Below are 57,671 nucleotides of genomic sequence, written 5' to 3' on the forward strand. Positions count from 1 at the left end.
TCGAAAGACCATCCTCCGTCGCCAACGGAAGTAGCATCTTTTTGAGCGGTATTAGCTCCGCAATAGGTAAGTAATGCAGCAGACAGCGCAATAGCGATTACTTTCTTGATCATCATTTTCTCCTTGATCAGATGGAATTGAGGAATATATCCATTAAACGGATTCCGCAAGCCATTTTTTAATGAATACGTTTAAATTTGAAAGCAGCCAACTTTTTGGTAAAAAAATATTTATTCGCAGCGCACAATTGTCAAAAAATTTCCGAAATTTTCTTTTTGTTCTGCTAACTCTGGCGGCTAGCGACGCAATAGCGACGACAGTAGTGTTTCTTCCCGGAAATTGGGAAGGCCAGGCTCCGGCTTCCTTGGAAGGAACAGGAGAAAAACCGTACGAGCTGGCAAAATTAGGTCAGTTCTACGCGACCAGGATCTATTCGGTTCAGATAAAAGAACAACTCTCTCCGAATTCGGATCCGGAAATAAAAGATTTTCTAATTCCTCAGGTCTCGAGAGAAAAATTCAAACAAACTTGCTCTAGACTCAAACCGGATTACGTGGTCCGAGATCAGTTATCCATCGAGGAAAAGATCCGGATCGATCGCTCCGTTTACGATTGTAACCTTTCTAAAATGGAAGAATACTCCATCATAGGAAGAAAAGATCTATTCGAAACCTTAGAAAAGTTGACCAAGGATTCCTTTCCTTTGGTTCCCAAAAAAAAGATAAAAGAATATTCCAGAGAAGTTGTACGTGCAGCGAAGTCGCAGATCATCGTGCTTGATTCTTCTTATTCTTACGCGCCTGAAAGAAAGGAATTTATGTCGCAATTAGAGGCAATCTCTTGGCAACCGGAAACAAAATTTCGTCTGGTAGTTTTCAGCGAGAATGGATCCAAAGTTTTTCCGGAATCCATCCGCTCCGAATTCATCAAACAATGGAAGGATTTTAAATCGGAAGGAAAATCCAACACACAAGATCTCACGAATGCTCTTCTTCGATTAAGAAGGATTCTAAGTTCTGAAGATTCTCCAGGTAAGAAGAAGGAAAGAATGATCAGCATTCTGACCAATGCAAAAGCCTCTAATTCTATCAACGGGTATGGCGCTGCCATCGAAGGTTTGAGCCGGAGCGGAGCGAAAGTTTCCATTCTATATTCTTCATACGCTGGGCCGGAAGCGCGCAGGGAACATAAAGAGGCTTCCAAAAGAGGAGCAGAATTCAGGGAAGTTTCCTATTTTCAGAGGATAGTCACTCCGAGGGATTCGAAAACTCTGGTATTGAAAGAAGGAAAATTATACATTTCAAGTGTTTCTCCTGATCCAAAAATGAAAATAGAGGATTCTTCCCTTGAAAAAGTGGAATTTGCAGGTAAGTATTCCTTGGGAGAATTCTTAAATCCTTGGAGTTTAGGAAGTATTTATGAAGAAGTGAAGAAGGAGAAGATCCTTACTTCCGAGCCGGTCCGCAGCAATTTTGCATCTTTATTCTCCAATTCCGTAAGTGAAGCGTCTAATTCGGAATATTTTGGAAATTTTCCGAAAGTTTTAATAAAATCCGGGTCTAAGGCATTCTGGATCCGAGTTCCGAACCTTTCCGGATTTTCGGAAGGAAAAAAAGGAGTGTGGGCGGTTACGTTTCTTTCATCCTCTTTTTCTTCCGAGGGGGTCGAAGTAATACCGGATTCGTTAGAACGATATACTTTCTCTACCGCTAAAATTTTAGAATGTGATCCATCCGTGGCTCGAAATTATATACGAAATACGGAAAAGTTCAAATTTGATTGTTTAGTAAAGGGAGAGATCTTGGAAGTTTCGCAGCCGTAGCAGAGCCATGGAAGAATCTAATTTTATCGCATTATCCCCTTCTACCCGCAAAATCCTGGATCGTATGAAACAAGCAGTCTCTTCCGATCTACCCGTCTTATTTTTAGGAGAGGCTGGGACCGGAAAAAGTTATTTAGGTTATCTTTTTCATTCTTTCTGTAAGGACAGATTTCCGTATTACCAAGTTTTCGATTTTTCTATCTCCGAATCCGAGGCGGAAACTTCCGAGATCTTTTCTAAGTTAGACGGTAAAGTGGGAGCAACGATCTTTTTAGAAGCGATCTCGAATTTGAATCCTAATTTTCAAGTGCAACTATTGCAAAAGATACGAAATGAAAAAGGGAAGAATCGATACATACTCTCCGACCAGCCGGATCTTTCCGAAAAAGTGAAGTCGGGTAAAGTGCAAGAATCCTTGATGACGGAGATCCAAACCCTTCAGGTCAAAATTCCTACATTAAGGGAAAGAAAGGAGGATATTCCGCCACTGACACGATTTTTTCTGGATCTGATCGGAAAAAGATACAACCGAAAGAATATTAAAATTTCGGAAAAGTTAGGAAAGTTTTTATTAGAGTACGATTATCCCGGAAATCTTCACCAGTTAAAGAATCTATTGGAAGCGATGGTATCCATGCACAATGTAAAGACTTTGGATACAAAACATCTTCCTCCCGAATTATTCGAAACAGGTTATAAACAGAATAATAATCTATCCGTTCGTACGGGGATCCCTCTCAGAGATTATGAAAGGGAAATTATCAGACGAAATTTGATCCTTGTAAACGGGAACAGAGAAAAGGCGGCAAGAATTTTAGGTATTTCTGAAAGAACGATCTACAGAAAGATTACCGAGTTCGAACTGTTCGATTCCGAGGATGGAAAAAATCCTCCATCTTCCTGAAGAAGTAATACACTGTTTCTTCCTTTTCGGAACCGGTTTTGATCTTTTGGTTCATTTCCAATAAGAACTCGTACAATTCCGTAATTTCCAGATCGTTAAACGCAGAACTTTCTTTCCTAAGTCGTTTGAAAGTATGATTTTTTCGAGCGGGGGAATAAGCCGCGATACCAAGTAGGTCCGATTGTTCTTTGTCATTTAGGACCTTGTCATACATTCTTAGAATAATTTTATAAATCCTTAATTTATCTAAATGATCTTTTAACAAAGAAAGAAAGATCAGAAGTGAGTCCTTCCCGATTTTGAATTTGGAAAATTCCCTAGAAAATCTTCCGTAATCTTTTTCGAAAAAATAATCCACAATTTCGGAAGAACTGAATTCGGAACTTTGGAATAACACTTCCTTGAGGTCCGCAAGATTGAAACTTTTCTTTCCTAAGTATAATTTCAGTTTTTCCAAATTTTTTAAGTATGCGCCTGCACTCGGATTTACTTTTAGTAAAAATTCTTCTTCCGCTTCATCGTCTAGTTTTACTTCTACTTCTTTGGCGGCTTTTAAGAAGGCTTCCTTTCTTTTGTCAGGAAATATTTTGGAAGATTTAAAATGAGAAACCTTATCTCCGAATATTGAGATCAATTCTTTAGGAAGATCCCAATGATCGTAATGGATCAGAATTCTTACTGTTTCCGGAACCGAAAAAGATTTGGGAGAAGTTTTTGATTTCGTTTTCCCTAACCAGGGTTTGAAGAATGTAACGCCAGATTTTATGATAAATAATTTTTGGGCCGCAAACATGTCCAGGTTTCCGGCTTCGTTCTGAAAATTCTCCAGATCTCCTGGCTCCGCTACAAATACCACGATCTCATAAGGATCTGCACTTTTTTTATATGCAGACTTGTACAGATCGCTGACCACACTGAATTCGTAAGAATCCTGAGAGACCACAAATAGGATTTGAGGCAAAGATTCCAGGTTAGGCTTGGTCTTGTGCAGAAAATCGATCAGATTCTCATAAAAATTCGAGACTTTGTTTTCGGCCACGGTAATCATCTTGAAAGGAAATCCGAGAGAGTCAAGCGGATGATCCGATTCTTTTCCTAAAGTAGATCCCTGATCTTTCCGATTTATTCATTAGGTCCAAGCCTTATGAGAATCAGCGACGGCGTACAAAGAATTTCTGCCCAAGAAGATTATCTTACATATATCAAACCGATCCTAAATCAATCCAGGGTTCCCGCTATCGAGCCGATCCGCCAAAGGGATTTTTCTGAGACTGCGAAATCTCTGAAATTTTATGGTCCGGATGGAAGTTCCGCTCCTCAGGATTCTTCCGTTTCTAAAGGCAGATTTCTGGATCTTTACGTTTAATTCTCTTCAGCCTCTTTCTAAAATATATTAATGAAGCTTAGAATGGATCTCTTGCCTGATAGCGAAGCAGGATTGCGAAGCGACCCGGAGCTCTGCACAGGATGTGCAGCCGAAGGGGAAGGCAAGAGATCCATTCTAAGAAATTGTTTTATAAAAGTATTTGAATGAGTCTCAAAAGAATTAAAGAAACCCGCTCCAAAGAGTGTGATATAGGAAAAATTTGCGGATCGGAAATCCTAAAATATTGGAATAAGATCCTTGAAAATTTTTGGCAGGCGAATTTGGGTCTTGGATCCCGTATGATCCGGCTTTGTCGTACGGTTTGCAAATTTTAATATATTCTAAAATTTTCGCTTTGTCCCAAGCATAGAATTCTACTTCGGAGACATCGTAATCGAAAATTTTTTCGTTCTTGGTCATGATCCCAAGTCCTGAATACACTTGGTGTGTTTTTCCGGAAAGTTCGGATAACATAGAGAATGCCTCCGATTCATTCGCGGGTTTCTGCAGGATCTTATTCCGAAAAACAACGATGGTATCCGAAGCCAGGATGACTTCTTGCGGATTTTCCGGCTTGGGTCCAAGTTTTGCCAAGGTTACCCTTTCCAAATAACGAACAGGTGTTTCTTCGTGAAGACTCGTTTCATCCGTGGGCAAAGGTAGGACTTGAAAATGTAGTCCTAAGGATTGTAAGATCTCTTTTCTTCTAGGAGATTGGGATCTCAGAATAAGCATATATCCATTCTGAAAGAAAAGCCTTGCCAGACACTCCTTTTCCCAGTATCAATGTTCGCACGGATCGAACCAATGAATTTCTTTCTTAGATCATTCTGCCCTATACGCACGCAAGTTTTGATAATTCTTTTTTTGTTTATGGCTTTCACTTCTTCTTATTCCCAAGAAGCTAAGAAAACCGCACCTAGTGATAGTCCGGAGGCCAAACCGACTAACACAAATGTGGATCCGAAATCCAGAGCGTATTCATTACGTAAAAAATCCTGGATTGCCCTGCGATATCTTAGAACCAGTCTTTTGAATTTTGGAAAGAAGGCGGACTGGGATGCTTGTCTTGCAGAATATGCAAAGGCAGAATCTTCTTTTCAAAGAGGAGAATGGGAGCCTGCCGGAAACCAATTCCAAACTTTAAAGACAAAACTTGATCAACTTGCGGAAGCTCAGGCAAAGGAAGTATTCAATCGTTCCGACGCTTTGGAGAAGGATATCCAACCCAAGGTTGTGGATCTGAAATTGAATACGGAATCGCCCGGCAGACAGTACATTCCTGTGATGGAAAAACATCTCCAGATCTATAGAGATACATGGCAGGCAGCAAAATTAGAAAGAGAGATCGGGAACCAAGGACAGAATTTATATTTTGCGAAACAAGGTCTGTTACAGCTTTATAAAGCAAAAATCCTTCTGGAAAAGGCAAAGGAAGGAAAACTAGAATCGGAAGAAAAACTGAGCAAAAATAAAGTTTTGGAAACGGATTATTTAACTCCTGAGGAAGTAAAATACTGGGACGATTGTTTGGAAGTATTAAACGAATCAGAGGAGAAGAATCGCCAAAAAGAAAAGCAGGCCATTATAAACGTTTACCAATCTAGAACCGGTAAAAAACCGGGAGAGTCTAAGAATAGTGCAGGCTCTGCAAATTCGCCGGCAAGCGTCGAAGGTAAAAAGTAAGAGCCTTTTAGGTTTTTTTTCCGAAAGTAAGAATAGAATATGAAATTCTCCAAAGCCCTTTTACTTCTATTCTTTCTTTTTTCCGTTTCTTGCCGAGGATTCAATCTTCAAAATTTTAAGAATCATACTTTTGAAAATACCTGTGATTGGTTCGATCTATTCTGCGATAAGATCGTAGTGACCCCGGATCTTTCCGACTGCGATCCGTTTCACGAAGAATACGAAGGATATTCTCATTATATAGATCGTGGTGTTCTGAAAAACGATTATAAGATAGAAGAAGAAGCCAAACAAGAGAGAGAACCTAACGATCCTACGGAACCTCTACCTAAAAAGAAAGAAAAGATCAAGGCAACCAATACGGATTATGGAAACAACATGAGAATCGATTCGAAAAAACTATTCGAAAGATATGATATTTCCGCAGGGCGAAGATCGGACAAAGATAGATCCAAACATCCTTGTGGAGTTCTTCAGAACGGCAACAAACCAAAAGTGTATTACTCGGAACCTAAAACTAACGACAAGGGAGGAGAATTTTGAAAAACGTATTCGATTTAACGGGTAAATCAGTATTAGTAACGGGAGCAACTAGAGGGATCGGAAGACAGATCGCTCAAGGATTTTTAGATGCAGGTGCGACGGTTTATGGCACCGGATCGTCTGCGGAATCCATCAAACGTTTAGAAGGATCCGGTATCGAAGCATTCGCTGCTGATATTCGCCAACCAGGTGCGATGGATTCTATCATTGAATCATTAAGTAAAAGACATGGAAAACTGGACGTGCTCGTAAATAATGCAGGAGTAGCGACCAATCTACCTGCTGGATTTTTTAAAGAAGAAGACATACAAAACGTTACACAGACTAACTTTGTGGGAGTGTTTCGTGCGAGTCAGGCATACTATAAAATACAAAAGAAAAAAGGCGGAAACATAATCAATATAGCTTCAGTCCTAGGTATGGTCGGCACTAAATTTGCGTCCGTTTATTGCGGAACAAAAGGTGCTGTAATTAATATGACCAAGGCTCTCGCAGTGGAATGGGCAGGTTCCGGATACAGAGTAAACGCGATCTGTCCCGGTTTTATAGATACGGACATGACGGACATGATCAAAGAAAGACCCGAAGTATTGGAGCAAATGAAAGCAAGGATCCCTTTGTCTAGATTAGGCAAACCGGAAGATCTTGCGGGAGCGGCAGTCTTTTTGGCTTCCGATGCAGCGGCTTACGTTACCGGTCAGGCTATCGTCGTGGACGGAGGTGTTACTTCCGGAATATGATATTAGAATTACATCCCCAGAATCCTGAGAAGAGGATCCTCGGACAAATTTCCAAAAAATTATCCGAGGGAGGGGTGTATATATTTCCTACCGATACCGTTTACGGTTTGGTAGCGGATTCTCAATCCCATGCGGGAGTGGAAAAATTATATAAACTAAAAAATATCTCCAAGAATCAACCTCTGTCTCTTCTATGTGCGGATATATCCACCGCATCCAATTATATGGAACAACTTTCCAACGAAGCGTTCCGTTTGATGAAAAGGATCACTCCAGGGCCTTATACATTTGTGGTGAAAGCGAACAAACATCTTCCTAGAGTTTCTTTTTCGAACCAAAAAGATAAGAATATCGGGATAAGGATCCCTGATTCTAAATATCTACAGGCTTTACTGGAAATTCATCCGAATCCTCTTACTTCTACTTCCGTTTTTTTCAAAGATGAATTTGTGACCGATGTGGACATGATCGAAAACGAATACGGTAACAAAGTGGACGGGATTATCGATGGCGGAATTCTAGAACTGGAATTATCCACCATTCTTGACTGTACCGGCGATGGGATCTCCATCTTAAGAGAAGGCAAAGGGATGGATCTGATCAACTCGTTATAATCTTTGGAGGCAATCATGCAGAAAAGACAATTGGGAAAGATAGGTCCACTCGTATCCGAACAAGGATTGGGTTGTATGGGAATGTCCGATTTTTACGGAAAAACGGATGATACTGAATCGATAGCGACCATACATCGTGCGATAGATCTCGGAGTTACATTATTCGATACAGCTGATATGTACGGCCCTCATATAAACGAGGAACTTTTAGGAAAAGCGATCAAAGGTAAAAGAGATAAGTTGGTGATCGCCACTAAATTCGGAATCGTAAGAGATCCTAACGATCCTTATAAAAGAGGATATAACGGAAAACCGGAATATGTAAAAGCTGCTTGCGAAGGAAGTCTGAAACGACTAGGCGTGGATATGATCGATCTGTATTACCAGCACAGAGTGGACCCTGACACTCCTATCGAAGAGACAGTGGGTGCAATGGCAGATCTAGTAAAACAGGGAAAGGTAAAATATATAGGACTTTCCGAAGCAGGAATTGATACAATCAAGAGAGCAGCTAAGGTTCATCCGATTTCTGCGTTACAAACCGAATATTCTCTTTGGACCAGAGATCCGGAAGATGGTATCTTACAAACATGCAGAGAGCTTGGGATCGGATTCGTAGCTTACAGTCCTCTTGGTCGCGGGTTTTTAACGGGTCAAATCCAAAAATTTGAAGATCTGGATCCATCGGACTTTAGAAGGAACTCCCCTCGTTTCCAGGGAGAGAATTTCCAAAAAAATTTAGAGTTAGTCTCTAAGATCAAAGAGATCGCTAACGAAAAATCCGTCACTGCGGGACAACTTGCTTTGGCTTGGGTTTTGGCTCAAGGACAAGATATCGTACCGATCGCGGGTACCAAAAGACGAAAGTATCTAGAGGAGAATATAGGTGCGAGTTCAGTAAAACTATCGAAAGAAGATCTTGATAGGATCAATTCGGTCGCTCCTAAAGATGCCGCCGCCGGACTACGTTATCCGGCAACCAGTATGGGTTCTGTAGGAAGATAATCGATCAGGAAGGTTTATTTAGCTTTTAAAGCAGCCTTCCATTCTTCTTCTTTAAAACCGACTAATCCGAAGTTTTCTCCTAAGACAAACGGTCTTTTGACTAAATTTCCGTTCCCGGAAAGAAGTTCGAACTGCTCTTCCAGGCTCATCTTTGCAAGTTTGTCCTTGAGTCCGAGTTCCTTGTAATCTCCACCCGAAGTATTGAATAATTTTTTGGAATCTCCGCCTAAATACCCGAGCATTTTTTTGAGTTCTGCCTTGGTGGGCGGAGTTTCCCGGATTGCCTTCTTATCAAAGTCGATCTTCTTACCTTCCAGGAATTTTAGGGCATTTCTGCATGTACTGCAATTTTTGTATTCGTAAACTTTTAACTTCACCGTCGGATCTCCTACAAAGCGTTCCCTTCCCAAATTCGGAATTTATGTCGTCTTTGCAAGTCGGAACTGACAAAAAAACTTTACCTTGAAAAAGGAAGGTTTTGCCGATAGTATTCCTTAGGACGCGCTCAAAGTGCTGAATAAAAAGACCTCTTTAACCGGAAGACAAAAAGCGGCCATTTTCTTAATCGCCGTAGGGTCCGACGTATCTTCGGAAATTTTTAAACATTTACGTGAAGACGAGATCGAGCAGATCACGTTCGAGATCGCACGTCTAGATAAGATCACTCCGGAAGATAAAGAGAAGGTTCTCGTAGAATTCAACGAGCTCATGATGGCTCAGGAATTCATCTCGAATGGAGGTATCGACTTTGCTAGGGGTCTTTTAGAAAAGGCTCTTGGTAACCAGAAAGCGATCGATATCATCAATCGACTTACTTCGAGTTTGCAGGTTCGTCCTTTCGACTTTATTCGTAGAACAGACCCTCAGCACTTATTGAACTTTATCCAGAACGAGCACCCTCAGACAATCGCATTAATTTTATCTTATTTAGATCCTCAGAAAGCATCCAGTATCCTTTCAGGATTACCACATACGATCCAGGCGGAAGTAGCAAAAAGGATCGCTACCATGGACCGGGTTTCTCCGGACGTTCTTCGAGAAGTGGAGAGGGTTTTGGAAAGAAAACTATCCACATTGGCGAGCGAAGATTATACCTCTGCCGGTGGTATCGACTCAGTGGTTGAAATTTTGAACCTTGTGGACAGGGGAACTGAGAAAACGATCATCGAAGCTTTGGAAGAAGAAGATCCGGAACTAGCAGAAGAGATCAAAAAGAGAATGTTCGTATTCGAGGATATCGTACTACTCGACGACCGTGCGATCCAAAAAGTATTGCGAGAAGTAGACAACTCGGATCTCGCAAAAGCCCTCAAGTCCGTGGATACGGAAGTGCAAGAGAAAATCTTCAAGAACATGTCCAAACGTGCAGCGAACCTCCTCAGAGAGGATATGGACTTTATGGGACCCATTCGTATTAAAGACGTGGAAGACGCTCAGCAAAAGATCGTTAATATCATACGTAAGCTGGAAGAATCCGGAGACATCGTCGTCGCACGTGCTGGCGAAGACGAACTCGTTATGTGAGGTCCGAACCTGGGCCATATATCTCACAAACGTTTTTTATTCTGGATCTGCATAACCTTACTGGTCTCTCAGTTCGGTTGTATCGCAGATACAAAGCCCGTTAGAAAGATAGATTTTTTAGAATTGGAGTGGACCGGAAGGCTCATAACGGAAACTCCAAACGAAAAGAAAGCGGACCCAAAAAATAAAAAGCAAGAATCCACATCCGAAGATTGGACTCCTCTTCCGAATTTACCATGGACATTCAATAGTCTTTTTCAGATCCCCATTGATTCGGGTCTCCATCAAGTTGAGATAAAAACGGAATTCAATTTAGATAAAGCGGACGATTTACTTAAGATCCCTTCCGGAATGTATATTTCGGACATAGGGGAGAACTGGAAAATTTTTCTGAACGGAGTTTTAGTAAGGGAAGAATGGTATGAACCTACTGAAGGACATCTTACTAAAAACCGTTCCTTAAAAGGGCTGATCATTCCACTTCATAACGGTCTTTTGAAGCCGGGCAAAAACGAGCTGAAGATCCGTTTTATGGGGATGGCGGACAGCAACCCTATTAAAGCAAACGACCATTTCGGATTCTATCATCCTAAAAATTTTAGGATCTCTTCTCTCGAGGAAATCTATAATTCAACTTCGGAATATTTCGATATATTCCTTTTCGGGATCTATTTTATATTCGGTTTCTACCATGTTCTATTTTTTGTGACTAGAAAGCAGGACATCTATTATCTATATTTCGGTCTATTCTCATTATTCTCTTCCGTATACTTCTACTTCACCACTTTTCATAAATATAATAAATACATAAATTATCCGGGAGGACCGGACACGGAATTTTTCTTTAGAGCGGAAATTTCCGCCCTCATTCCGATGGTGCCTGTCTTTATGCTTTTTGCAAAAGACTTCTTTTATCAGAAGGAAGGAAAGTTTTGGATCATTCGGACCTTCTGCGTTTTAAGTGGGATTCTATTCTTAACGAATTGGTTTCTTCCATTTAAATACGTTCTTCCGAATTTGACCGTTTTCCAAGGGCTCTTATTTTTGATGCTCCTGTACGTGATCTTTTTCTCCGCCAACGCCATTCGTTTGAAAAAACCGGACTCCATCAAACTAGCTGTAGGTATTGGGATCTGCGGACTCTTTGGACTCTGGGACACGATCGATGCGATGACTAAGATCGCAGGATTCCACTATCCATTCTTTAAAATTTCTTTTTCCGTTTTCATTCTTGTGATCATCAGTCTTTTGGTTTCCAGATATGTGAGTTTGTATAAGCAATCTCAAGCCTTGAACTTGGAGATCTCAAAACAAAGAGATGCATTTTACAGATTCGTTCCTTCCGAATTCATTTCGATCTTAGATAGAGAAAGTCCTGTTGAGATCAAGATAGGAGATTCTAAAGAAAAGACAATGTCCGTATTCTTTGCGGATCTACGCGGTTATACTACCGTCTCCGAAAAATTGAGTCCGGATGAAAATATAAAATATCTGAACAAATATTTCTCGGCTTTTGAGGATATCATATTTAAGAACGCAGGTTTCGTAGATAAGTACATCGGTGATGCGATTATGGCCCTTTTCTCCGATCATAGCGATCGAGCAGAGAAGGAAAATTTCAACTCTGCGGACAACGCTCTGCAATCTGCGATCGATATGGTTCGCTATGTTGAATCCTTAAATGACGGGATTGGGCTAGGTGCCGATTTGGGAATAGGAGTGAATACCGGGCCTTTGATCTTAGGAACAGTAGGAAGTGAAAGAAGAATTGATACTACCGTTGTAGGAGATACCGTAAACCTATCCTCGCGAGTCCAAAGCCTTTCCGGATTTTATAAAGCGAAAATTTTAGTAACTCATCATACTTTCTTACGTTTGAATCTGCTTTCTGACGTAATGGCACGAGAGATCGATACGGTGATCGTAAAAGGAAAAACACAACCCGTAATTTTATATGAGGTTTTCCAAGCCGATGAACCGGAATCAGTGGATTGGAAAGAAGGATCCAAAACAAAATTGAACGAAGGTATCGCTCTCTACAAAGCAGGCCAATTTAAGACCGCATTTTCGATCTTCAAGGAATTATATAAAGAAAAACCGACCGATAATATCGTAAAATTGTACGCCAAAAGGACCAAAATGATCCTTGGACAGGCTCCTCCCGGAGATTGGGACGGGATTTTCAGGCTTCACAGAAAATAATTTCCAATTTTGATCCATACTTCGAAAATTTAGGGAACGTATAAATCCTTCTCCTGTCTGATTGTTTACTCGGCTTTGTAATCCGAATTTAACCGCATCCGAATAGGAATTTCTAAAATATGAAGTATAAGTTCCGGATTATCTCAGCTGTTTTACTTCTTTCCATATTCGGATTAAAAGCGGATGAGAAAGAGAGACTTCCGGCTTTTACATTGGCAGACCAAAAGGGGAAAGTTTTCAGCTCAAAGAGCGCAAAGGGTAATACCTACTTTTTACTAGGTTGTAGTTTTAAAGACGTGGTCCTATGCAGAAAGCATGGACGTAAAATCTATTGGAAGATGCAGACTTTATTGAAGGATGAGGATCGTGCGAGTTTCTCCGCGTATTTGAATTTGAAAAACGCACCTGCGACCGTTTTTGATTATATCGTACAAGAAAAAGAGAAAGATTACGAAAGTATATTGTTAGATAAAAAAGGCATCTTGTCCAATGGTTTGGTCGAAGGAAAATCATTTTTGAGAGTGTATTCGCCCAAAGGTATGTTGATCCATAAAGAATATTTTGAATCTGTGGATGACGCAAAAGTTTCGGAACTTTATAAACTGATCCAAACTGGAAAATAAAATGAATAAGAAAAATTTTCCTTTTTATATTCCCCTTTTATTAATTCTTCCTTTAATCGTAAACTGTGTAGAAAAAAATCAAGCTGCTGCGGAATATTTCGAACGGTATTTTAAATACCAAGACTTTATCCAAACGGAATTTAAGGACGATCCTGTACGAGGGATTTTATACGGAAATCCTGAAACCGACGCGGAGGAAAAGTTTTATAAGAAAGACGGATATTTTGCGCTTTCTTTTCGCTTGAATGATATCGGCAGAAGTGGATTTAAAAAAGAATTATCCGATGCACCTTTTCAGATATTTCCTCAGAGTCCGTATTCAATCTTCGTAAAGGCAGAACCTGCCGAGTTCTATAAAAAACCGACTTATAAGGTCACCCGCACTGTAGAAATGTTTTCTCCGGAAGTGAGTGTTTTCGACATTTTTCCTATGATAGAAGAGACCGTCGAACATCTGCGAAATTCGGAAACGAATCAAATTTTGGAACATTCTCCGCTCCAAAAATTCTTATGCCGTCAATTCGATTGTGAGATCAAAAAGGAAAACGGGGAAATCTTTCTAATGTATACCCTTTCAGAAAGGATGAAGGAACAATTTCCGATCTCTTATAAAAAATGGAATAAACGTTTGGGTCAGGTTTCCTTTCGATTTCAATTGTTTCAGCCCGGTGGATTTACGAAAGGTTGGGAATTTTATAATGAAGGTAAAAAACTCATATTAGGAATTCCTGATTCTCCGAAGGGATATTGGTCTTCTCCTAGGACTTTGTATCTTAGGACTTATTTGTTCTTAAACATTTACGGATTAAAGATAGATATTCGAGGATTAGGATATACTCTTAAGTTCAGTCGTTCCGGAAACACGGACACTGTCACAGGATACTATAATAAAATTCCGGAAACTACGATAGGTGGTAGATTTCTTTCCATTTTTCCTCCTGGAGCCGTGAACTTTTTTATCCCGGGTAATATGGATGAATACTTCGATGGAAGTTTTAAACTTCTGGTAGAAGGTTCGGACGGAAAAGGTGGGACTCGTTTCGCAACGAAAACTAAACGTAACGGGAACAAAACGAGAGTACTTCTTACCGCCGAGTCTGAAATTTTTAGAGATCGTTTTCTTCCTTTCAAGTCGAGTGACGAAGATGATGAACCCGGTTTTTTTTCGGAGTTGGGAAAAAATATCGTATTAGATTTAAGAGGTAAATAACCTCAAAACTTCAAGTATACTTGAAGTTCGTAAAACCAATTTAGAAACTTTCCAAAACTGCTTGACTGGACCTCTTTCGCAAATAATTCTAATCGGATTCGGTTAACGACCGAATAATATTTTTAGAACTGTGTTCGGAGGAATCATGGAATTAACCCTGTTTACCACCACGAACGGGCTTTATTACTTAGTTAAGTACATTCACTTTTTATCCGGGGTAACCTGGATTGGAATGTTGTACTACTTCAACTTCGTACAAGGTCCTTTCTTTAACGAGACCGATGCGGATACAAAAAAGAACGCAACTCAGAAATTAGTTCCACGCGCATTATGGTGGTTCCGTTGGGGTGCAATGTTTACCTTCCTGTCCGGTATCGTGATGATCGCGATTGCACTTGGAGCTCAAGGTATTCCGCATAATTCCCAATGGGTAGTCGTAATTCTAGTAGGTGCACTTTTCGGAACGGTTATGTGGGCGAACGTTTGGTTCGTAATCTGGCCGAATCAAAAAGTTGTGATCGCAAAAGCTAAGGGAGAGACTACTGTGGACCCTGCTCCTAATGCAAACCGTGCATTCGTAGCATCTAGGACTAACACTTTGTTCTCAATTCCGATGCTATTCGCGATGGGAGCGGCTCGTAATCTTCCGTTGAATTATAGTCCTGAGAAGTTGAGAGTTTTCCTCGGAATTATCGTACTTTTGATCGTTATTTTCGAAGTGAATGCTTTAAGAGCGGACCAAAACGGACCTACTGTTAAGCCGATCAAAACCGTAAAAGCGGTAATTACTAGCGGAGTGATCTTTGCTTTAGTTACTTACGTTCTGATGGAAGTTCTTTTAACTGCTTAAGGAATATTGAATGAATCCATTCCAAATCAATCGGGGTGGAAGCGAGAAGGGCGGTATTCACCGCCTTTCTTTTTTGAGCTTTCTACTCTTACTATTTTTTGCACTTATTTTCTCTTTCTGTAAAGAATCCAAACCACTTTCTCCGGAAGCGGAAGCAGGTAGAGGATTGTATATGGCAAACTGTATCGCTTGTCACAATGCTAATCCTAAACTCGATGGAGCCGTAGGACCATCTGTGGCAAATTCTTCTTATGAATTATTGGAAGCTAGAATGCGGGGAGAATATCCTCCAGGATACCTGCCTAAGCGCCAAAGCACTGCGATGACCCGTTTTAATTTTACGGAAGCTCAACTAAAGTCTTTGGAAGAGTTTTTGAAACAATAAGTTCGCAGCTAGCTACGGTGCGATATCGCAGCAATTAAATGTCAGTTTCTTCCAATGGAGATCCGAACATTTCGTAGAATGTCGATGATCTGTTTATGGATCCTTCCATTGGAAGCTACTACTTCCGCCTGACCGGATAAGAAATGTTTTCCTTGAAAGTCGGTGAGTTTTCCGCCAGCTTCCGTTAAGATTACGGAGCTAGCAACCGTATCCCAGAGTTTTACACCCTTCTCCCAGATTCCATCGAGTACACCTTCTGCCACCCAACAAGTATCTAAAACAAATGATCCGGTCCTTCTCATGGATCTACCGCAACTGATAAACGCAGTGATGTCTGAGATGACCTCGTTTAAAATTTCCTTTCTGTTCGTGGGAAAGCTGGATACCAAAAGGGATCTCGCAAGTGCGTCCGTGTTGGATACGTCGATTCTGAGTCCGTTCTTAAAAGCGCCTTGGCTTAAAATTGCGGAGTAACGTGTGTCCAGTTCTGGGGCGAATACAACTCCTGCGACTGGAGTTTCTCTATGTTCGAGTCCTACGGATACACAATAGAGAGGGATACCTCTTACGAAATTCATGGATCCGTCGATAGGGTCCAAAACCCAACGGAAAGAATTGCTTCCTTCGTGTTTAAAATAATCTTCTGAAATGATGGAGTCGTTTGGAAAGTTTTGTCTGATAAAATCGATCAGGAATTTTCCCATCAATTCGTCGGCTTTATGAATACGTTCTTTTTCTTCGGAGTCGCTAACGATCCCGAAAACTCGGATCTCTTTCTGGAGTTTGCGAGCGGATTCCAGTATAAGCCCGGATACGGATTGGACTGATTTCACTCTCTTCTTCACTTCTTCGAGAGGGAAATCTATGGGAGGTGCTAAGGATTCCATGTTCGGGCTTATGTCCTTTATACCCGTAAAATTTTCCAAGCCATGTTTCCCGAGGGGGAAATGATCCTCTCCGATTTATGAGATCGAAGCCAAGCGAAGAATGAATTTCGGGCAGATTCTTCTAAGGTCATGCTGCCCGGTCTTAACAAAAGATCAACAACTTGGTGAAACGAATTAAAATCCTTTGCGATCTTATGTAAAGAAGGGTCCAGGAACCTGGCTGTAAGTGTAAGGTATTCGACCGCTAAAGGAGCAAAAATTTTTCCAAGGGACCAATCTGCGGGAGTAATCCCTAAGGATTCATGGATAAAACTTACTTGCTTGGAATAATCCACCTCGTCGAAAATTTCAGAATATGTATGCCTTACCCCTTCGAATGTATCCTTGGAGATCTGGACCATGAAGTCGGACTCTTGGTATTTCTTAGCAGTAAAGTCTATAACCGCATCTTCTAATACGGTAAGAGAATCCAAGGGGATAACCCGGGACGAAAAGTAGGCCCGTTTGGTGTAAACGGACATAGTTTTTCCCTGAGAAGCCGGTTGATAAATGTCCTCTTTGGGGACTCCTCCTAAATGCATTACATGAAAACTAGTAATGATCGCAAAGGGAGGGAGCTTATCTCTCCACACTTCGGGAGAATTTTCTCTGAACATTTCTCCTTCCGTATAAAACGGTTTGATCAGGAACAAACGATCAATATCTCTTTTTGGTCTGGGCTCGGGAAGAACGAGAGAATCTGCTACTAACTCGGGAGCTAATTTTAGAATTGATTTTAGGAAACTTTCCGCAGCGCTAAACTCTATCTCAAAAACGGAGGTAGAAGGAAGAATAAACTTTTCTTCGAATTCGACAAAGGAAGTGTGAAGATTATCCACATAGACGGAAAGTTCTTTGTTCCTTACATTCGAATGATTCTGCAAGAGCCTGTTTAATTCTTTAACTTCATTTAGCTTCATTTTTTCTTTTTCGGCAGGATCCTTACCTCGTACGGCTTGAGTAACTTGAAACCGGCAAAAGTTTTCTTACCGGAATGATTGATAAAAATTTCGTAGTTTTTGGACTTACCCTTTCTAAAACTACGCTCGATGGTAGGGCCGTAAAAAGTAAAAGGGATGCCCGCCATCCTTAAAGTTCTTCTGTACAAGAGCATAAACGAGATCGGGCTCAGACTCGCTCCAACGTATACGACAGATCCTTTTCCGAATCGATTACAAGTTATGACAGGTTTTCCTTTATAAAATTTCTTATTGTCGGAATATCTTGCCCAAACTTTGGCCGTTATAGGTTCCAGGATCTCACAAATTTTCGAGCAGGTCCCCGGTAAAACTCTGAATCGGAAGTTTACGTTTCGATTCCCTACCGCTTCGAACTTTCTTACTTTGACTCCCGCCATTTCAGAAAATGGACCAGGCACTTGAGAATCCAACATCCAGGAATTTTTGTCCTTGAGACCTGCTCTATACCCTAAAATTAGAACACCTCCTTCTCTAACGAATTGTTCTAATTTTTTAACAATCGAGTCATTCACCATTGCATACAGAGGAAGTACCAAAACCTTGTACTTGGAAAAGTCTGTTTTGGAGACGGGCAAAAAATGTGTGTTTACATTCAGAATGTTCAGGCCTGCAAACCAAGTTGCCATCTCTATATCGTAGCCGACTTGTGCGAATGGAACGGGACTGTGTTTTAAACCGGAAGAGATGGGTTGGTGTTTGAAATTTCTCGCATTCTCTATATCATGAAGGACGGCAACATCTGCAGGAAAATGTTCCGAAGCAAAGTCATTCGCTTCCGGTAAGATCTCCGATATCCCTCTTTGTAATTCCAAGTATCTGTCCGTGAGAGATTTATCATGATCTAAGATCCCATAACAGAGTTGTTCTTGTCCGAATCTTGCAGTTCGATATCGGAAAAATATAATTTGTTCCGAACCCTGAACGATCGCTTGTTTCATCCAAAGCTGTACTTGTCCGGGTGCTGGAAGATATCCCAACGTATCGTGTCCTTGGAATCCTGAAATTTGTTCCATCACAGTAAACGGAAGATCTTTCAGACCTCGATTGTACTGATGCATTGCGGAGATAAATGGATGAGGAAAAGGTTCTTCTTGATCTCCCCATGTCGGATAATTATCCCAAGAAACGTAATCTAAATGAGTGAATAATTCGCTCATATCGATTACGGGAAGAAAGGGACTCGGATATAAATTCGTGGTGAGTTTCCGATTCGGAGAAAACTTTCGAACAATATCAGATTGCAGTTTTACAAAGTCCACGATCGTATCCGAATGGAATCTGTAGAAGTCTTGGATCATAGAAGGATTATAACCTGCACTCACATGAGGACCTGGTATAGGTATTTCATTCCAATCATTGAAGACCACTCCCCAAAAAATATTTCCCCAAGTATCGTTCAGATTCTGGATCGTTTTGTATTTAGCCTTCAGCCAAAGACGAAATGTTTTGAGAGAAGTTTCAGAATGATCGATGTCCGATCCTTCGTGGCCGATCTCATTGTCTATCTGCCAGCCGATCACTGCTGGATGATTTCCTAAGGCTTGGGCCATCTTAGTCACGACCTTAATCACTGCTTTTCGATAATTCGGAGAAGAAAAACATGCCTGTCTTCTTGTACCTATATTTCTTAAAACTCCATCTCGAACTTGCAGAACGTCAGGATATTTTTTAGCAAGCCAAGGAGGGAATGTGGCCGTAGGGGTTCCCAGGATCACATCCATTTTATGTTTTTGAAAGAGATCCAACATCTTCTTCCAAAAAGAAAAATCGAACTTTCCCTCTTTCGGTTCGACTAATGCCCAAGAAAACTCTGCGAGACGAACTCTGCTCAGTCCCATGCCCTTCATAATACGAATATCTTCTTCCCAATCTTTAGGAGTCCATTGTTCAGGATAATAATCCGCTCCGAAAATCATTCGGTCCTCACAGGTTAAAAAGGTAGAGACGATGATTCTCTTAAGGGAAGATCTTTCCAGAAAGAAAACCGGGAAATACCTTAGAAACTAGGAAAAAATACTGTCTTTTCGATACGATTCAGGGAGAATAGATAAGAACCTCGTCCTGAAAGGTCGGGAACCCTATATTGCATGGAAAACAACGATATATACCATTATGGGATTCTTCCCGACGTTCACTTTCGTTTTTCCTCGGCCGAAATTTCTTACGCAGTAACTGCGGCGTCTAACTTACACGGTTTCGATGACGCAGGAACGGAACTTCTGGCAAGGACGATGCTTGCCGCATTCTTCTTAGCGGATCTAGTAAAAGAAGATACAAAGGTAAGCGTTCAGATCCGTTTTTATGACGATTCGGAGATTCATTCGGTCTTAGCTTATAGTACTCGTAATGGAAGACTTAAGGCAACTTTAAGACATCGACCCGAAGAAGATATAGAATCAGGACAGATCTCAGAGGAAAATTTAGGAATTTTGAAAGTATTCCGTTGGAAAGACGGAGAATGTATTTATCAGTCTATCGTACCTTTTAGAAACCAAAGTTTCGAAACGAATATCGAAAACTACCTGAGAGATTCGGAGCAAGTTCCTTCCTTTTTAGTGGCTTACGTTAAATTGGAAGGTTTGCATTGGAGGATCAAAGGTCTGTTCTTACAAGCATTGCCGGAAGCAAGACCGGAACATATAGATGCAGTTAGAGAATTAGCCGGAAAACTAGAAGAGGAAAAATCCAAAGTTTTCGAAGGAACCGTTTCCCAAGCTTTAGAAATTCTGCAATCTTCTTGGAATACGAAGTTCGAGATACTGGAAACAGGAAGACCGGAATACAGATGTGATTGTTCCGAAGAGAAGATCAAGGAACTCATACAAAATTTAGGAAAAGAAGAAGCAATGGACATTGCAGAAGAGCAAGGACAGATCGAAGTCACCTGCGAATTTTGTAATTCCATCTATAGATTTCCGAAGGCACAGGTCTTAGAGTTATTTTAGAAAACGGAATGTCAGGACGGTTTGAAAATCTTACCTTAGATTCTATAGACATCCCTGTCACAAAACTTGCAGGGATTCTAGCCGTTGTCTGGAAGGAGGGAAAATTTCCCCTCCTTCTTCTTTCCGGAAAAATGGGCTCGGGAAAAACCACATTCGTTTCTAAACTTGTAAAAGCTCTGTTGGATCAACTGAAGCCCGGATTGGATAAATCCAAATTATTCGTTAATTCTCCTACTTACACCTTGATGAATGAGTATCCTTTTCTCGAGATCCGAAATCAATTCGGAGATCCATTGGAGATCTTTCATTTTGATCTGTATCGGATCGGTTCTTCGGAGGAGATCCCAGATCTGGGCTTTGAAGAATATTGGAACGGCAAGGGAATTTCTCTGATAGAATGGTGGGAAAAAGCAGAACCCGAATTTAATGATAGAAAGTTCCGCATTAAAATAAATTTGGAAGAAGCGGACGAGGATACCAGAAATCTGCTGATTACTTTTTTAGGAGAAGAATGGAGAAGGCCCGATCTGCAAATCGAGCCATTCCTGAAATCGGAGAAAATTTTATGACAAAAATATTATTCTTCGATGCGACTAACTCTTGGATCTTAGCGGGTTGTTATCTTAAAACCGAAGATGGCAAACTCGAAAAAGTTTCCGAATACAGAGAATTGCATAACAGGGAATCTTCTCTCTTGCTTATTAAAGAAATTTCCCATTGTTTGAAGGTATCTAATTGGGAAAAACCTGATATAATAGTTACCACTACCGGTCCCGGATCATTCACGGGGATTAGGATCTCAGTGGCAACAGCACGTAACTTTTCGCAAATCTGGAATGTTCCGGTTTTGGGAATCGATAGTTTAGAATTGTACACCTGCCAGTATTATGCGGAATCGGAATCTTCCGTTTGTGTAGGAATAGAAGCGAAACAAGGAAAAATTTATTTCGGTCTAAGAGACTCCAGAGGTTATTGGGGCACCTTGGACATTGCTCCGGATCTGATCCCGGAAACCATCCCGGAAGATAGGATAGGCTCTTATCTTACCGGAATTAAGTTCAGTGACTCTCCCGAATTTTTTGCGGGAACAAATATGAAAGAGAATCTTCCTTCACCGGAAGCGAGTTTGTTGGAGAAGTCCGGTGATATCAAAAAGGCGTTATCGAAGCCGGAAGATCATTCGTATTTGCATTTGGTTCCGAATTATCTGAGAGGAACGTACGCTGATGATAAGCCTAAGGTATATTATACATGACACAAAAAAAGAAAATAGTTAAACAAACGCTAACAAAGAAAAAAACAAAAATCAGAGAGAACGGTGAAAAGAACCAAGGACCCCAAAAATCCAACTCCAAAAAATCGGATGAGAAAGATCTAAAAAAAAGTATCCGAGAAGCAAAGGAGAAGGTCTCCAAAAAGAAAAAGGATCATAAGTCTTCCCGCTCCAAGAAACTGGAACTATACCCGGTCGAACAAAAAGTTTCGGCTCCTTCTTCCAAAAAAGGAAGAAAAGATAAAAACAATTCTTTTAAGCAAGAATCCATACAGGAATTTAAAGAAGAAATTCCTGCACCGAAAGAAGAAATAAGCCGTAAGAAACCTTCTTACGAAAATCAAAATAAGAATCCGGGATATTCTTCCAAACCTACTTATCGCAAAAACGAATCCCATGTTCCGGGTTCAAAGCCCAAGTTTTATGATAGAAAATTCGGGAGTCATGATTGGGAAAGAGAGAATGAACCTGGCAGAAAACTTTTAAAATTTTTCCGTTCTAAATCCGGAAAGGTTATCTCTATGCAAGAGGTATATTCTAAATTTATCGCTCATGCCGGGCAGAAAAAGGGATTTAGAAGAGAGAAATGGGAAGCCCAGGAACAAAAACGTTCTGCCGAAGAAGTATTGATCTTCTTTGAAAAAGAAGGTCTGATCGAGATCCAAAAAAAGAATATCATAGTTCGTCCGAACCAAACTTTACAAGGAACTATCTCATTAAGTAAGAAAGGGGACGGCTTCGTGAAGCTGACTACCGGAACAGAAGTTTTTGTTCCTGGACAGTACACTTCCTCCGCAATCCAAGGAGACCTCGTAGAAATTCTCCCTACCGGTATCGGCCGTAAAGGAAAACTAGAAGGAGAAGTTGTCTCCGTTCTTAGACGAGGTCGTGAACTTTATAGAATGAAGATCACGGAGAAGGACCATAAATTTATAATCGGGACCTTTTTGGATATGGATGGAGATCTCAAAGAAGGTTTCCTTCCCCGTAAAACATTACTCCAAGATCTGCAAGATGAGATAATCGTTGGAGATGTTTTGATCGTAACCTTAAAACAAGATTCCGATCACGAAAAGAATCTATACGAAGCGCACTTTGTTCGTTTCGAGTCGGATACCAAAGAAGACACGGATCTGATGAGAATGTTAATGAAGTACAATTATACCATCCTCTATCCGGACAATATAAAACTGGAAGAACTTCCGGATGAAGTGGATGAATCTACCGTAGATAATTGGAATTCTAGAGCAGACTTGAGAGAACTGCAATCCATTACTATTGATGGAGAATATTCCAAGGACTTTGACGATGCGATCTCCTTCATAAATGAAGGAAAGAAGATCCGATTTTACGTTCATATCGCTGATGTATCCCATTATGTCAAACCTGGTTCCGATCTGGATGTGGAAGCTTATTCCAGAGCAACTTCCGTTTATTTGGGAAGTAGAGTTGTACCTATGCTTCCTCCCGAACTTTCCGAAAATCTTTGTAGTCTTGTGGCTAAAAAAAATCGACTCGCATTCACTGTGGAAATGGAAGCGGACTGGAGCGGAACAATCTTCCACGCTAAATTTTATAAATCCATAATTCGTGTCGCAGAGAGATATACGTATAATCGCGCAGAAGAAGAGATTAAATCCGGAGATCCAAACAATTGGATCTTCCAAATGATGAAATTTGCGGACATTCTCAGAAAGAGAAGATTGAACTCTGGAAGAGTCGACCTGAACCTAAAGGAAACTAAGGTGGTCACCGATTCGGAGCACAACGTAATCGAGATTAAACCGGTAGAAAGACTACAAGCTCATATCCTAATCGAAGAATTCATGCTCTCTGCGAATATTAAAGTGGCGGAGTATATCCGTAAAAAAGAAAGACCTACTCTATATCGTGTCCATGAACCCATGGATGTGGAAAAATTGGAGATGTTAAATTCTTTTTTAAGATTGAACGGGGTCAACGCACAGTTGCAAGATACCAATTACGAATCCATTCGTAATGTTTTACAAGCTATCGAAGGAACTCCGTCCGAAAGGCTCTTTAATATTTCTCTTTTGAGAAGTTTTATGCAGGCTTACTATTCCGGAGAATATTTGGGACATTGGGGCTTGGGTTTTAAAGATTATTGCCATTTCACTTCTCCAATTCGTCGTTATCCCGACTTAGTTTGCCATAGAGTTTTAGAAAGTATTCTTCTTTCGGATAAGGAACCTTATTCTGAAGAAGATATTAAAGTAATGGGTCTTCATACTTCTCATGAAGAAAGAAAAGCCACGGATTCCGAAAGGGATTATTATAAACTCAAGGCTTGTAGATTTTTGGAAAAAACCGGTATCAAAGAATTTACCGCGACCCTTGTTGGATTTAAGGCGGCTGTTGCATTTGTGGAATTGAATAATCCGCCGGTCGAAGCGATCATCCCTGCGATAGAATTTACGGATGAAGGCGAATTACAAGCGGAGACGGACTTCACTTTCTATTCTAAAAAATATACCAAACAATATTCATTAGGAGAATCTTTCCCTGTTGAATTGGATAGAATCGATTTTGAAGAAATTAAAATTTACGTGAAGATGAAAAAATTCCAAAAGAAAGGATAGACAAAGTCGAACATATTCCAGAACATTCGTTACGGCAAACTTTGTTTTTTCGAACAAAGTTTAGGAGTTAGAATTGGAATCGTTTCTGGATGAGAAAGTTTCTCGTAGCCGCTTTCTAAAGTTTTTGTTCAAAACGGCCGCCATCTCGGCCATCCTAGTTCCTCAAGCTTCCTGCAAATCCGGATCAATTCCGAAGTTGCATGGATTGAGTGATTCTGAATATCTCGCTTTCAAATCATTGGAAGAAGTTTTCCTAGTAGGGAATCCGATCCAAGGATTCGACTTGGGAGTCGCCGCGGATAAGTACATCTACGGCCATCCTTATCCGATAGATACTGAATCCGTTTTGAAATTATTAGCATTCTTACCGGGTTCCTCTCTTGTTTCTCTAGCTTTGGATTTTTCTTTCACCTCTATGGTGGGACTTTCCAAAGAAGATAGAGAGAAACGACTTCTCTCCTGGAAAAACTCTTCCTTATCTTTGAAAAGAGGCGCTTACAATATTATGCGTCAGTTGTCCTTCTTCTTAGTTTCTATGGAAAGAGATTATAACGAACTAGTGGGATATAAAGGTTAAGAACTATGGGAGCGATTCCTGAGGCAAATTATAAGATTATCACTCCGGAAAAACACGAATCTTTGATCAAAGAGAACGGGATCAAAGACAGAGTTTGGAAATTACAAGCAGAAGCAGTCATTATAGGTTCCGGTGCAGGAGGAGCAGTTGTTGCTGCCACTCTTGCAAAAGCTGGATGGAAAGTTGTCCTGATCGAAGAGGGCGGATATTTCACTCCTGCAAAATTCACAGGCGACGAGTTTCTTTCCCAGGCTAGATTGTATAGAGATGCAGGTTTTATCATCTCAGAAGAGCAAACTCTTTCTATTCTTCAAGGAAGGACGATCGGAGGTTCTACCACAGTAAATTGGCAAACATCTCTGTATCCTCCGGATTACGTAACTAATGAATGGGATTCCCGCTTCGGGTGGAAAGGTTACGGAAGACAGGAAATGGATGCCTATATTTCGGAAGTCCACGAAAGGATCGGCGTCCACGAAGTTCCTCAAAATCTGATCAATGCAAACAATAACACCTTGATGAAGGGTGGAAAAGTATTAGGTCTTCATCCGGAAGTATTAAAGAATAATAATAGAGGATGTATTGGCCTCGGTCGTTGCGGTTTGGGTTGCCCGATCAACGCAAAACAATCCGCATTCTTAACGTGGATCCCGGATGCGATTGAAGCCGGCGCAACCGTTATCTCCAATATGAGAGCACAGTACATCCAAGACGGAGATATTAAGACGATAGTTGCAGAATTCACCCCTGATCCTTACGAAAAAGCTCCCAATAATGTTCTAGAAAAAATTGTGATCGATGCTCCGGTCGTAATCGTGAGCGCGGGTGCGATCGAAGGACCTGCACTTCTCCAAAGATCCGGGCTTGGAAACGACTGGGTGGGAAGAAATTTGAAAGTCCATCCTACAAGCACGAACTTTGCGATCTTTGACGAGACGATCAATATGTTCTCCGGACCTCCTCAATCGGCGGTAATCAAAGACGGTCATAACCAAGACAATACAGGTTACGGTTATTGGTTAGAAGTAGCTCCGTTCCGTCCTACCTTGGCAAGTTCACTTATTCCTTTTTATGGGCAGAAACAATTCGATACGATGAAAAAGTATCCGAACATGAGTGCAGGGATCGTCCTCGTTCGTGATGGTGCGGATGGTGAAGCGAATGCTTCCGTAAAATGGTCTTTGGGAAGAAGAAAAGTGTATTTCGAGATCACTCCTACCGACGGTAAAAATTTACTCAAAGGTTTGAAAGCATTGGCAGAAGTGCAAGTTGCTGCGGGTGCAAAGGCGATCGTATTCCCGTTCCCTGATGTGGAAGAACCTATCCCTGTGGATAAAAATTCCAAGTTCGATTGGATCTTGGACAAGAGTATCGAGCCTGGAAAGATTGCGATCGGTTCGGCTCACCCTCATGGCTCCATCCAAGCAGCTAAGTCTCCCGACTTAGGTGCGGTGGACCTGGATTTCCAACTCTTTGGCCATAAAAATATTTTCGTAATGGATGCTTCCGTTTACCCGACAGGATTATCGGTAAATCCGCAAATTACAACAATGAGCGTGAATCTGAGAGCCGCAAGAGCCTTGGCTCAGAGAAAGGCGGAGGTTTTAGGAAATAAATAATTCCTCTTGGAAGGCGAGAATTCCACTTTATTCATGGCGTTCTCATCCAAAATTGGATAAATGCCTTCCTTCTTTTGTAGTATTCGGAGGGAAAATACCGGTCTTACTAGTATGACTAGGCCGTTCCTTTCCTTCTTGATTTGCTTTAGTATATTCTTCTTTTCCAATTCTGTCTCCGCGGATATGAAAGAAGGTAAAAAAGCCTATTCTAGAAAAGATTACACAGAGGCACTCAAACAATTCCAAAAATACAACGATGGAAACCCTTCCTCCGGCGAAGCCTGGATGTATATGGGTTATATCTACGAGAGCAGAAAGGATTATACCAAATCCATCCAAGCATTCAAAAAAGCGGTTAGTCTAAACCTCCCTAAAAAGGATCTGGTCAATTCTCTTACAAAGATCATTCTGTATCATAATTATCAAAGAGATTATGGAGAAGTAATCTCTTATTCCAATCGATTATTAAAGATCGATCCGGAACTTTCTCATATCCAAAAGATCAGAGCTGCAGCAGAGGAAAGATATTCCTCCGGCGGAAGTTATCGAAAACCTGTTTATCATGAGGAAGAAACGGAACAGGAAAGTGTTTCCAGTCTGGAAAAAAAGTTAAAACAGGATCCGAACAATAAAGAGATCCTTTGGAGACTCGCATTAGCTTATTATAATGAAAAAGAATTTGCCAAATCCGAATTTATTCTTTCCGGATTAGTGAAGAATGAGCCGGAGAATGTGGAGTATGGTTATAAGTACGGCGCTTTGCTCGTCCGGATCGGAAACTACGACGATGCACTTGTCGTTCTGAATCGTATCGAACCAAAGATCCCTTCCGAAAGGGAAAAATTACTTTATTATACACATCTTACCCAAGCGGCCGCTTACCATAAAAAGAAAAATTTCGAAGAAGCGTCCAAGTATTATCGAAAGGCACACGCGAATAAACATACGGTATTACCCCTGATCGGTCTGACCAAAATTAAATGGCAGTTAAAGGATTGTGATAACGCGATCAAAACCGCCGAAAAGGCGCTGGAATACGGAGAGAAGACAAGAGAGATCCGAATGTATATCGGCCTCTGCAAGATACAGATCGGTAAAAAGGAAGAAGGTTATGATCTTTTGAAAGAGATCGGGGCCGCCATTGAAAAAGAAAATCCTGATCTGAAAGATCTTCCGGATGTGTATTACGACGGTATCTTAAAACTCGCCAGATATTATACAAACAACGGTAACTACGATAAAGCCCTTAAATACTTTCATGCTGTCCAACCGGACGAGGAAGAGATCAGAGAATATAATTTTTATTTAGGTAAAACCTATCTATATACCGGCTCTGTCGACAAAGCGATCAATCATTTGGAGAAAGTGGAAGATTCTGCGGGAGCTTATTATCTTCTCGCAAAATGTTACGCAGAGAAGAATGACCAAGAAAGGACAATGTCCTATATTAAAAGATCCGGAAGTATTAAATCTTCCTACTGGGCTTCCGCAGAAAAAGATAAGGCTTTCAAAAAATTCAGATCCGACGAAAGTTTCAAAACATTCTTAGAGACGAGAGCCGGGACTAGAGATCCTAAAAAATCGGAAGAGGAAAAAGAAGAAAACGATTCCCAAGATAGGGATTAATCTTTTAATTTTCTTTTAGAAAGGACGGTTTCTAGATCCACTTGGCCGGGGGCTTTCGGCTCCCCTAGACAACAATACGTAAATTGAGATCCTATTTTTTCCGGGAATATCCTGAATTCCTTTCCGGATTCTCCCATTAAAATCCCGCAAAAACCGATCGGTATATTTTGTTTTGCACAAAATTTGGAAAGTTTCAGCGCGGAATGTTGGAATTCCTCAGATTCTTGTTCGTCCTTTGGAAGTGCAGCTATCTTAAAGATCCTTTGAAAAGGAAGTTCAGACTTAACGGTAGCTAGAACTTCTTCCGTAACAGGTCGTAAAAAAAAGAGTAATTCTTCGAAATCGGGAACTCCGGAAAAACTGTGAACGGATCGAATGATCCCGAAACGATCTTCATCTATTCCGTTAAAGACCGGATTGTCCTTATCCAATTCCAGATCAATATAATGTTTTCCCGATTCTAACCCTGAAAGTAAAGGGGCAATATTATCTCTATTCCAAATTCCTAAACTTTCCAGACTTGAATCTTCCGGTTGCCTATAAGTGAATACGCATGAAGCGCTTAGTTCCTTTATTTTATGTAGGATCTTTTCGGGAGTATCATTGTCTGAACGGAATTGGTCCAAACGGATCTCTAAAAAATCGGCTTTTGGAAGAGTTCTTAGACCGAAAAACTCCTCTTCATTCAAAGTAAGAATGATCCGAATTTTTTGAGAGTCGTTTTTGCTCATCACAAATCAGAGTCCTTTTTGTAAAAGATCATGGATGGAAATGATCCCGAGTAATATCCCGTCTTTGGAAACGATCGGAGCTACTGAGATCGGTTTTTCTCTTCTTTCCATGGATTGTAAGACATCGTAAGCCATGATCCCGCTCTCGAAAACGGTCGGTTTAGAATTCATTAATTCTTTCGCTTTGATGGACTTTTCCAATTTTCCGTCATTTAATAATTTTCTAATATCGTAATCGGTTACGAATCCGATCAATTTACCGCTTGGATCCACGACGCCTGTTGCACCCACAAGTTTTGTTGTGATTTCCGAAAGAACTTCTTCTAAACTTGCGTCGGAACTTACCTTTGCAAGTTTATCTCCCTTTCTCATCACATCGTCCACTTTTAGGGATAATCTTTTTCCGAGTCTTCCTGCAGGATGATATAATGCAAAATCCTCTTTTTGGAAATTTCTAAGTTCCATGAGCGCCATTGCGATCGCATCTCCCAACATCAAAGCGATCGTTGTGCTGGAAGTGGGGGCAAGTTCTAGAGGACATGCTTCTTTTAATACCGGGGTTAAGATTACAATATCGCAGTCTAAGGCCAATCTGGACTGAGGATTAGCAGTTAAACCTACCAACTTGGCTCCTATACTTTTTATGGTAGGAAGAAGGTTCAGTAATTCTTCGCTTTCACCGCTCTTGCCGATTGCAATAACAACGTCGCCATGCGCTAAAATCCCGGCATCACCGTGTGCTGCGTCGGATGGATGTAGAAAGTAAGAAGGAGTTCCTGTAGAAGATAGAGTGGAAGCGATCTTTTTGCCAACGTCTCCGGATTTTCCGACTCCGGTTACGACTACCTTTCCTTTGGCTTGGAAGATCAGCTCTACAGCTTTTTCTACATTCGGATCTAGGTTCTCTCTAAAATGAAGGATTGCTTCGATCTCGGTATCCAAAGCTTTTTTAACTTTATCTAATGTATTTCCCACTTCTAATTCTCCTCGTCCGTTTCCAATAGTTCCGAATCCAATTCCAAGGATACTGTAGTATCCATTCCGGAAATGGAAACAAGAATAGACGATTTACTTCCTTTTCGGATTACTCTTGCCTTTCTGTCTTTAAAAGGTCCGTTTTTGATCAGGACCTTTTTACCGGGAGACAGCATCTTTTCCCTTTCGATCTTGATCTTATCCGGATACTCGGTCACAAGTTGGCGGATCATCTCGATATCGTTCTCTTCGATTAGGAGAGGAGTCTCTCCAATCGAAACGAATCGTACAGCTCCTGAAGTTTCCAGGACTTTTAGTTTTTCGGTCCTTATATCAATTTTTACGAATACGTAAGAAGGAAAAACAGGTACCAGAACCGTTTTGATCCGATCAGACCATTGTTTTTTTGCCGAAATAATCGGCAAGTATTGGGTTATTCCTTTTTTGGAAAGTTCTAGCGCTAACTTCTTCTCCGCCCTAGAATTTGTATAAACGGCATACCAAGATTTAGAGGTGTCACTCATCTGATTCAATTCGAAAGGATACCGGAATAATTATAATATTTCCTTCCGGTAGTTGAAATTTCCAGCTAGAAACCGATCTTTTAAAATGTGTTTCGAAAACCTTATACTTGCAAGGTTTGATAGTTGTAACTCTTTTTGCGCTTCCGTTAGGTCCTATCATTACTTCCCAAGAACAATCGGATTCCAATCTCTGCTCCAATGCTTCCGGTGGGAAATGTATCTCGTTTTTAAACCTTTCGATCTCCGCTTCCGGCGTTCCTGCCAGGCCTGAGTTAGAAGATGTATCCTGTCCTTCTCCTTGATTTTTAGGGAGTGAAAAATGAACACTAGGGACTTGTCCTTTGCTAAGACTGAGTTTGATCTGTTCCGAAAAATTTTCAGGGTTTAGATTTCGGATCAAATAGTAAGATATGAATAGGACCGCATGTATAGAGAGAGAAATGAAAAAGGAAACCTTGGGTCCCATAGGATAGTTACGATTTTACAAGAATAATTGACATTGAATTTTTCTTGAATCGAATTTTCCAATTCATAAAACTCTGCGGATGCAATCTTTTGATCCGATTCACGGCTCTATGATCGAGATTATTTCGATCTTGGTCACCTGTTCCTTTGTAGGTTGGATCACAAACTATATAGCAGTGCAGATGATTTTCTATCCGGTCAAGTTTAAAGGTTGGGGAATTTTAGGCTGGCAAGGTATCATTCCGAGACATTCTAAAAAAATGGCAGGTCTCATTTCGGATGTGATGCTGGAAAGATTGATCCGCCCTTACGATCTTTATAAAAAAATAGATCCGGTACAAATTGCAGATCTGATCCGAGATAGGATCGGCGAAAAATCCTCTTCCATAGTCAAAGACATATTTTTTGCGGACAACCCTGTGATCTGGAAGATGGTCCCGGAAGAAGCAAAACAAGTCTTAGAAAAGGAGATCCGAGAGGACATTCCCAAAAAGATACAAGAGATCTATACTTCTTTCGGGAAAAATCTGGATAGTATATTAGGAATTGGTGATTTGATCAAAGAATCTCTTTCGGGAGAAAACGTAAATATTCTCTCTGAAATTTTCAGGAGATGTGGAGGTCCCGAGTTCAGATTTATCGTTCGATCCGGGATCTATTTCGGATTTCTGATCGGATGCGTTCAAGTCTTATTCATCGCATATTTAAACCAATGGTGGACCATGCCTATCATGGGAATTTTTGTAGGTTATATCACTAATTGGCTGGCGATCCTTATGATCTTCTCCCCTTTGCGACCCAAGAACTTTTTATTATTCAAATACCAAGGTCTTTTCTTGAAAAGGCAGAAAGATGTTTCCAGGGAATTTGCATCCGTGGTGGCTTCTAAAATTTTAGATCCGGAAAGTTTAATAGGGGTGATCTTCAAAGGGAAAGGAGGAGATCTGATCATTACTGAACTTCTTTCCAAATCCAAAGAATTGATGGATGAGAAATTAAAAAAAAAGATCCCCTATGCTTCTCTAATTTTAGGTTCTAAAAAGCTGGAAGAATTAAAGGAGAAGATCGCAAATTCCATTTTGGATCTGATACCCGAAACGGCTGACAAGATGAAAGATTATATCGAAGAAAGATTAGAGATCGAAAAATTGGTCTTCGAAAATTTGAGTATACTGCCCCCGGAAGAATTCGAACATCTATTACATTCAGTCTTTAAAGAAGACGAGGCCACCTTGATTACCTTAGGTGCAGTTCTCGGAGGTATCGCCGGATGTATCCAAGCATATCTTGTTTTTATAAAATAAGAGTGCAGTCGGTTTTCGGATATAACCACTATAAAATAAACCGAAAGTATTATCCTTTCATCGGATTTTTTCCGGATTATTTCCCTTTTATATTCCGATTTATTAAAATCAAGTAGCTGATCTTTTAAATTCGCTATACCAAACTTGACTTCAATAAATTACTGAAAATATGAGAAAGAACCTACCGGTAACGGGTCGAGAAATTCAGTTCGCTGAATCTGCGGTAATTATTTCCAGAACCGATTCGAAAGGAAAAATCACTTATGTTTCCCAGGACTTTGCGGATGTAAGCGGTTTTTCAGAAGAGGAGATGCTGGGCCAACCTCATAATATTGTCCGTCATCCGGATATTCCCCCGGCAGTTTACAAAGATCTTTGGGACACCGTTCAGTCGGGCCGCCCTTGGAATGCGATCGTAAAAAACCGCGCAAAAAATGGAGACCACTATTGGGTGGATGCCACCGTTACTCCTGTTCTTGAAGACGGAGTCATTACCGGGTACATGTCGGTTCGCAAAAAGACAACTAGGCAACAAATCGAGAAAGCTGAAAAACTTTTTGCAAGAATGAACGGACAGTCTCAACTCATTAGAACGTTCCTCTCTTTTATAAATTCCCTCCGAGTTAAATTCGGATATCCTGGTCTTGTGGCTTTCACATTCGCATGTATTTTCATTCCTTCTTCTTATTTAGGTTTGAAACTATTTTTAACGGACCCGATCGCTTCTACTTTAACCTTTCTTGCTGTGGTTCTGGGATTTTCACTTTGTTTAAGAGCTATCTATAGTTTAAAAAAGAAAATGTCCGAAACCTTGGAGATAGTAGGTAAAGTTGTAAACGGAAATCTTGCCGCTGAATTCCCTAGGAAAGAAGGGGTCGAAGATGCCGACAGAATTTATTCCAACTTCAGATGTATGACTATCAGTCTTTGGGGACTCCTTGTCCAGATGAAAGAAAACTATCAAAGAAACTTAAAATTGTATGAGGAACTTTTCCAATCAGTAGGTTCTTTCGAAAGAGTTTCTCAAAAACAAGCGCATGCCGTGCAAGAAACTGCGGCGGCTTCCCATGAACTGTCTAAAACGATAGATGAGATCGTATTAACCATTAGTGAGCAGACTAGAAGTTTATCTAATGTAAACGAAAGTATCGGTTCTATCGATGTGTCCTTGGGAGAAACCTCCAAATCAATGCAAAACCTGGAGTCACAAGCCGGGACTGTAGCGAACAAGGCCGATCAAGCAAAACAGATCTTTAATGAAGCTATCCAATCCATGGAACAAATACGTTCTTATTCCAATGAGATCAATAAGATCGTGGGGATTATCACGAGCATTTCCGAACGAACGAATATGCTTGCGTTGAATGCATCCATAGAATCCGCAAGGGCCGGAGAAGCAGGAAAAGGATTTTCTGTTGTTGCGGATGAGATCTCAAAACTGGCGGAACAAACCAAATCTAGTATCAAGGATATTACTTATCTAGTAAAAAGTACATCCAACTCAGTGGAAGAAGGTGCGCTAAAAGTGGGACAGTCAGTAGATGTCTTCGAAAATTTACAGAACTATATCGAAGAAGTTCATAACTCCGCGTCCAAAGTAAAAAGTCTCTTGTTGGAACAATCCAAAAGATTGGGAGAAATACGCAGCAGTTCCGATCAAGTTTTGGTTTTAGGAAAGATGATGACCGGGACTTCCGAGCAACAAAAACTTTCCGCGGGAGAAATTTCGGATTCTATGAGTGCAATTTCCAAATCGGCAGAAGATATAGCTGCCACCTCCGAAAATATCAGACAATCTGTAAAAGATACCCTGGTACATTCCCAGAAATTTGGCGGAATTTTGAGCCATTTTAAAACGGATTAAATTCGAAACCGGAAAATTTTTTCATCCGGTTCTTATCCATTTCCCCGGGAATTTCCCGCAAAAAAGCCGATATCTATTCTAGAATGGAGAATCGTTTCCTAAGACTTGCACTCTTACTCGCGATCATAGTGACTCTTCTTTCCTATTGGAATCATGGATGGGTTTCTTATCTAAAAGACTTCGTGGTTTTTATCCATGAAGCAGGACATGCGATCGCAACTTTGATCTCAGGCGGTTCCGTACAGATGATAGAATTGAACGGCGATGAAGCTGGGCAAACCGTTGCATCTCCTACGTCCGGTAAAAGTCCTTTTATATTCGTGGTCTCTGCAGGTTATTTGGGTTCTTGTCTAGTTGGCGGATTTTTGATCAATAGAGGATTCAAAGGAAGTCTAGTCCGTCCCACTTTGTTACTTTTAGGAGGGGCAGTTTTACTGCTTACTCTAAAGTACACTTCTTCCGGCGGACTCGCTCAAAGGACTGGTTTGTTTTGGGGGATTTTTCTTTTCATCTCTTCCTTTTTACCATTCGGCTGGGATCGATTGATCACTGTGTTTTTAGGGACGAGTGTAAGCTTGTATAGCCTCTATGACCTTTTGGATTTTACCGAGAATGTACAGAATACGGACGCAGGTATCTTAGCTTACTGGGCTACCGGAACTTCTCCAGGTAGTTCCGTTCCGAAATCGGTTTTATTCCTGGGATATTTGATTGCTCTGCTCTGGTCTTTTTTTAGCGTATCCATCATATTCTTTTCATTGAAGAGAGCTGTGGTTCCTCGTCCGATCCCGGAGGAGACTCCTGGATTTGATGAAGGGCCGGTAGTGGGTTTAGATAATCCGTTTCCTGGAGAAGTAACTCCGGAAGTATTGGAATGGTTTTTAAGCAGAGGTTTGGATCTGAACGGTAAACCTCTTCCCCCGGAATTTACGAATATTGAGAGAATTGATGGCTAATAGAGTGCTAGTGACCGGCGGTGCCGGATTTATCGGATCTCATTTATGTGAAAGATTGATACAAGAAGGTAACGAAGTTATCTGTGTAGATAACTTTCACACGGGAAGAAAGAAGAATGTCGAAAAACTTCTCTCCAACCCTCGCTTCGAACTGATACGTCATGATATCACTGAGCCGATTCGACTCGAAGTGGATCAGATCTATAACTTTGCTTGTCCTGCAAGCCCGATCCATTATCAATCCAATGCGATCAAAACGATCAAGACCAATGTCCTTGGTACAACAAATATGTTGGGACTTGCTAAAAGAGTAAAGGCAAGGATCTTACAAGCTTCCACTAGCGAAGTTTACGGAAACCCGATCGAACATCCTCAAAAGGAAACGTATTGGGGAAACGTAAATCCGATCGGTATCAGAAGTTGTTACGACGAAGGAAAGAGGGTCGCTGAAACTCTTTGTTTCGATTATCACAGAAATCATAAAGTGGACATTCGAGTGATCCGTATCTTCAATACTTACGGACCTCGCATGCTTCCGGACGATGGAAGAGTAGTAAGTAATTTTGTGGTCCAAGCGCTTGCGGGGAAAGATATCACTGTTTACGGAGATGGTTCACAAACTAGATCTTTCTGCTATGTGGATGATCTTGTGGACGGTATCATTAAAATGATGAACACCCAGGACTTCAATGGTCCTGTAAACTTGGGCAACGATGGAGAGTTTACGGTTAAGGAACTAGCGGAGTTAGTTTTAAAAGAGACCGGCTCTTCTTCCAAGATCATTTATAAAACTCTTCCCCAAGACGATCCTGCCCGCAGAAAGCCGGATCTGACTTTAGCTAGACAAAAACTGGGTTATGAACCGAAGGTTCCTTTATTGGAAGGAATCAGGAAAACGGTCGATTATTTCAAAAATCACTTGGATTAATCGTTCGCCGAGAAAATCTGGACCTACTTTTCCCCAATAAGGGAATTTAACCGAAAAATTGAGTTTCGAGTAGGCTGTATGAATATCGGAGTTTTAAAAGAAGCTAAGGAAGAAACTAGGGTAGCCGTAACCCCGGACGTAGTCGACGCCTTAAAAAAAATCGGTGCTTCTGTTCTCATCGAAAAAGGCGCTGGAGAAGGTTCTTATTTCTCCGACGAAGATTATAAAAAAGCCGGTGCGTCGATCCAATCTCGCGCTGATATACTAAAAAAGTCCGACCTAGTTGTGAGCATTCACTTAGCGGATGGTGCGAGCTTATCCAAGATCAAAAAAGGAGCCTTCTATTTAGGAATGTTCCAACCTGCGGTAAATCCTCAGGTAATAAAAAAGCTTTCTTCTGGGAAAGTTACAGTATTGAGTCTGGATGCGATCGCTCGTATCACTCGTGCTCAGTCTATGGACGTTCTTTCTTCCCAAGCAACAGTTGCCGGATATAAAGCCGTTCTTATCGCTTCCACTCATTTGACCAGATTTTTCCCAATGCTAACGACCGCAGCGGGTACGATTACTCCAGCTTCCGTACTCATCATAGGAGCGGGCGTTGCGGGATTACAAGCAATCGCAAGTTCCAGAAGATTAGGTGCAGTAGTAGACGTATTCGATACTCGTCCGGAAGTAAAAGAACAAGTTCAATCTCTCGGCGCTAAGTTCGTCGAGGTGGAAGGCGCAACTCATTCCGCTGCTGCGGGTGGTTACGCTGTAGAACAAACCGAGGAATACAAAAAACGTCAGCAAGAAGCGATCGAAAAATTCGCTGCAAAAGCCGACGTGATTATCACGACTGCATTGATCCCGGGAAGGAAAGCTCCGATCATCATCACCAAAAAGATCGTGGATAGAATGAAAGCTGGATCCGTAGTAGTAGACCTTGCTTCTCCAAACGGAGGAAATTGCGAGTATACTCAACACGGCAAGGTTGTATTAACTAAAAACGGGGTTTCCGTAGTTGGTCACCAAAACTTGGCTGGTTCTCTTCCTTCGGATGCATCTAGAATGTTCGCTAAGAACATATTAAACTATCTGAAACTTTTGGTGAAAGAGAAGAAGATCAACTTGGATTTAAACGACGAGATCATTTCCTCAACCACGATTACTCATGATGGAGAGATCCGTCATAAACTGACTTTGGATGCTTTAGGCGGTTCCAAACAAGAAGGGAAGAAGCCAGCGGCCAAGAAAAAGGCCTAAACTCCCGAAACAGGTTCCTATCAACCACCCTCCGAGTACATCGGAGGGAAAATGGTGGAGAGATAATAATCTTCCTACCCCCGCCATAAAACTCAGCGCTAAAAACCATTCCGGAAAACCGAACAAGAACACTAAGATCAATGCTGCCGTCATCGAATTAGATGCATGCGCGGAAGGAAAAGAATGTTTCATGTCGGGATTTTGATCCACTTTTCCGGCAACGGTAATTAGAGGTCTTTTACGAGCGATCAGCTTCTTTAAAACTAAAACAAAACGATCATTTGTATAGGCAACAAGCCCCGAATAAGGAATTACGATCCACCAAGGATAAGGAAGAGCTCCCTGCCACGCAGCATAAGCGAGATAAGGAAGAATAAGAACTAACATGATCTCTCCCCGATTGATCCTAGAGAGGGTTCGGTTCAGAATGGGGGAATGGATCTTTTCGCGAATAAACATTGCGATCGCATAATCGATCCTTTCGAAAACGGATAATTTTTCCAATATGTTCTTATCCAAGTAAGGATTTCCGTAACGTGGAGATTAGATCGGACCTGGAAACGGAAGACTGTTCTCCCGAGACGATATCCTTTAACTGAACCTTGTTTTCGGAGATTTCGGATTCTCCTAAAAAGATCAAGAAACGATATCCTTTTTTTTCCGCCGTCTGGATTTGTTTGCCGAGTTTTGCAGGCTCGAGCATGGTTTCCACTCCGATTCCTTCCTTACGAAGCTCTTCTGCGAGTTTCAAAACTTCAGGAAAAATTTTATCGTCCATCAATGGAATTAAAACTGCAGTTTTAGAATTCAGATCTTTTGGGACCAGGCCATGTCCTTCCAAAAAGTTTTTGAATGTAACATCACCTAACCCGAAACCGATACCGGAAAGTTGTTCATTAGAGAATAATCCGATCAGGTTGTCGTATCTTCCTCCGCCATATAATGACCTTCGGTTTTCGGGATTGGTATCGAATACTTCGAAAATACAGCCGGTATAATAATCGAAACCACGAATGATCGAAGGATCGAATTCAAGTTGGTCTTTGATCCCCAAAGATGCCAGATCCGAAAATAGGTTCCTAATAAAATCCACGGAAGAACGGTCGATACCTTCCAATTCTCCGATCGTTTGGAGATTTGTATCCAGATATTTATAGATTAGAGTAAGTTGTTTTTCCGGATCGGAAAGTAAAGGTTTGATCTCTTCTTCAAAAGACTCTTTGCTGATCTTTGATTTTTTATCCAGAAGTTTGGAAACTGCATGGGCTTTTTCAGGAGCTAAAGTTAGGGTTTGGTTCAAGAATGAATCCAAAATCCCTCGATGCGAGACCTTGATCTGGTAACTTCCTTTTGGAGCTTTAAAATTTTCTAAAATTGCATTTGCGATCAGAATGATCTCAACTTCCGCCCGGTAGGAATTGACCCCGAATAGATCCACATTGAGCTGCCAATGTTCTCTAAGGCGCCCTTTTCCAGGCTGTTCGTATCTCCATAAGTTCGGGATGGAAAACCAGCGAATAGGTTTGGCAAGATTTCTGACTTCGCCGGCAACCATTCTTGCTAGAGTGGGAGTCATTTCGGGACGGATCGCAACATGACGATCTCCTTTGTCCGTAAAATCGTACAATTGTCTTTGTACGATTTCTTCTCCGCTTTTTGCCAGATAAAGTTCGAAAGATTCTAGGATGGGGCCGTCGTATTCTTCGTATCCGAAAGATTGGACAGTCTTCCTCATAACGGAAAACATCCAATTTCGGAATCTCATCTCTTCCGGATAAAAATCTCTCGTCCCCTTGTAAGGGGCTGTGGGTAAAAAGGCTTTCTGTTTTTCCAAGTCTCTTAGACGCTCTTAATGAAGCTTAAATTCTTCTTTAATAGAGTCATATTCGTCTTGGCATCATTGGAGCCAACTATTTCTGCACCGACTAGGTAAATTTCCCCTACTTGAGAAATATGTCGGATTTTAAATGCGAATCTCAGTGGAGCTTGCATCTTAAAAGTTATATCCGCTGTAAAGAAAGGTTTGTGCAGAAACGATTCGACTAGCTGGGATTCGGTTACTTCCAAAAGAATTCCCCCCTCGGAAGCATTGATCACGTTCTGACGGATATCGACATCTAGCGTGTTAGAATCTTCTATCCTATCGTTAAATACGTCTTCTAATTCGGCGTATTTTTTCAGGATCGCCGGATCCAAAATTCTGTCCTTAGTCTCCGCATAACCTAAAGCAACGAGTTTAGGTCCGGAAGGATCTTTGTAGTAGATCGGATAGACAGCAAAAGATTGTATTTTTCCGGAGCGATACACTTTGGTCCGATCTTCCAGGATCATCTCGTCTTCCAATTCTTGCTTTAAATCAAGAATATTAAAACCGTTGGATTCTTCTTTGGAAAGAGGATCCATACTGATCGCATCTTTTACAAAGATGGTTTTACCTGTACGTTTTGCTAAGTCCTGCTCAAAGCTAAGTTCTTTCCCCGAGGGAAATACCAATCTAGAATAAGGAAATTCAGATAAAATGTTCTTGTGTAAGTCGGTTAAAAGAATTTGGCCGGAGGTTCCTAAAACTTTGGTGGAATCCTGTTCTTTCTTTAACATGTGGAATCTATGAGCAACGACCTTGCCTTGTAATCCTTCAATCCGCGGAAGAATACGGCCGTCCTTTGCGATCCTTACATATTCGGGAGAACAAACAACTACGCCATCCTCATGATTGATCGAATCCACTCGAAAGCCGATCTCCATGTGTTTACTTAAAGTTTTGTAAACAGTGATCTCGCCTTCTTCATTCAAAGTTTCCGGATCGATCCTGAGAAAAATTTTTCCTTCAGGAGTAGTTTGTAGGATCTGTAATTCTTGTTTTAAGGGATTTTCTTTCAGAAAGAGCCCGTTATTATGAACGTACTCTTTCAGAATATAACCGATTTTTTGAGGATCCCGGATCGTATCCCATATTCTTGGTGATTGTAGGTAAGATCGGTACTCGACTTCCATCTGCTCTCCTGTTATAGCCCCAAAAACTTAAGTTTTTGGATCACTGCGCTTTTAGGGCTTCAAGAGCTTGGACCGTCAGGGACAAGCTCTTATAGCTTGCGGAAGTCGACCCTCCTGTTCTTCGCTCTTCCGTCTTCGGTAGAGTTATCTTCGTCGGGTCTGGAATACCAATATGCTCTGGTTTTTAACCTAGAAGCTTGGATCCCTTTACTACGAATGTAGTCAAAAACTTTCCGCGCTCTGTTCCCGCTTAAGCGAGTATTATATTCTTTGGAAGCTATATTATCCGTATGGCCCCCAATCTCTATTTTATCCGACGGATTTTTCTTGAGATAGTCCACAATCAGATCGAGTTGCTTGCGATGTGCGTCAGTCACCTCGGTCTTATTGAATTCAAAATAGAGTTTTGTACTTAAAACAGCTGGGATTTCCGAATCTTTCCTTAATGCGATAGAAATTGTTGATCCGGGTTTAATATCTTTCTTCAAAATATTAACACTTTCGGAAATATATTTCTCAGCCTTTGCAAAGATCTCAAAATCAGTGTCGGGAATCAACTCGATATGGAAATTTTTTGACAAACTGTTGTATTTTAAGATTTCTCCCTGTCTATTCTTAGGAGTAAAAACTGTAGCGCTCGCTCCAGCAATTGGTTCTTTAGTAGTAGCATCTACAACTACTACATTAAGTCCCTTTCCTTTATCACCGTCTCCTGTGCTAACGATCTTACCTTTTTCTTCATCTTTGATAGGAAGAAGCACGTAAGTTTTATAAACTTTTTTATTTCTCTCTACGTTTCCGCGTAAGTCGAGTTTGTCCTCAGTGGGATAAAATCCGGGGGAAGAGATTTCTACCTTATACAATCTTCCCGTTTTTAAAACGGTTTTAAAATTAGTCGGATTTCCTTTAGAAAGATCTCCGCCTATTCTTCTGGAAGTAATGGTTCTGGAAGGGCCTACGCTATCCGAAATTTTAATCGTTGCATCCAAGCCTATCATTGTGGCTTCCGAGCCGTCCAAGACCAATCCTTGGAAGGACACATCGTAGGAATTCCTTAAATTTTCAGGGACCTGAAATCTATAGATATCGTACTGGCCCTGCCCTCCATTTCGATTGGAAGAAATGTAAGCCCAAAGGCCCTCGTGATCAAAAGAAATCCCTTCCGAATCAATCCCTTCCGGAGTTTCCAAATTGAAAGGATAGGGTAATTTTTCCAGACTTCCGGTTTCCGGTACGGGATAAGGAAGATTCGTTTTAGAAACCGTAAGTTTATCTTCTGCATCTTCCGTATCGGCTGTGCTTGGAAGATTTAAGAAGTTCCGATACAAGGAAAACTTTTTGCGATCATTCTCTCTATTAGAAGAGAAATATAACTGTTCTCCATCCGGATGAATGTAAGGAAGAATTTCACTAGCCTTGGAATTGATCTCGGATCCTAAATTGACAGGACTGGACCAAACACCTGTGGAAAAATTTCTGTAGCTTACCCACAGATCGTATTCTCCATATCCGCCGGGACGATCGGAGGAAAAGATCAGATATTTTCCATCGGGAGAAATAGCAGGCATCTTTTCATTAAAGTTGGAATTAATCTCCGAGACGCCGATTAAATCACTCCAACGTTTCGTTCTTTCGTCTCGTTTCGTATAATAAATATCTAATGCGTCAAAACCTTCTCTGTCCGCTTTTACGTTTCGGATAGAAGTCAGAAAAATTTCCTCAGGGTTGCCGAATTCATCGAATCGAATCGAGATCCCACCTTCGTATTTATCGGTATTGAATAGTTTGGATTTTTTTTCTCCCGCAGGAAGTTCCTTTTTATTCTGCTCCCAGATGTCTTGGTTCAGGTTAACCGGTTTCTTCCAATCAGCTTCCCCGTCTCTTTTTTTGTAGTTTGCGTTTTCGGAGAGCCAGATGTCCATCTCTCCTTCTCCGCCTGGACGATTGGACTGGAAGATAAGGTATCTTCCGTCAGGACTGATAATGGGATTGTATTCTACGTTTTGTGTATTTAAGGGAGATCCGAAATTTCTTTCCAAGAGTGTAGGAACAGGTTGGGCGGATCCATTCCAGGAAAGTAAAAAAAACAGAAGAGTTCCGGCAAGGACGGAGCTTAGAAAATGATTTCGCTTTGTATCGGGTCCTTTTCCTTGATTGTAAAAAAACATCTTGTATTTAGTATCGGAACAAAGACCCCAAGTATCAAGATGGAAACTAAGATGGAAACGGACGTTCCGAGCAGAATCCAGGGAGAAATTTTTCCTCCTAAACCGATCTTATTCGGGGTTTTGAACATAACTAGCGACTCCTTTTCCGATGGGGGAAAATATCTACGCCAAGATCTCGCTTTTGCTAAGGCAAAATCTCTAATGGAAGAAGGTGCGGATGTAATAGATATCGGGGCACAATCTTCCAACGTTAAAGCGGAGCCCGTTTCTGAGCAAGTGGAATGGGATAGAATGAAAGAGATCATCTCCGAATTAAAAAGGGAGAAGGTTTCCATCTCTGTAGATACTTTCCGACCCTATGTCATTCGAAAAGCATTAGAAGAAGGTGTGGATTACATCAATAATATCAGAGGCTTTGTAGATCCTGAAAGTTTGGATTTGCTAAAAGAAGCAAGCAAACAATCCGCAAAGTACGTTGCCATGTTTTCTCAGGATCATTCGATCAAGGCATCCGAGTTTTCCGATCTAAAACCGGAAACAGTTGTGCCTTTGGTTTTGGAATTTTTTAGGGAAAGGACAAAAACTTTCCAAAGTTTAGGACTAGCTGATCGACTCATCTTAGACCCCGGTATGGGATTTTTTTTAAGTCCGGACTATAAGGTAAGTTTTGCAGTTCTTTCTAAGATCACCGAGATACTTTCCGAATTTCCGAACCTTATGGTTTCGGTTACTAAAAAGTCTTTTTTGGGAAATGCATTAGGTGGTTTAACGGTGGAGGATAGAATAGTCCCTACTGCGATTTCCGAGACGTATCTCTGGTCAAAAGGAGTTCCTATGATCAGAACTCATTCTCCAAAATCTTTTATATTAGCACAGAAAACTTGGGAAATGTCTCACGGAGTTTATAGTCCGCAACGCGGGCTTCAGGAGCGAAGCGATCTATAGTCCGCAACGCGGGCTTCAAGAGCCTGGACCTTTTGGGACAGACTCTTATCGTCCGTAACGGATTCTATCCATTGTTTCCTTACCTTCCGGAGTCATCGTAGGAAAAAACTCTTCCTCAGTGAATTGAAGTCCCTTGGATCTTAATTTTCTAAAATAAGGAAGTAGAGGAGAGAGATCGGCTTTAGGATTTTTGGAAAGTAAGGAAAGTTTCCATAATTCTAAAAAGACCAAGGATTCTTTTTCGGAATCGGGAGTTTTTTGGATCCAATCCAACGCTTCCGAATATCTTCTCTTTTCGTAATATGCATGAGCGATATAATATTCCAATTCCGGAACTCTTTCGCCGGTTCCACTCAAGCTAAGTCCGAAAACTATAACATCGTCCCATTTTTCTAAAATATGGGCCATCTTTAACGTAAGGCCTCTTGCATTCTTATGAAAGGGACTTTGCTGTAGCATTTTCTCCAAATAGTAATAACTTTTAGACCATTCCTGTTTGGAGAAAAAATATTCCGCTAATCCTTCCCAGGCATAAACTTCCTGGCCCGGAATGGTAGAAAGTGCATCTCGGAAGATGACTAATTCTTCCTCCCTTTGGGCCTCGATTAGGAGGTTCTCGAATTTTTTGCGTTCGATCGGAGGGGACTGTTTTAGAAATGTTTCCAGAAATTTTTTGGCTTCGGATATATCATCTACTAGATAATATAAACGTAATAGATTTAGGGAAGGTATAGGATTGTTCGAAAGAAGTTTTTGCGAACTTAAAAATTCCTCTTCTGCATCGTCGATTAGAGAGAACCTTACGAATAGAAGACCGAGATTATTTTTGTCTGGAGCAAGGATCGCTTTTCCCCTATGGGATTTCGCTTCCCAAGGACTTTTTACGGAGTCAACCTTCTCCCTTGTGTAATCGGTTGCAGGGAGATACAGAAACATAGGATCGTTTTCGATGAGTTCGTTGTTTCTGACCGGGTATAAACAAGAGAAGAATATAAGAAAAGATAAGAGTAAAAGATTAACCGGCTTCAGAAGTGGGATTTTCCTGTAGGTTTTTCTGCGCATATAATAAATACTTTAAGGCCCGCTCGGTATCTCCATGAAACAGATACATAAGAGAAAGATCAAGCGCGTCCTGTGCTTCCGGAGCTTCGAAATCCTGAGGATTTTCTTTAGAAAGAGTGAGTTTATCCTTAAATTCATCCAATTTTTTTCTGGTTAGCACTTCCAGATTATCAAAGAAAACTTTTTCTTCCGGTTTCGGCTTTTGTTTTGCCGCTTTGATGGATTCATTGAATTGTACGAATCCTTGGGCGGTTGTAGTTACTTTCTTAAGAGTCTCGAATGATTGTTTATAATTTCCAAGTTTTACATGGATCTCCGTCATTAGGATTTCCATTCTTGGATCGTTCGGATTGATCTGGATCGCAGTGTTCGCGGCCGCTAAAGCTTGTTCCCATTTTTCAGTATCAAAGTAGATGGTAGCTAGAGCTGCATAAGCTGTTTTATTTTTAGGATCTAATTTGATCGCATTCTTTAGATATAACTCCGACTTGTCCGGGCGATCTAGTTGTTTATAACAGTAAGCAAGGAGAAGATGAGAGTTTAGATATTTTTTATTTAGCTCCAATGAACTTTTAAGAGCCTTAACTGCCGCATCCAAACTTCCTAGTCGATAAAGCTCCACTCCCAGGTTATAATAAAGCTCGGTAGTTTTTCCAAGTTCGAGAGCCTTTTGGTAGGTTTTGATCGCTTTCTCAGAATCTCCGGTGCGAGAGTAAAGTGCCCCTAGGTTCAGATAAGCCTTTTGGAATTTGGGATTCATTCCCAAAATTTCAGTATATATCTTGGCCGCCTGGGAGATTTTCCCGTCTTTTTCGAGTTTTAAAGCCTCGTTGAACTTACGTTTGATATCGGCCTCGGTCATATCCGGAATATCGACTAAAATTCCCAAGAAAACAACCTGAAAAAAACTTCAGGTAAAATGTAAAAACCTCCGAAAATAAAACATAGAAAGACAGAGGTCCGAAATGAAACAGATAGCCGCTATCTTCGCGTTGATAACAGTCACTGCTTGCGCTTCTTCTGAAACTAGAAGAAGTATCAGCGCGTCCGGAGATCCTTCCGAAATATTTTTTGAAAAAGAAATCGTTCCTATGGACCAAGAGTCCAAAAGAGATCTGGTATTGGCTAAGAACTCTTCCGCTTCCAGAGGATTAGATGATCTTCTCGCGGATAATAAACCGGTAAAAGCCACTACACCTTCTAGACAACAATCAGGTTCTACGGGAGAATTCGACGAGGTTGGATATTCTTCCTGGTATGGTCCTAAATTTCACGGTAAGCCGACTGCTAGCGGAGAAATTTTCGACAAAACCAAACTAACTGCAGCTCATCCAAGCCTTCCTTTAGGTTCGGTGGTTCGAGTTAAGAACCTGGAAAACGATAAAGAAGTTTTAGTAAAAGTAAACGATCGCGGGCCTTTCGTAAAAGATCGGATCATCGACCTTTCCGAAAAAGCGGCAGAGAATTTGGAATTCAAAGATGTCGGAATTGCAAGAGTTGGTCTCACCGTAGTTAGCAAAGGTGGAGCAGTAGAGTCGGAAGATATGGAAGGTCTGGAAGATGAAGAAGCTCTTCTGAAAGAGAACAAGCCCGAAAGGCTCACCCCTAAAAAGGCCGTAACTCCCGCTCCACTAGTGAAGGGAGCTCCAAAAGGACAAACTGTCCAAGTTGGAGTTTTCAGAAACAGCAGACTTGCCGAGGATTACAGAAAAAATCTTTCTGCGGAGTACGGCGAGAAAGTATATTTATTTGAAAGAGACGGTATGTTTGTTCTTCAAATGGGTGATTTTATGGATCGCGCAAAAGCGGATCTTCTAAAATCAAAATTAAAAGAAGATGGAGTGGATTGTTTTATTCCTAAAAAATAAAACTCTCATTCGGTCTCTGTTTTGAAGAGGGGGAGGACCCCCCTCTCCGGGGAATAGTTTGGCTCTAGACCCCGGAGCCAAAAAGTTTTAATTCCTATGAGCCCTGCAACCTTCTAATTTCATTCTGCTAGCACATAGAGTTTTCGCCAACTGAACGTAAGCAGGAAGACAGGTACCGGTTCCTTGTCCGCAAGCCGGATCCGCTATCAAAAGAATAGTAAAACAATCATCGTAACTTTTCAGATCATCAGAGCAAAGATCCTCATGGTTCACTAAGATCCCGCAATCTGAAAAGGAATATAGTAGGATTGTAGAAAAACAAACTAGAAAAAAAGTCCTTACTTTCGACTTCATAAACCCTCGACCGCAAAAGCGGCTAACGAATATAGCCCAAAGAATTCGGAAGAAAGTCAGTTTGTCAAAAAAAAACTTTCCGGAAATTAGATCCCGTCGCCATGAATGAATTCGTTCAGTTCGTTGTCTCGGTCTTTTGCAGAGGATTTTTTCTCTTTCAGATTGGATTTTGCGTACAGTTCGTTTACTTCTCTCTGCAAAGTATCTATCTTTTCGACCAGAATGGAAAAAACCCTTGCGACAGGGTCCGGAAGTTCCCCATGATCCAGCATTCTTTCTCCCTCTTTTCCGAAATCAACTTTGGAACGGACTACTTTTCCAGGAACTCCGACAACAGTACAGTCAGCCGGAACATCTCTCAGTACGACAGAACCGGCGCCAATCCGAACATTATGTTCTATTACTATGTTTCCTAAAATTTTTGCTCCGGCTCCCACGACCACATTCTCTTTTAACGTCGGGTGTCTTTTGCCGCTTTCTTTACCGGTTCCGCCCAAAGTTACACCTTGCAGGATCAAACAACCTTTTGCTATTTCTGCGGTTTCTCCTATGACCACACCTTGACCATGATCTATAAAGATCCCAGGTTCAATTTTTGCACCAGGATGGATATCGACTCCGGTCAAAAATCGAGCGAAAGTATTGATCATTCTGGGAAATAAGGGAACTTTGATCCTATATAAAAAATGAGCCAGGGAGTGGAACCAAAGCGCGTGTAACCCCGGATAACATAAAATAACCTCTAAATAGGATTTGGCGGCAGGGTCGTTTTTTTTAATCGCTTTGATGTTCTCGAACAAATGTTTATCCCGGTTCTTCTTTTGATCCGTCTTAAAAACTAGCTGATCGATAGATAGACAGTCGATAGAAGAATAATGTTATATTTCGTTATGAATAAGCCTGAATTTATAGTTCGATATGTAAAGGAGGAATCATTTTGAGAGAGGACTTGAGTCGGATTCTACGGGGAAAGGGTATAAAAAATTGAACAGACCGACTTACGGATGGAATGTACTTCTTTTCGTTCTTACTTTTTTCACCTTAACATTTCAGGATGATATATTCAAGATCCCATATTTAAACTCGGCGACAATATCGGAAATCTTTCGGATCAGGATTCCCTATTCTTTTTCTCTTCTTGGAATTCTTTTTTGTCATGAGATGGGGCATTACTTCGCCGCCAGATATTATGGGATCAAGACAACTCTACCGTATTTTTTGCCGGTTCCATTTTCTCCCGTAGGCACAATGGGTGCTGTGATCCGTATCAAAGATCCGATCGCCAATAAAATCCAATTATTCGATATTGGGATCTGGGGACCCGCTATGAGTCTTGTTCTTTCGATACCATGTCTTGTGATCGGATTATATAATTCTCAATTAGTTTCTCTGGCGGAAAGAACTACAATCTTACAAGCTCACCCGGGACTCATGGACATCCATTTTGGAGACAGCATTTTTACATACGTTTTATCCCAGAAAATATTAGGTCCTTTTGATCCTTCTCTATTTACTGTAGAATATACTCCTTTGGCCTTTGCCGGTTGGGTCGGACTTCTGATAACTGCATTAAATCTTTTACCTTTCGGTCAATTGGACGGTGGACATGTTATCTATTCCTTAGCGGGAGAAGGTTACAGAAAGTGGATCTATTATCTGTTTTCCGGATTTCTTTTACTCTCATTTTGGAATTATTCGTGGATCTTATGGGGATTGCTCATCTATTACTTTATCCGAGTAGAACATCCTTTTGTCCCGGATGCTCCTTATCCAATCGGCAAATTTAGAAAGATATTTGGCTGGGGTATGTTATTATCCTTCCTGCTTATTTTTCCGGTTTCTCCAATCACTGTCGTATCCTCTTCCGGGGCTAAGACCAGTCTAGGAGAGGATCTCTGGAATTTTCTACTCGAAGTATTTGCAAAATGAGAAAATTGATCGTTCAAATTTTCATCCTACTCTTGCTGATCATCTCTCTTTCTATCCATTCACAAGAAGAAGGTGACGTAGACATACAATTGACCGAGAATCCATACGGCCTTTCCTATGACGGAACGAATTTTTGGTTCGCCGATAGTAAAAGGAGAGCGATCATTCGTGTGGATCCAAGCGGTAGGCAAGAAGCTTTTAATTTAGGTATTCCGTTCATTGCCGGCTTAAATTTCGATCCGAGAGAAGGGAAACTTTTCGTAGCGAGTAAAAGGGTCATTCTAAAAGTAGAGCCGAACACAGGTGGAGTTACGGAACGGATACAGGTCCCGATTGATAAGATAGGTGGGATTGCAAACTTCCAAAATTATCTGTATATTCTCGATTCGGACACCGGAAAGGTCTCCGTGTATGATAAGGGAACCCAAAGTTTTTTCGGCGGTTTCTTAACCGATAGGTCCGAACCGAAAGATATTTGTTTTGCAAGAGACAGTCTTTGGATCACGGATTCTTCCGATGGAAACGTTTATAGATATGATCCTACTAGCGGTAAGATCACCGGTTCTATTCGTTCTCCTTCTAAAGACATTAGAGGAATCGCAATCCTAGGAAGCAGGATTTACGTCGTCGATAGAACTACGCGAGAAGTCAAAAAGATCTCCTTTGTGGAAACGGATCGATTTCTTGCTTCCGGCGAGGCGACTTATCTTATCAACGTAAAGATCAAATATTCTCTGGATGAGACGACTCTAATAGGTGGAGTTTTGGGACTTCTTCCTCCTCCCACCACGGAACACCAAAGGATACGAAATCTAAAAACCAAGGACCCTAAATTTAAAGGCGATATGGTAATGGGAGTCCGTGCTCTTTCTAAAAAATTAGGAATAGACGACCCGAAAGGTCCGCAAACCTTAGAATACCATTTCGAAGCAAGAACGACTAATGTTAGATATTACGTCCTGGACGACTTTCTCAAGAAAAAGGAGGAGATCCCTACCGACCTCGCGGCGTTCACCAAAAATCGTGTTTCCGTAAAAGAGAAAGCGGGGAATTTTTTCTTAGATAAAATTTTCGATGCAAGATTGTTCCGCTCCGATTGGGATAGTCTGAAAAAATCTCTATTAGACTCAGGTTTGCCTGTTCGCCCTGTCCGGAGTTTGGTATTTTCCGGATCTTCGAACCCTTCTTTCAGAGATACCTTGGATATATATATTCCAAGTTTCGGTTGGGTGCCATTAGCAAGTGTAAAACCGGAGAAGATCGAATCATCTCGTGCTTACCAAAAAGGAGAAGATATGGTGGATCTATATCGCAGCGAGGCTTGGGCCGCTTTACCTTCTCCCATTTTATTCAAGGCGAAGGATTCCGAAATTTGGAAACCAATTCCTGCGGAGATAGAAGTTACACTTCTTCCTAAAGGAACGGATCTTTCTTCTAACTGAAGGATTCTTGGCGGATTAAAAAAATTTTTTGTAAGCAACAACTCCGAGTGTTATCGCTCTTCCTAACATATAGGAGGAGAGGGAAAGCCAAAGTATATGATTATTGTTTTGGATCTTTCCCCAGTAAGCGATCGGAAAGAAAAACAAAATGGAACTGATGATCATTGAATTTCGAAGAATCTTACCTTCCGAGATCCCTAAGAAAAAACCGTCGAATATGAATGCAAATGACCCGAAGAGCAATATTGGCGTTATCCAATAACCGTATTCTTTTGCAAGAGCGACAACAGGTTTAGATTTACTGAATAATTCGAATAAGAATTCTGAAGGAAGAAGGATCAGAATACAAAAAAACAAAGAGATCCCGAATCCGGAGACGAGGGCCATCTTTAAGATCTTTCTTAAACCTTCGGAGTTATTATTTCCTTTTAAATTTCCTGCGACAGTCTCCATTGCGATAGCAGCACCATCTATCCAGAATGCTCCAATCAAGATCAATTGATGAAGAATCGCATTTGCAGCCAAGGTCTCGGAGCCTAAGCTGGAGCTGTAATTTCTAAACAAACTGAATGTTGTAATCAAAAGTAAGGTCCGGATCATGATATCCGAATTCAAGGAGAGAAGAGAAGTATACCCTTTAACAGAAAAGATCCGGATCTCACGGTAGATTTGGAAAAAGCGGTCCTTCTCCTTGAATAATAATACAATAAAGAACGCTGACATTAAGTATTGACTGATAGAAGTCGCGATCCCTGCGCCATACGCATTCCAATCTAAAAATAGAATAAACCAGATATTCAGTCCTATATTGACGACATTAGCGATGACTGTTGCAACCAGAACAGTAGCACTTTTGGATCTTCCTAAGAACCATCCTGTGAGTACGAAATTGCTAAGAGTTGCGGGGGCACTGATGATCCTGGCCTTGAAATATTCTCCACCTGCGGATTTTACTTCCTTCTCCCCTTCTAAAACTGAAAATCCGAACTTTTCTAAATAAGTGCTTGCGAGTAGTATTAAAATACCGATCCCGACACCTAATAAAAGGGATCTTAAAAGTATCTGAAAGGATTCTTTGTAATTTTCATTTCCTTCTGCTTGAGCTGTAAGTCCAGTCGTGCTCATTCTCAAAAAGGAAAATCCCCAGAACAAATAATCGAATAGTATGTTGGATAATGCCACTCCGGCTACGAATGTGTGTGATTCCAATTGACCAAGCACTGCAACATCGGCAAAGCTAGTCAGTGGTACAGTCAGGTTCGCGATTATATTAAAGAAAGTTAGGGTGAGAAATTTTTTTTCCAAAAGTAGAATCAAATACCCTGTCGTTTTCTATCATCTATACTTTGGAAAACATTGCAGGCAACTAAATCGCCGGTTACATTGACGGTGGTCCTACACATATCCAAGATACGATCCACTCCCAAGATAATACCGATCCCCTCGGTTGGAACTCCGACACCTGCCAAAATAGATGCAAGGATCACGATACCAAGTCCGGGAGTGCTTGGAGTTCCGATCGAAGCTACTACGGTTGCGATGAGTACGAATGCAAGGTTTGTTGCCGTTAATTCTATCCCATAAACCTGTGATAAAAATACCGTGGCGACTGCTTGGTAAAGTGCAGTTCCGTCCATATTCACCGTGGCTCCCAAAGGAAGAATAAACTCTGCGATCTTTCGGGAAACGCCCATCTTCTCTATTCCGGTTTTTAAGGAAAAAGGAAGAACAGCGGCAGAACTAGAAGTGGAGAACGCGAGCAGTTGTACCTCGCCTGCTTGCTTCAAAAACCAAATAGGGCTCTTTCTTGCCACAAGTGCAAGTATGATCGAATACATGAAGAGCATTATGGTTAAGCCGCCAAGCACAGTGATAAAATAAACTCCCAAACTTAATAAAACTTTCAGACCTATTTTTGCGGTGATCTGCGCAATTAGTCCGAAGACTGCAAAAGGTGCGATCTTCATGGCCCATTGAACGAATACCATACTGGTCTTAAATATCGCTTGGAATACGGGAAGAACGTACACAGTACTTTGCTGTTCTATAGAAAGGATAGCAATACCAACCAAAAGAGCTAATAAAACTACTCCTAACATATCTCCGTTTGCAAATGTTTGGAATGGGTTTCTAGGAAGGACTGAGAGTATTAACTCTGGGACCTTCTCTATTGAAACACTGTCCGAGGTTTCGGAAACTTTGCTCGGGACCTGCACTCGCGGGATACCGGCAGGATCAACAAAACTTCCGGGCTTGATCGTACTTGCTAAGACCAATCCGATCGAGACCGCTAATATCGTGGTAAATACGAAGTATAAGAACGCCTTTAATCCGAAACTTTTCAGATTCTCGAGTGTTTCACCGGCATGTATCCCTAGTACAATGGAGCAAAAGACTAAAGGGATCATGATGATCTGCAATAAGATCAGGAAAAAATGGCCCGGAAGCCCTAACCAAGAAACGATAGGCGTCGAATATTCTATGGTTACTAAGGAATTTTCCGGACTTAGATAAAGGCCCGTTAAAAGTCCGGATACCAAACCTAACAAAACTCTGAACCAGAGTTTCTCTAAAGGAAGAAATCGAATAACATTCGGAAGGTTTCGGTTCGGCTCAACGGACATACTCGACAGAATAGGAGTCGCATTCTTATTTTTCTATTGATTTTTCCCTTTTCAAAATGATAGTGAAGGCTTTAGCCGATTTTTTACCGATTCTGAAGATGTATTCCGGAACCGGTAAACTAAAAATAAAAGATTCGGTTTGAAGTCAGTTTCGATCATCGGCGTTCGAGTGCCTACAGGAGTTTATGGGGTTAAATCCGATTTCTTGGGACCTAGTCCTTTTTAATTATTATTCGTTTGGAAGTTTATTGGTCACTTTGACCACCATATTCCTCGGGATTTTCTTTCTTACCTTAAAGAATAGGACGATTGCCACCACTCAACTTGGGATCGGCTTCATTCTATTAGGTGTATTTGAGACCGGATACTTTTTAGCAGCCTTCTTATACCATCCCATTGCAGCGTACCATCGTTGGATGACCGGCGGGTTTATTCTTTTTTCTATAGCTCATTTCACTCAATTCTTACTTAGGTTTCCGGGAAATAGCAACCAACGTATAGCAAGATGGGTTTTGATCGTAGAACATTCGGTTGCTGCGATCACTGTAAGCTTATTTATTTACTTCACCTATATTTCCGAAAAGATCTATCACTTCACTGCACATCATTGGGATTTTAACGCATTCGATGCTAGCCGCTATCTTGCAGTGGTGATCGGAATCTTCTCGATCGTAGGTTTTGTCATCGTTCCTGCTTGGAGAGTTGTGATTACCAAGGACAAGAGAAGGATCGCCCTTTTTATGTTCACTATAGGGTTCTTGATCGCAGCAATCTATCCGAATATTTCGAATATTCTCAGCCGAGACGGGGTGATGGAGCGGTCCACTTACATGACTTCGAACGTCATCCTCTTCTTGACTGCATTTTCTTTCTTAGTTATTGCATTTATCAATAATAGTGCGGAACGTACTACCTTCATGGTTAAGATCGTAGGGATCACACTCTTTACGATCTGTTTGATCATGCAGGCTTTGGTGTATATCTCCAGTCAGGAAAAAGACGCAGAATACGATAGTTTGCGTATGGTGAATATCGAAAGGGCTTTGGAGAACGGGGTCAAATCGGGAGATATAGAGTATGCTTTCCATTGGGATGACTCCAAGGAAAGTTTAAATTCTTCTGAATATGATCCCAATAAGGAATTGGATCTCAAACAGATAGAGGCAGACCTACAAAATATCACCACTTATGAGGAGATCCGAAATTTAAAAGAGGAAGGGTTTAGAAATTCCTTAAATTCCATTCTGGACAGAAGCCATACGTACTTCGGCGGTTATAAACGTTTTATCCAAAAGTTATTGGAGGAAAAACAAGACCTCTCCGATGCAGAACTTAAAAAACTCATTTTAGAAAATGCAGAACAATGGAACAAGCGTGCGTTCGTTTCTACAAATCGATTAGAAGCGATCGTAGGAGGATCTTTCTGCAAGAAGGGAAGAGACTTTGTGAAGGGTTTGGGAGATTCGGAGTTCGGTTTTAAGGACGAAATTTTCTCCCATTGGTCCGAAGATTGTCTTTGGGATGGAAAAGAATTAGACCAATCCCAGATCCGGTCCGAAGTTCTACGATATTTCAGGTATTTTAAACCGAGCGAGACACGTCACTACAGAAGAAGTAAGGATGGAACAGGGCATTACGTTGCTTTCATGAAATTCCAACCTGAGAAACAACAAATGAGCGAGGTTGGGTTCTCTTATAGATTGTATAGGGACTTCATGCATCCGACAGCGGTGAAACAAACCGGTATTTTGTTGGCGGTGATCTTTATCGTTCTCGCGTTATTCCCTCTTTTCTTTAAGAACAGTTTAGTGGATCCTTTGAATAGTCTTCTTTCCGGGGTGGAAAAAGTAAACAAGGGAGATCTGGATGTAGTAGTTCCGGTTAAGGTACGGGATGAGATCGGATTCTTGGCGGATTCATTCAACGCGATTGTTTCTTCTATCAAACAAGCCAGAAGAGAGCTCCAAGACTACGCCGAAAATCTGGAAGAAAAAGTCCGTGAAAGAACTAGAGAAGTCCAAGAGAAGATGGAGGAAGTCCAGCGTCTCAAGGTGCAACAGGACGGGGACTATTTCTTAACTTCCTTATTAGCAAAACCTCTCTTTTATAACGCGAATAAATCTAAATTGGTTTCTACGGATTTTATTATCCGCCAAAAGAAACAATTCGAGTTCAGGGGAAAACATTCCGACTTAGGGGGAGATATTTGTGTCACCGGAAATCTTAGACTAGGGCGTCCCGATTCATTTAAACGTTATACTGTTTCTATGAATGGCGATGCCATGGGTAAATCCATGCAAGGTGCCGGTGGGGCTTTGGTGATGGGGGTTGTGATGAACTCCATCCTCGCGCGTTCAGCCGCAAATAACAGAATTCTAGATGTAACCCCTGAACAATGGCTGACTGAAATTTACAATGAGATCCACGCTGTCTTCAAATCTTTCAATGGATCTATGGTAATCTCTGCATCACTCTATCTAATAGAAGATGAAACCGGAAAGTGTTGGTATTTCAACGCAGAACACCCTTACTCCGTATTATATAGAGATGGTAAAGCTAGCTTTATCGAGGACGGACTCACCCTTAGAAAATTAGGTCTGGATTCTGAATTCGAATTTAAGGTAAGAAGTTTCCAACTTAAAAAAGGTGATATTATCATCCTTGGCTCGGACGGTAGGGACGATGTTGATCTAACTCCTGAAGAGACGATCCGGACCATCAATGAAGATGAGATGTTGTTCCTTCGCCATGTAGAAAATGCAAAAGCAAATCTCGAAGATATAGAAACGGAAATCCGTAGAACCGGTGAGCTCACAGACGACCTTTCCCTTCTTAAGATAGAGTTCCAAGGGGAACCTAAAAACGACGAGATCGAAGAAATTTTCGAATCGACGGATCATATCGACAAGGCTTTAAATACCGATTCGGTTTACGAAGATGCTAAGAAGATGTACAAAACGGGACGTTTGGAGGAAGCATTAGAACTTCTGAAGACAGGTTATATGCATGATAGCGCTAACCAAAGGTTAAACAAACTTTTGGGACTTCTGAGTTTTAAAGGTAAAGACTATAATACTGCGGTAGAAGTTCTGAATAACTACCTAGGAACGGATCCGGATCTTCACGAGTATTGGTTCTATCTATCTATCGCGAATAAAAAGATGGGTAAATACGACCAGGCTTTGGCAGCAAGTTTGAAACTTTTGGAAATCGATCCTAATAATATTTCCAATACGATCAATCTATCCGATATTTATCGACTTATGGAAATGTACGATAAAGCGGAAGAATATGCTCGAAAAGTATTACAAAAAGAACCCGGGAACGAGAACGCTCATAAACTGATACGTTTGATAGAGAGAGATCGTTGATAAACGGTTTCTTACTAAACTTCGCTTTTTGGACGCGGATCGGGATACTTTCCGCATTTTTCCTTTTTGTTATTCCTCTACTTTCTCAAAGTAAGAAGTCAACCAAAGTAAACGAATCAAACTTCTCCTTTAGATTAAAAGGAGGAGATATTAAACTCTCCGTTAGAAACGAGACCGAGTTGAAAGAGTGGGATAAGTACGCTTCCGATAAAACAAAAAAGATCCTGGATGCTTATGAGTCGTATCTTGGGATTTCGTTCCATCAGGCTTCTTCGCCAATATTTAAAACTCTTCCTTCTTCGGAAAAAGATAAGATACGATTGATTTTAAAAGATACGGTGTTTCTGAATGGGACTCGAGTTGGAGGATATAATAATGTATCCGGAGAATTGGGAAAAGAACTAGGGATTTTTATGGAATTGGGCCTGGTGCCACCCGGTTATCCCGCATTACTTTTACATGAGTTGGGGCATTATTATTTTACAGAACCTTCCTGGTTAAGCGAAGGGATCGTTTCCTATCTTCCCTACCTTTTGTCCAAAAGAGGTTATCTGAAACTGGATGCGGATGAACTCCAATCCGTAACGGAAGAATGGAGTCTTGCCGAAACAATTCCCAAAAACGATCCGCCTCTTTCTAAAGACTTTCATCTTTCCAATCCTAGTTTAGGGCCTTGGTTCTATTCCAAGTCGGTCCGCACTCAGTTTATCCTTCACAAAGAACTGGGCTACGAAGGTTATAAATCATTTCTAAAGCAGGTAGCTTCTTCATCCGAAATATTGAATACTGAACAAATTTTTAAAATTTTGAATCAGGTTCAGAGAAAGGATTGGAATAAGATCCTGCAAGGTTGGGTGGAACCAGGAGCATACGGTGTTTATCCTCCGACTTCCTTTATGAAAATCCAAGAGATTGAGAAACTTTAAGCTTGCTTTTTATATTGCATTCGTTATACAAAATAGTGAATTCTAAACGAATATCTTTTTTGATTTGATCTGATCGGTTCCGGCTTTAATATAATCCATTTATAAGAGCTTGTCTCGATGAGCCAAACTTGAAACCCGGTCCAAAAGCCGGATTATTTAGAGCCTTTCCTTATTGCTTGCATGGAAATTTTTTCAATCTTACAAAACGATGTTCTGCTGAACTATTATTCTTTCGGAAGCTTGCTATCGATTTTAGCTTTCTTATTCACTTCCTTATTCTTCCTCTTCTTAAAAGAAAAATCCTCAAGCACAATGCATCTTGCATTAGGGGCTTTGTTTTTTTCATTTTTCTGTTCCGGATATTTTTTCGCCGCATTCCTGTATAACCCGATCGCTGCCTATCATAGATGGTTGACTGTCGGATTTATTTTGCCTGCGCTTATACACCTGGGTCAATTCCTGGCACGTTATCCCCAAAACGCGAACCCTAAAATGAATCGAAATCTCACGATCGGGATGTACGTGGTTGCAGCTATCGGGATTTCTTATTTTTATTATATTACTCTTAGTTCACCAAGGAAATATCACTTCACCGCTCATCACTGGGATTTTAATGCGGAAAAGGCTTCTTCTCTTATTGCAGTTTTGATCGGTTTATTCGTTTTGATCTCCTTTTTAATTCTTCCTATCTATAGGATGACCAAAACCAAAGGTAGGATCCGCTTTGCGATCGGTGGTTTTATGGCGGCCCTTTTGGCGGGAGGTGTGGTTCCCGCACTTACGAATATTCTCAGCCGAGACGGATGGATTGAGCGTTCCACATATTTAACGTCTATCGTACTTTTGATGACTTTAGGGATCTTTTTGATCCTGGTAATCTTCCTGAACTTTAGCGAAGAAAAAACCACCTTCATGGTAAAGATCGTAGGTATTACCTTCGTGACCTTGATGCTGATCATGCAAGCTTTGGTAT

General features: G+C 41.0%; 53 protein-coding genes (1 of these 53 running past the window's edge). 33 read left to right on the top strand and 20 right to left on the bottom strand.

Features of this window, described 5'->3' with window-relative positions; genetic code table 11:
• The first annotated feature begins 181 nt into the window (after positions 1-181).
• A complete protein-coding gene (locus LEP1GSC192_RS07945) occupies positions 182-1,822 on the top strand; it encodes a vWA domain-containing protein (protein WP_306819084.1) in 1,641 nt (546 codons plus the stop codon).
• A gap of 7 nt (positions 1,823-1,829) precedes the next feature.
• Positions 1,830-2,726 (top strand): sigma 54-interacting transcriptional regulator, encoded by an 897-nt coding sequence (locus LEP1GSC192_RS07950; RefSeq protein ID WP_036089417.1) that lies wholly within the window; start codon positions 1,830-1,832, stop codon positions 2,724-2,726.
• Here LEP1GSC192_RS07950 and holA read toward each other — a convergent pair.
• Positions 2,671-3,774, bottom strand: a complete 1,104-nt coding sequence (gene holA, locus LEP1GSC192_RS07955) for a DNA polymerase III subunit delta (protein ID WP_020769691.1) — start codon at positions 3,772-3,774, stop codon at positions 2,671-2,673. The genes LEP1GSC192_RS07950 and holA overlap by 56 nt on opposite strands.
• Before the next feature lie 96 nt (positions 3,775-3,870).
• Here holA and LEP1GSC192_RS07960 point away from each other — a divergent pair, with 96 nt between their 5' ends.
• Positions 3,871-4,092, top strand: a complete 222-nt coding sequence (locus LEP1GSC192_RS07960; protein ID WP_020769583.1) for a hypothetical protein — start codon at positions 3,871-3,873, stop codon at positions 4,090-4,092.
• Between the two features lie 180 nt (positions 4,093-4,272).
• Here the strand turns inward: LEP1GSC192_RS07960 and LEP1GSC192_RS07965 are convergent, their stop codons facing one another.
• A complete protein-coding gene (locus tag LEP1GSC192_RS07965; RefSeq protein ID WP_020769882.1) occupies positions 4,273-4,827 on the bottom strand; it encodes a nucleoside triphosphate pyrophosphatase in 555 nt (184 codons plus the stop codon).
• Positions 4,828-4,899: 72 nt separating this feature from the next.
• Between LEP1GSC192_RS07965 and LEP1GSC192_RS07970 the strand changes: the two genes are divergently transcribed.
• Genes LEP1GSC192_RS07970 through LEP1GSC192_RS07990 form a run of 5 tightly spaced genes read left to right on the top strand, consistent with a single transcriptional unit; the run spans position 4,900 to position 8,680 of the window.
• Positions 4,900-5,778, top strand: coding sequence for a hypothetical protein (locus tag LEP1GSC192_RS07970; protein WP_020769805.1), 879 nt, complete (start codon positions 4,900-4,902; stop codon positions 5,776-5,778).
• A gap of 39 nt (positions 5,779-5,817) precedes the next feature.
• Entirely contained in the window at positions 5,818-6,321 is a 504-nt protein-coding gene (locus LEP1GSC192_RS07975) for a hypothetical protein (protein ID WP_020769475.1), read from the top strand.
• Positions 6,318-7,061: an SDR family NAD(P)-dependent oxidoreductase gene (locus LEP1GSC192_RS07980; RefSeq protein ID WP_020769634.1), complete on the top strand. Its 744-nt coding sequence runs from the start codon at positions 6,318-6,320 to the stop codon at positions 7,059-7,061. The genes LEP1GSC192_RS07975 and LEP1GSC192_RS07980 overlap by 4 nt, the downstream gene beginning before the upstream one ends.
• Positions 7,058-7,675: an L-threonylcarbamoyladenylate synthase gene (locus LEP1GSC192_RS07985; protein ID WP_020769757.1), complete on the top strand. Its 618-nt coding sequence runs from the start codon at positions 7,058-7,060 to the stop codon at positions 7,673-7,675. The genes LEP1GSC192_RS07980 and LEP1GSC192_RS07985 overlap by 4 nt, the downstream gene beginning before the upstream one ends.
• A 15-nt stretch (positions 7,676-7,690) precedes the next feature.
• Positions 7,691-8,680, top strand: coding sequence for an aldo/keto reductase (locus tag LEP1GSC192_RS07990; RefSeq protein ID WP_020769441.1), 990 nt, complete (start codon positions 7,691-7,693; stop codon positions 8,678-8,680).
• A 14-nt stretch (positions 8,681-8,694) separates the two neighbouring features.
• Here LEP1GSC192_RS07990 and LEP1GSC192_RS07995 read toward each other — a convergent pair whose 3' ends face one another.
• Complete coding sequence (locus LEP1GSC192_RS07995) at positions 8,695-9,057, bottom strand: arsenate reductase family protein (protein ID WP_020769755.1); 363 nt, start codon at positions 9,055-9,057, stop codon at positions 8,695-8,697.
• Between the two features lie 133 nt (positions 9,058-9,190).
• Here LEP1GSC192_RS07995 and fliG point away from each other — a divergent pair, with 133 nt between their 5' ends.
• The 6 genes from fliG to LEP1GSC192_RS08025 all read left to right on the top strand — a co-directional run bounded on the left by fliG (position 9,191) and on the right by LEP1GSC192_RS08025 (position 15,474).
• Entirely contained in the window at positions 9,191-10,204 is a 1,014-nt protein-coding gene (gene fliG / locus LEP1GSC192_RS08000) for a flagellar motor switch protein FliG (RefSeq protein WP_008589915.1), read from the top strand.
• Positions 10,205-10,471: 267 nt separating this feature from the next.
• The gene (locus LEP1GSC192_RS08005) at positions 10,472-12,406 is read left to right on the top strand and encodes an adenylate/guanylate cyclase domain-containing protein (protein WP_036089580.1); all 1,935 of its coding nucleotides are present in this window, start codon (positions 10,472-10,474) and stop codon (positions 12,404-12,406) included.
• A 119-nt stretch (positions 12,407-12,525) separates the two neighbouring features.
• On the top strand, positions 12,526-13,029 hold the full coding sequence (locus LEP1GSC192_RS08010; protein ID WP_020769675.1) for a hypothetical protein: 504 nt from the start codon (positions 12,526-12,528) through the stop codon (positions 13,027-13,029).
• A 1-nt stretch (position 13,030) separates the two neighbouring features.
• Entirely contained in the window at positions 13,031-14,239 is a 1,209-nt protein-coding gene (locus tag LEP1GSC192_RS08015; RefSeq protein WP_020769697.1) for a hypothetical protein, read from the top strand.
• A 145-nt stretch (positions 14,240-14,384) separates the two neighbouring features.
• Positions 14,385-15,089, top strand: a complete 705-nt coding sequence (locus LEP1GSC192_RS08020) for a urate hydroxylase PuuD (protein WP_036089582.1) — start codon at positions 14,385-14,387, stop codon at positions 15,087-15,089.
• A gap of 10 nt (positions 15,090-15,099) precedes the next feature.
• Positions 15,100-15,474, top strand: a complete 375-nt coding sequence (locus tag LEP1GSC192_RS08025; protein WP_020769462.1) for a cytochrome c — start codon at positions 15,100-15,102, stop codon at positions 15,472-15,474.
• 41 nt (positions 15,475-15,515) lie between these two features.
• Here the strand turns inward: LEP1GSC192_RS08025 and LEP1GSC192_RS08030 are convergent, their stop codons facing one another.
• From LEP1GSC192_RS08030 to LEP1GSC192_RS08040, 3 genes are read right to left on the bottom strand one after another with little or no spacing between them, the layout of a single operon-like run.
• Positions 15,516-16,361, bottom strand: coding sequence for an inositol monophosphatase family protein (locus tag LEP1GSC192_RS08030; protein WP_020769772.1), 846 nt, complete (start codon positions 16,359-16,361; stop codon positions 15,516-15,518).
• Between the two features lie 17 nt (positions 16,362-16,378).
• A complete protein-coding gene (locus LEP1GSC192_RS08035; RefSeq protein WP_020769845.1) occupies positions 16,379-17,320 on the bottom strand; it encodes a hypothetical protein in 942 nt (313 codons plus the stop codon).
• Positions 17,317-19,296 carry a beta-galactosidase gene (locus LEP1GSC192_RS08040; RefSeq protein ID WP_020769750.1) on the bottom strand — a complete coding sequence of 660 codons (1,980 nt, stop codon included), beginning with the start codon at positions 19,294-19,296 and terminating at the stop codon, positions 17,317-17,319. The genes LEP1GSC192_RS08035 and LEP1GSC192_RS08040 overlap by 4 nt, the downstream gene beginning before the upstream one ends.
• A gap of 171 nt (positions 19,297-19,467) precedes the next feature.
• Here LEP1GSC192_RS08040 and LEP1GSC192_RS08045 point away from each other — a divergent pair, with 171 nt between their 5' ends.
• The 7 genes from LEP1GSC192_RS08045 to LEP1GSC192_RS08075 all read left to right on the top strand — a co-directional run bounded on the left by LEP1GSC192_RS08045 (position 19,468) and on the right by LEP1GSC192_RS08075 (position 28,020).
• Entirely contained in the window at positions 19,468-20,325 is an 858-nt protein-coding gene (locus tag LEP1GSC192_RS08045) for an Hsp33 family molecular chaperone HslO (RefSeq protein WP_020769746.1), read from the top strand.
• 8 nt (positions 20,326-20,333) lie between these two features.
• On the top strand, positions 20,334-20,894 hold the full coding sequence (tsaE, locus tag LEP1GSC192_RS08050) for a tRNA (adenosine(37)-N6)-threonylcarbamoyltransferase complex ATPase subunit type 1 TsaE (RefSeq protein WP_020769693.1): 561 nt from the start codon (positions 20,334-20,336) through the stop codon (positions 20,892-20,894).
• Positions 20,891-21,580, top strand: coding sequence for a tRNA (adenosine(37)-N6)-threonylcarbamoyltransferase complex dimerization subunit type 1 TsaB (gene tsaB, locus LEP1GSC192_RS08055; RefSeq protein WP_020769590.1), 690 nt, complete (start codon positions 20,891-20,893; stop codon positions 21,578-21,580). Before tsaE ends, tsaB begins: the two co-directional genes overlap by 4 nt.
• Positions 21,577-24,198, top strand: a complete 2,622-nt coding sequence (locus LEP1GSC192_RS08060; protein ID WP_020769461.1) for a ribonuclease R family protein — start codon at positions 21,577-21,579, stop codon at positions 24,196-24,198. The genes tsaB and LEP1GSC192_RS08060 overlap by 4 nt, the downstream gene beginning before the upstream one ends.
• A gap of 73 nt (positions 24,199-24,271) precedes the next feature.
• Positions 24,272-24,775 carry a hypothetical protein gene (locus LEP1GSC192_RS08065; RefSeq protein ID WP_020769840.1) on the top strand — a complete coding sequence of 168 codons (504 nt, stop codon included), beginning with the start codon at positions 24,272-24,274 and terminating at the stop codon, positions 24,773-24,775.
• Between the two features lie 5 nt (positions 24,776-24,780).
• Positions 24,781-26,394, top strand: coding sequence for a GMC family oxidoreductase (locus LEP1GSC192_RS08070; protein WP_020769742.1), 1,614 nt, complete (start codon positions 24,781-24,783; stop codon positions 26,392-26,394).
• A gap of 111 nt (positions 26,395-26,505) precedes the next feature.
• Positions 26,506-28,020, top strand: a complete 1,515-nt coding sequence (locus LEP1GSC192_RS08075; protein ID WP_036089422.1) for a lipopolysaccharide assembly protein LapB — start codon at positions 26,506-26,508, stop codon at positions 28,018-28,020.
• Here the strand turns inward: LEP1GSC192_RS08075 and LEP1GSC192_RS08080 are convergent.
• From LEP1GSC192_RS08080 to LEP1GSC192_RS08095, 4 genes are read right to left on the bottom strand one after another with little or no spacing between them, the layout of a single operon-like run.
• Positions 28,017-28,751 carry a type I 3-dehydroquinate dehydratase gene (locus tag LEP1GSC192_RS08080; RefSeq protein WP_020769825.1) on the bottom strand — a complete coding sequence of 245 codons (735 nt, stop codon included), beginning with the start codon at positions 28,749-28,751 and terminating at the stop codon, positions 28,017-28,019. The two genes, LEP1GSC192_RS08075 and LEP1GSC192_RS08080, sit on opposite strands and share 4 nt — an antisense overlap.
• Before the next feature lie 6 nt (positions 28,752-28,757).
• The gene (locus LEP1GSC192_RS08085) at positions 28,758-29,726 is read right to left on the bottom strand and encodes an SIS domain-containing protein (RefSeq protein ID WP_020769592.1); all 969 of its coding nucleotides are present in this window, start codon (positions 29,724-29,726) and stop codon (positions 28,758-28,760) included.
• Positions 29,727-29,728: 2 nt separating this feature from the next.
• Positions 29,729-30,250: a UpxY family transcription antiterminator gene (locus LEP1GSC192_RS08090; RefSeq protein ID WP_020769893.1), complete on the bottom strand. Its 522-nt coding sequence runs from the start codon at positions 30,248-30,250 to the stop codon at positions 29,729-29,731.
• The gene (locus LEP1GSC192_RS08095) at positions 30,243-30,716 is read right to left on the bottom strand and encodes an energy transducer TonB (protein WP_020769536.1); all 474 of its coding nucleotides are present in this window, start codon (positions 30,714-30,716) and stop codon (positions 30,243-30,245) included. Before LEP1GSC192_RS08095 ends, LEP1GSC192_RS08090 begins: the two co-directional genes overlap by 8 nt.
• A gap of 109 nt (positions 30,717-30,825) precedes the next feature.
• Between LEP1GSC192_RS08095 and LEP1GSC192_RS08100 the strand changes: the two genes are divergently transcribed.
• From LEP1GSC192_RS08100 to LEP1GSC192_RS08120, 5 genes are all read left to right on the top strand, one after another.
• Positions 30,826-32,019, top strand: a complete 1,194-nt coding sequence (locus LEP1GSC192_RS08100) for a DUF445 domain-containing protein (RefSeq protein ID WP_020769722.1) — start codon at positions 30,826-30,828, stop codon at positions 32,017-32,019.
• Positions 32,020-32,188: 169 nt separating this feature from the next.
• Entirely contained in the window at positions 32,189-33,883 is a 1,695-nt protein-coding gene (locus LEP1GSC192_RS08105; protein WP_020769537.1) for a methyl-accepting chemotaxis protein, read from the top strand.
• Positions 33,884-33,966: 83 nt separating this feature from the next.
• Positions 33,967-34,839 carry a M50 family metallopeptidase gene (locus LEP1GSC192_RS08110; RefSeq protein WP_020769560.1) on the top strand — a complete coding sequence of 291 codons (873 nt, stop codon included), beginning with the start codon at positions 33,967-33,969 and terminating at the stop codon, positions 34,837-34,839.
• Positions 34,832-35,767, top strand: coding sequence for a UDP-glucuronic acid decarboxylase family protein (locus tag LEP1GSC192_RS08115; protein WP_036089439.1), 936 nt, complete (start codon positions 34,832-34,834; stop codon positions 35,765-35,767). The genes LEP1GSC192_RS08110 and LEP1GSC192_RS08115 overlap by 8 nt, the downstream gene beginning before the upstream one ends.
• Positions 35,768-35,845: 78 nt before the next feature.
• On the top strand, positions 35,846-37,015 hold the full coding sequence (locus tag LEP1GSC192_RS08120; protein ID WP_020769548.1) for a Re/Si-specific NAD(P)(+) transhydrogenase subunit alpha: 1,170 nt from the start codon (positions 35,846-35,848) through the stop codon (positions 37,013-37,015).
• On the opposite strand, the gene LEP1GSC192_RS08125 is transcribed toward LEP1GSC192_RS08120, so the two are convergent.
• The 4 genes from LEP1GSC192_RS08125 to LEP1GSC192_RS08140 all read right to left on the bottom strand — a co-directional run bounded on the left by LEP1GSC192_RS08125 (position 36,962) and on the right by LEP1GSC192_RS08140 (position 42,177).
• Positions 36,962-37,474, bottom strand: a complete 513-nt coding sequence (locus LEP1GSC192_RS08125; RefSeq protein ID WP_052005217.1) for a phosphatase PAP2 family protein — start codon at positions 37,472-37,474, stop codon at positions 36,962-36,964. The genes LEP1GSC192_RS08120 and LEP1GSC192_RS08125 overlap by 54 nt on opposite strands.
• A gap of 52 nt (positions 37,475-37,526) precedes the next feature.
• Positions 37,527-38,849 carry a histidine--tRNA ligase gene (gene hisS / locus LEP1GSC192_RS08130; protein WP_020769477.1) on the bottom strand — a complete coding sequence of 441 codons (1,323 nt, stop codon included), beginning with the start codon at positions 38,847-38,849 and terminating at the stop codon, positions 37,527-37,529.
• A 5-nt stretch (positions 38,850-38,854) separates the two neighbouring features.
• On the bottom strand, positions 38,855-40,009 hold the full coding sequence (locus LEP1GSC192_RS08135; protein ID WP_020769842.1) for a DUF1577 domain-containing protein: 1,155 nt from the start codon (positions 40,007-40,009) through the stop codon (positions 38,855-38,857).
• A gap of 89 nt (positions 40,010-40,098) precedes the next feature.
• Positions 40,099-42,177, bottom strand: a complete 2,079-nt coding sequence (locus LEP1GSC192_RS08140) for an OmpA family protein (RefSeq protein ID WP_081603580.1) — start codon at positions 42,175-42,177, stop codon at positions 40,099-40,101.
• Between the two features lie 51 nt (positions 42,178-42,228).
• Here LEP1GSC192_RS08140 and folP point away from each other — a divergent pair, with 51 nt between their 5' ends.
• Entirely contained in the window at positions 42,229-43,122 is an 894-nt protein-coding gene (gene folP / locus LEP1GSC192_RS08145; RefSeq protein ID WP_369750083.1) for a dihydropteroate synthase, read from the top strand.
• 45 nt (positions 43,123-43,167) lie between these two features.
• Here folP and LEP1GSC192_RS08150 read toward each other — a convergent pair whose 3' ends face one another.
• Both LEP1GSC192_RS08150 and LEP1GSC192_RS08155 read right to left on the bottom strand, forming a co-directional pair.
• Positions 43,168-44,058 carry a lipopolysaccharide assembly protein LapB gene (locus LEP1GSC192_RS08150; protein ID WP_232420989.1) on the bottom strand — a complete coding sequence of 297 codons (891 nt, stop codon included), beginning with the start codon at positions 44,056-44,058 and terminating at the stop codon, positions 43,168-43,170.
• 79 nt (positions 44,059-44,137) lie between these two features.
• On the bottom strand, positions 44,138-45,046 hold the full coding sequence (locus LEP1GSC192_RS08155; RefSeq protein WP_036089443.1) for a lipopolysaccharide assembly protein LapB: 909 nt from the start codon (positions 45,044-45,046) through the stop codon (positions 44,138-44,140).
• A 103-nt stretch (positions 45,047-45,149) separates the two neighbouring features.
• On the opposite strand from LEP1GSC192_RS08155, the gene LEP1GSC192_RS08160 reads away from it, so the two are divergent.
• Positions 45,150-46,052 carry a septal ring lytic transglycosylase RlpA family protein gene (locus LEP1GSC192_RS08160; protein ID WP_020769575.1) on the top strand — a complete coding sequence of 301 codons (903 nt, stop codon included), beginning with the start codon at positions 45,150-45,152 and terminating at the stop codon, positions 46,050-46,052.
• Positions 46,053-46,139: 87 nt separating this feature from the next.
• On the opposite strand, the gene LEP1GSC192_RS08165 is transcribed toward LEP1GSC192_RS08160, so the two are convergent.
• Both LEP1GSC192_RS08165 and cysE read right to left on the bottom strand, forming a co-directional pair.
• Positions 46,140-46,406 carry a hypothetical protein gene (locus tag LEP1GSC192_RS08165; RefSeq protein ID WP_020769523.1) on the bottom strand — a complete coding sequence of 89 codons (267 nt, stop codon included), beginning with the start codon at positions 46,404-46,406 and terminating at the stop codon, positions 46,140-46,142.
• 86 nt (positions 46,407-46,492) lie between these two features.
• The gene (gene cysE, locus LEP1GSC192_RS08170) at positions 46,493-47,206 is read right to left on the bottom strand and encodes a serine O-acetyltransferase (RefSeq protein WP_020769885.1); all 714 of its coding nucleotides are present in this window, start codon (positions 47,204-47,206) and stop codon (positions 46,493-46,495) included.
• A gap of 184 nt (positions 47,207-47,390) precedes the next feature.
• Here cysE and LEP1GSC192_RS08175 point away from each other — a divergent pair, with 184 nt between their 5' ends.
• Both LEP1GSC192_RS08175 and LEP1GSC192_RS08180 read left to right on the top strand, forming a co-directional pair.
• A complete protein-coding gene (locus tag LEP1GSC192_RS08175; RefSeq protein ID WP_020769869.1) occupies positions 47,391-48,335 on the top strand; it encodes a site-2 protease family protein in 945 nt (314 codons plus the stop codon).
• Complete coding sequence (locus LEP1GSC192_RS08180; RefSeq protein WP_020769761.1) at positions 48,332-49,777, top strand: hypothetical protein; 1,446 nt, start codon at positions 48,332-48,334, stop codon at positions 49,775-49,777. Before LEP1GSC192_RS08175 ends, LEP1GSC192_RS08180 begins: the two co-directional genes overlap by 4 nt.
• Positions 49,778-49,792: 15 nt before the next feature.
• Here LEP1GSC192_RS08180 and LEP1GSC192_RS08185 read toward each other — a convergent pair whose 3' ends face one another.
• Together LEP1GSC192_RS08185 and LEP1GSC192_RS08190 are read right to left on the bottom strand one after the other, a co-directional pair.
• Complete coding sequence (locus LEP1GSC192_RS08185; RefSeq protein ID WP_157186899.1) at positions 49,793-51,082, bottom strand: MATE family efflux transporter; 1,290 nt, start codon at positions 51,080-51,082, stop codon at positions 49,793-49,795.
• A gap of 8 nt (positions 51,083-51,090) precedes the next feature.
• Positions 51,091-52,401, bottom strand: coding sequence for a dicarboxylate/amino acid:cation symporter (locus LEP1GSC192_RS08190; protein WP_020769687.1), 1,311 nt, complete (start codon positions 52,399-52,401; stop codon positions 51,091-51,093).
• Positions 52,402-52,586: 185 nt separating this feature from the next.
• Between LEP1GSC192_RS08190 and LEP1GSC192_RS08195 the strand changes: the two genes are divergently transcribed.
• The 3 genes from LEP1GSC192_RS08195 to LEP1GSC192_RS08205 form a co-directional block, all read left to right on the top strand.
• Positions 52,587-55,772, top strand: coding sequence for a SpoIIE family protein phosphatase (locus LEP1GSC192_RS08195; RefSeq protein ID WP_020769541.1), 3,186 nt, complete (start codon positions 52,587-52,589; stop codon positions 55,770-55,772).
• A complete protein-coding gene (locus LEP1GSC192_RS08200) occupies positions 55,769-56,698 on the top strand; it encodes a hypothetical protein (RefSeq protein ID WP_020769666.1) in 930 nt (309 codons plus the stop codon). Before LEP1GSC192_RS08195 ends, LEP1GSC192_RS08200 begins: the two co-directional genes overlap by 4 nt.
• 180 nt (positions 56,699-56,878) lie before the next feature.
• Positions 56,879-57,671, top strand: partial view of a SpoIIE family protein phosphatase gene (locus LEP1GSC192_RS08205; RefSeq protein ID WP_020769819.1) — the 5' portion only. 2,402 nt of this gene lie beyond the right edge of the window; only the first 793 of its 3,195 coding nucleotides appear in the window; its start codon is at positions 56,879-56,881; its stop codon lies beyond the right edge, outside the window.

The organism is Leptospira sp. B5-022 (assembly GCF_000347035.1).
In the GTDB taxonomy this organism is placed as follows: Bacteria; Spirochaetota; Leptospiria; order Leptospirales; family Leptospiraceae; genus Leptospira_B; species Leptospira_B cinconiae.

Coding starts and splice junctions, on each gene's coding strand:
- LEP1GSC192_RS08140 (WP_081603580.1), bottom strand. CDS start 42,177: ATGTTTTTTTACAATCAAGGAAAAGGACCCGATACAAAGCGAAATCAT.
- LEP1GSC192_RS07975 (WP_020769475.1), top strand. CDS start 5,818: ATGAAATTCTCCAAAGCCCTTTTACTTCTATTCTTTCTTTTTTCCGTT.
- LEP1GSC192_RS08070 (WP_020769742.1), top strand. CDS start 24,781: ATGGGAGCGATTCCTGAGGCAAATTATAAGATTATCACTCCGGAAAAA.
- LEP1GSC192_RS08165 (WP_020769523.1), bottom strand. CDS start 46,406: ATGAAGTCGAAAGTAAGGACTTTTTTTCTAGTTTGTTTTTCTACAATC.
- LEP1GSC192_RS08060 (WP_020769461.1), top strand. CDS start 21,577: ATGACACAAAAAAAGAAAATAGTTAAACAAACGCTAACAAAGAAAAAA.
- LEP1GSC192_RS08120 (WP_020769548.1), top strand. CDS start 35,846: ATGAATATCGGAGTTTTAAAAGAAGCTAAGGAAGAAACTAGGGTAGCC.
- LEP1GSC192_RS08040 (WP_020769750.1), bottom strand. CDS start 19,296: ATGATTTTCGGAGCGGATTATTATCCTGAACAATGGACTCCTAAAGAT.
- LEP1GSC192_RS08035 (WP_020769845.1), bottom strand. CDS start 17,320: ATGAAGCTAAATGAAGTTAAAGAATTAAACAGGCTCTTGCAGAATCAT.
- LEP1GSC192_RS08045 (WP_020769746.1), top strand. CDS start 19,468: ATGGAAAACAACGATATATACCATTATGGGATTCTTCCCGACGTTCAC.
- LEP1GSC192_RS08095 (WP_020769536.1), bottom strand. CDS start 30,716: ATGGGACCCAAGGTTTCCTTTTTCATTTCTCTCTCTATACATGCGGTC.
- LEP1GSC192_RS07985 (WP_020769757.1), top strand. CDS start 7,058: ATGATATTAGAATTACATCCCCAGAATCCTGAGAAGAGGATCCTCGGA.
- LEP1GSC192_RS08160 (WP_020769575.1), top strand. CDS start 45,150: ATGAAACAGATAGCCGCTATCTTCGCGTTGATAACAGTCACTGCTTGC.
- tsaE (WP_020769693.1), top strand. CDS start 20,334: ATGTCAGGACGGTTTGAAAATCTTACCTTAGATTCTATAGACATCCCT.
- LEP1GSC192_RS08195 (WP_020769541.1), top strand. CDS start 52,587: ATGGGGTTAAATCCGATTTCTTGGGACCTAGTCCTTTTTAATTATTAT.
- LEP1GSC192_RS08090 (WP_020769893.1), bottom strand. CDS start 30,250: ATGAGTGACACCTCTAAATCTTGGTATGCCGTTTATACAAATTCTAGG.
- LEP1GSC192_RS08125 (WP_052005217.1), bottom strand. CDS start 37,474: ATGTTTATTCGCGAAAAGATCCATTCCCCCATTCTGAACCGAACCCTC.
- LEP1GSC192_RS08150 (WP_232420989.1), bottom strand. CDS start 44,058: ATGTTTCTGTATCTCCCTGCAACCGATTACACAAGGGAGAAGGTTGAC.
- LEP1GSC192_RS08020 (WP_036089582.1), top strand. CDS start 14,385: ATGGAATTAACCCTGTTTACCACCACGAACGGGCTTTATTACTTAGTT.
- LEP1GSC192_RS08010 (WP_020769675.1), top strand. CDS start 12,526: ATGAAGTATAAGTTCCGGATTATCTCAGCTGTTTTACTTCTTTCCATA.
- LEP1GSC192_RS08075 (WP_036089422.1), top strand. CDS start 26,506: ATGACTAGGCCGTTCCTTTCCTTCTTGATTTGCTTTAGTATATTCTTC.
- LEP1GSC192_RS07970 (WP_020769805.1), top strand. CDS start 4,900: ATGAATTTCTTTCTTAGATCATTCTGCCCTATACGCACGCAAGTTTTG.
- LEP1GSC192_RS08135 (WP_020769842.1), bottom strand. CDS start 40,009: ATGGAAGTCGAGTACCGATCTTACCTACAATCACCAAGAATATGGGAT.
- LEP1GSC192_RS08080 (WP_020769825.1), bottom strand. CDS start 28,751: ATGAGCAAAAACGACTCTCAAAAAATTCGGATCATTCTTACTTTGAAT.
- LEP1GSC192_RS08110 (WP_020769560.1), top strand. CDS start 33,967: ATGGAGAATCGTTTCCTAAGACTTGCACTCTTACTCGCGATCATAGTG.
- tsaB (WP_020769590.1), top strand. CDS start 20,891: ATGACAAAAATATTATTCTTCGATGCGACTAACTCTTGGATCTTAGCG.
- LEP1GSC192_RS08105 (WP_020769537.1), top strand. CDS start 32,189: ATGAGAAAGAACCTACCGGTAACGGGTCGAGAAATTCAGTTCGCTGAA.
- LEP1GSC192_RS08115 (WP_036089439.1), top strand. CDS start 34,832: ATGGCTAATAGAGTGCTAGTGACCGGCGGTGCCGGATTTATCGGATCT.
- LEP1GSC192_RS08155 (WP_036089443.1), bottom strand. CDS start 45,046: ATGACCGAGGCCGATATCAAACGTAAGTTCAACGAGGCTTTAAAACTC.
- LEP1GSC192_RS08030 (WP_020769772.1), bottom strand. CDS start 16,361: ATGGAATCCTTAGCACCTCCCATAGATTTCCCTCTCGAAGAAGTGAAG.
- LEP1GSC192_RS08190 (WP_020769687.1), bottom strand. CDS start 52,401: ATGTCCGTTGAGCCGAACCGAAACCTTCCGAATGTTATTCGATTTCTT.
- folP (WP_369750083.1), top strand. CDS start 42,229: ATGGAAACGGACGTTCCGAGCAGAATCCAGGGAGAAATTTTTCCTCCT.
- LEP1GSC192_RS08015 (WP_020769697.1), top strand. CDS start 13,031: ATGAATAAGAAAAATTTTCCTTTTTATATTCCCCTTTTATTAATTCTT.
- LEP1GSC192_RS07965 (WP_020769882.1), bottom strand. CDS start 4,827: ATGCTTATTCTGAGATCCCAATCTCCTAGAAGAAAAGAGATCTTACAA.
- LEP1GSC192_RS07960 (WP_020769583.1), top strand. CDS start 3,871: ATGAGAATCAGCGACGGCGTACAAAGAATTTCTGCCCAAGAAGATTAT.
- LEP1GSC192_RS08025 (WP_020769462.1), top strand. CDS start 15,100: ATGAATCCATTCCAAATCAATCGGGGTGGAAGCGAGAAGGGCGGTATT.
- LEP1GSC192_RS08100 (WP_020769722.1), top strand. CDS start 30,826: ATGATCGAGATTATTTCGATCTTGGTCACCTGTTCCTTTGTAGGTTGG.
- LEP1GSC192_RS08180 (WP_020769761.1), top strand. CDS start 48,332: ATGAGAAAATTGATCGTTCAAATTTTCATCCTACTCTTGCTGATCATC.
- LEP1GSC192_RS07990 (WP_020769441.1), top strand. CDS start 7,691: ATGCAGAAAAGACAATTGGGAAAGATAGGTCCACTCGTATCCGAACAA.
- LEP1GSC192_RS07950 (WP_036089417.1), top strand. CDS start 1,830: ATGGAAGAATCTAATTTTATCGCATTATCCCCTTCTACCCGCAAAATC.
- holA (WP_020769691.1), bottom strand. CDS start 3,774: ATGATTACCGTGGCCGAAAACAAAGTCTCGAATTTTTATGAGAATCTG.
- LEP1GSC192_RS07945 (WP_306819084.1), top strand. CDS start 182: ATGAATACGTTTAAATTTGAAAGCAGCCAACTTTTTGGTAAAAAAATA.